The following is a 56,176-nucleotide window of genomic DNA, read 5'->3' on the forward strand; positions in this document are numbered from 1 at the left end:
CTCAGCTTTGGATTCACTGCGATCGACGTCGGCGGCGCCTATACCTATCTCAATCCGGAAACCGGCCAGGAGTTCTCGGTGCTGGCGGGCGTCACCTACAATGGAATGAACAAGGATCTGCAGTACCAGAACGGCATCGACTTCCACGTCGACTGGGGACTTTCGAAGTTCGTCGCCAAGAATGTGCATGTCGGTGTCGCCGGCTACTATTTCCAGCAGCTCACCGGAGACAGCGGTGCCGGCGCGACGCTCGGTGATTTCAAGGGACGCGTCGCCGGCATCGGCCCGCAGGTCGGATTCATCTTTCCGGTGGCCGACGGCTATCAGGGCTATCTGAACCTTCGTGGCTACAAGGATTTTGCCGCCGAGAACCGGCCCGAGGGGTGGACGGCCTGGGTGACGTTCCAGCTCTCGCCTGCCGCGCCGGCTACGACACCGACCAAGCCGATCGTGCGCAAATATTAGGGGAGGCGAACGACGAGCTCGATGAGTGATGCGCGCGAGACCGGCCGGGGGCCGGTTCGGATCGGCTTCCGTACCTCGATCATCACGGTGGTCATCGCCGCGGTACTGGTGGTCGGACTGACGCTGGTCTATCTCAGCTTCAGGCGGGTCTCGTCGATCACGCAGATGGCTGCGAGCACCTTCATCGACAAGGTGGGCCAGATCGGCGCCGATCGCATCGACGCGCAGTTCAAGAATGTGCGCGACAACCTCGAGATCCTGGCGGGAATTCCGGCCATCCAGGAGGCCGACGTCGCCGATAATGTCAGGCTCTACGCGCTGCTGGCCTCGATGCTGCGCAACAATCCGCAGATCTTCAATCTCTATGTCGGGTACGAAGACGGTTCCTTCCTTGAGATGGACGTCATCGATCGCGCCAAGCCGCAATTCCGCACGGCGCTGAATGTCGCCGCCGACGCTGTCTACCGCGTCGTCGTCATTGCCCGCTCCGGGGCGGCCGCCGCGGCGCCGGTCACGCTGTTCCTGTCGGAAAACCTGACCCAGGTCGCCGAGGTGGCGGGGCCGCACAGCTACGACCCGCGGCGGCGTCCCTGGTATGTCGACGCCTTAAAGGATCGCAAGACGCTGCTCACCGGGCCCTATGTGTTCTACGCGACCGGAGAGCCGGGCTACACGCTGCGCACGCCGCTGAGGGAGGGCCGCCGCGGGGTGGTGGCCGCCGACCTGCTGCTCAATCGTCTCGAGGAGATGCTGAGCCGGCAAAAGCTCGGAAAATCCGGGCTGGCCTTCCTGTTCAACGACGCCGACCGCATCGTCGGCCATCCCGAGATGCGCGAGCTGATGACGGAACGCAGCGACGCATTGCCCCGGATCGATGCCATCAAGCTTCCCGGCCTGTCGGCGGCGATCCAGGCCTGGCGCACCGACGGGCTCGCCCAGCAGTTCTTCACCGACGCCGACGGGCGGACCCTTGTCGCGGCCTTTCACCGCATCGAGACGGCCGGTGCGGCCAACATCCACCTCGCGGTGGTCGCCCCGCTCGACGAGTTTTTCGCCAAGATCATCTCGGAGCGGCGCGCGCTGTTCGCCATCGCGCTCGGCTTTGTGATCGCGATGCTCCCCTTCGCGTTCTGGCTCGGCTCGTTGCTCGCCCGATCGCTGCGCGAGCTGGCGCGGCAGACCGACGAGATCCAGCGCTTTCAGCTCGCCGACCGGCCGCGGATGCAATCGGCCATCGACGAGATCGATGAACTGGGCCGCTCGGTGTTTACGATGCGCACCGTCGTACGCAACTTCTCAAGCTTCATTCCGCAGCCGATCGTCCGTCAGCTGATGCAGTCCGGAGCCTCGCTGCAGCTCGGCGGCATCAGGCGCGAGGTCACGGTTCTCTTCACCGACGTCGCCGACTTCACCGCGAAGACCGAGAAGGCGGACCCCTCGCAGGTCATGATCTTCACCTCGCGTTATTTCGCCGCGATGTCGGAGGCGATCATGAAACACCATGGCACCATCGACAAGTTCATCGGTGACGCGGTGATGGCGCTGTGGAACGCGCCGGACGAGGATCCCGATCACGTCGTTCATGCCTGCGAGGCCGTGCTGGACTGCGTTCACCGCAACGCCGAGCTCAACCGGGCGTTCCGCAGCGAAGGCTGGCCGGCCTATGGCACGCGGTTCGGCCTGCATCTCGGCGATGCCGTGGTCGGCAATGTCGGCTCCGCCGCCCGCATGAGCTACACCGCGCTCGGCGCCACCATCAATCTGGCCTCGCGTCTCGAAGGCCTCAACAAGAACTACGGCACGCAGGTCCTGGTGAGCGCAGCCGTGAAGGCGCTCGCCGAACACAGATTCGCGTTCCGCAGCGTCGACCAGATCCGGCCGAAGGGCTTTGCCGACGCGATCACGGTCTACGAGCTGTGCGGCGAACGCGGCGATTCGGAGCTGACGTTCTGCGCGCGCTGGGAAGCCGTCTACGGTTCGATCCGGTACGCGGAGCCCGCCGCGGCGGCGCTGCGCATTGCCGATTTCCTGGTCGAGTACCCCGGGGATTGCGTCGCGCAATACCATGCTGAACGGCTGCGCAACGCGGTTCAGCCACCGCTGCTTGATCTACCGGTGCCCTGAGATGCAGGGTGAGGAATTTTGATCCGACCCTCGATCGTCCAGGGCCGCTTCGGTCGTCGATCGGGTCGCGCGATCGCCGATGCGATCGCCTCACGCCCCACAACAGGGGCGCGCAGCGCCGGTGGCTAGGCGGCCATCAGTTGCTGAAGCGCAACAGCCTGCTCACGGGTCTGGAATGCGATGGCGGTGTGGGTAAAGCCCGACGAGGCCTGGGTCTGCGCGATGTGGTTGAGGACTTCGTTGCCCTTGACCACGTGAAGATCCATTCCCTGGCCGGCCGGGAAAATCCCGAGAACGACGTCGTAGGCCTCGATGATGGCCTTCAAGGCGCCACCCTTGTCTTCCGACGCGTCGATAAAGATACGAACATCCGCGGCGATACTACGAAGTTCGTCAAAGTCGATCACTGGAAGTCTCCCATACGCAACTCACTGATCGATCCTAGCTACAACTTGCTTACTGAAACATAAATTGCGCGGGGTTCCTCACCGGACAAGTGTCGCTAGGCGCCGGTCGGCGGCCTCCGCTTCGCAATGCGTTTGACCGGCGCATGGGCCGGCACGGCGTTCGAGGTTTGGTCGGCCATGTGGGGAATGCGGTGCTCGATATGCGCCACGACCCGGAAGAAGCTCTCCAGCGCCTTGGCGTCGAGGCCGGCCGTGAGGTTGCAGTGCCGGCGCAGGATTTCATCCAGACTGCGGTCGAGCAGCGCCACGCCCTGCGATGTCAGCCGGATCTCGGTCCGGTTCCGGGCGTTGCCTCGCACCGGCGTCAGCTCGATCAGGCCCTTTTTCTTCAGCGAGGTCGTCTCGCGGCTGACGACGGCCTTGTCCAGTTGCGCATTGGTCCAGATGTCGTAGGCGCTTGCCGGCTCATGCTCCCTGAGAAAGGACAGCACCCGCCATTCCGCGAGCGATACGCCGTAGGCCTGCGGGAAGAAGGCATTGGCGTTGGCGCGCAATTTCGCGACCAGGCTGGACAGCACCGTGGGCACGTAGCGCTCGAAATCGATCACCAGTTCCGAGCGCGCATCCTCTTGCGCGGCGCGGCGCGGGGCAGGGGTTTTGGTACGATTTGTGGCGGTGCGACTGCTCATTCTTTCACGAGTTGGGTGCGTGCGATCAAGACCAACGTCGCCGCGACCAGGAGAACGCCTGTTACCACGAGGAATCCGATGGTGAAACTGCCCGAGGCGTCCTTGGCGCGTCCGATCACGATCGGGATGGTGGCGCCTCCGATGCTGCCGATGGTGCTGACCAGGCCGATCGCGCCCGGCGCGCTCTGCCGCGACATGTAGGACTGGGGAATAGTCCAGAACACGGCCTGCGTACCATAGACACCGACATTGGCAACCATGAATCCGATGATGATCCAGACCGGCGTTGTTGAAAAGGCTGCTATCGCGAAGCCGGCCGCCGCGATCACGAAGGTCATGGCCGCATAATAGAAGCGCTCACCGATATGGTCGGAGTGCCGCGACAACGCGATCATGCCGATCAGGCCGGCGACGGGCGGGATCGCGGTCACGAAGCCGACCTGTGAATTCGGCAGCCCGAACGACTTGATGATTTGCGGCAGCCAGGGAAACAGCGAAGCCAGGCCACAGAACAGGCCGAAATTGCACAGGCCGAACAGCAGCACCATCGGCTTGGTGATGGTCCGGAGCACGCCTTCGGCATGCACCACCCCGGTCGCCTTGGCGTCGCGCTCCAGCGCGCTGGTCAGCCAGTTGCGCTGCGCCGTCGACAGCCAGCTCGCCTGCTGCGGGCGGTCGGTCAGATAGAAGATGCCGACGATCCCGAGAATGACGGGCGGCAGGCCTTCGAGGATGAACAGCCATTTCCAGCCCGAGATGCCGAACGTTCCGTTCAGCTCGAGGATCGCGCCGGAGATCAGCGACGCGAAGATATAGGAGATCGGCACCGCATAGTTGAACATCGCGTTGTAGCGGGCGCGGTACTTGAACGGAAACCAGAGGCTCAGCAGCAGCATCACCCCGGGAAACAGGCCGGACTCGGCAAATCCGAGGAAGCCGCGGAATGCATAGAGGCTGAGCGGGCCCTGCGTGAACGCCATCAGCATGGTGGCGATGCCCCACAGGATCGCGATCCGCGTCAGCGTGACGCGCGCGCCGTATTTGCTGAGGATGAGATTGCTCGGGATCTCGAAGATCGAATAGGTGAAGTACATGATGCCGACCGCGATGCCGAACTTCTCGGCATTGAGCCCGAGCTCCTTGTTCATCTGCAGTGCGGCAAAGGAGATGTTTCCGCGGTCGAGAATGGCGAGGAAGTACATCGCCATGACGAACCACATCAGGCGCAGCGCGACTTTGCGGATTGTGGTGCGTTCGATCTGCGGATCGGCGGTCGTCATCGCCGCCTTGTCCATCACGACTTCGGTCATCCCTGTTTCCCCCGATTCTTGATTTTTGATGGTTGTCTTATACGGGCAGGCAGACTTCGAGCCTGTCGCCTGCCACGCGTACCGGATAGGTCTGGATGTCGATCTCGACCGGGCTGGTCAGCGCCTCGCCGGTCCTGATGTCGAAGCGGCCCATGTGCAGCGGGCATTCGATCTCGCAGCCCTCCAGAATGCCGTCGGACAGCAGCGCCTCCGCATGCGTGCAGATGTTGCTCGTGGCGTAGTACTCATTGCCGACGCGATAGAGCGCGACGTGGTGGCGGCCGATTTCGATGCCGTACGGCTCGCCCTCGTTCAGCGCGCCGAGTGCGGCAGCTTCGTGCCATGTTCCCTGATCGTCCGTCATGTGCCCTCTCAAATGCTGTAGAAATCGAGCACGGTCGGGACGCGGTCGTTGACCAGCGTGATGACCTTGCGCGCGATCTTCCAGGTCTCGCCGTCACGCCGCAGTGTGTGCTCGTAGCGTCCGTGCCGCTGATGCTCCTTGGCCATGCGCGGGTCGTAGACGTGGACCGAGAACACCGAATGGCAGGTGATCTGATCAGCGCCGGTTTCCGACGCTTCCAGGTTCGAGATCTGGTGCACGGTGCGCGGCAGCGGCAGCGCGGTGATCGATTTGCGCGACTCGATGCGCGCGATCCGCTCTTCCAGCCCGCGCCGCGCATCGTGGTAGAGCAACGAGACCTGCGTGTCGGGATCATTGGTGGTGGTGTATTCGTCGAGCCAGGCCGGCACCCAATAGACGGCATCCTCGCTGTACATCGCGACCCAGTCGGCCCATTCGCCGGTGTCGAGCAGGCGGGCCTCGCGGAAGATGACCGCGGCTGCGACCGCGCGGGCATCGGTTTCCCTGATTGCGTTGGCCGCCATCACGCCGTCTCCCCGGCGGCGTGCTGCAGCAGCCTGCGCCACTCGCGATATCCGGGATGGAAATTCGTCTCGCCGCCGAAGCTGGTGGGACCGAACGACCATTCGGTTGGGGTGATGCCGAGCTCGCGCGTGTGCGCGCTCTCGCCGTGGCCGACCTCCGCGACGCCGCGCAGATAACCTTGCGTGGGCGCGGCGGTCGTCGCGTCGTAGCCGGTCTGGCAGAACTCGTACATGACGTTGTCGTCCGAGCTTGCCAGCCCGGAGGCATTGAAGAAATCTTCGTAGTTGCGAATGCGAAGCGTGCGCGCCGCGGCGCTTTCGCCGACCGGAGCAAGGCAATGCGACACCATCTCGGTCTTGTCGGGTGCCAGCGGCCGCCAGGTTCGCACCTGCGCCGACAGGATGTCGATGACCTGCAGGTTGGGAAAAATCGTGAGGTTGCGCTGGCGCAGCATCCATTTGGCGCGGGTGCTGCCGACGCGCTGCCGCACCGCGTCGAGACGCGCCGGATCCACGCCGAGCGGCCGGCCATAGAGCTGCGTGCGCTTGATCGACCAGTTGACGGCGTGGCCGTAATCGAAGCTGAAGCTGCCTTGCCCTTCCTGCTCGCCTTCCGGCTCCGCGGTGAATCCGGCATCCGGTCCGGCGCTTGCATTGCGCTTCTTCAGGATATCGACGTAGGAGCTGTGTGTGGTCGCGAAGTGATAGTAGTCGAGACCGTTCTCGAACTGCAGCTTCCAGTTTCCATCGAACGTGTAGATGCTGGCGCCCGGCACGAATTCGACCTCACCGCTGTCGCTCTGATCGATGATGAGGTCGAGGAACGCGCGGGTGTCGCCGAGAAATTCCTCCAGCGGCGGAACGTCGGCCGAGAGGCTCGCGAACAGGAATCCGCGATACGAACCCAGCCGCGCGACCGGAAGAAGGTCGTGATTGCTGTTCGAGAAGGACGGCGGATACTGGCCGCTCGCTTCCTCCGTCACGGAGACGTTGCGCCCGCCCGAGTCGTAGGCCCAGCCGTGATAGCGGCAGACGTGAAACTTCTGCCGGCCCTGCTTGAACGGGCAGACGATCGTTCCGCGATGCCGGCAGGTGTTGAGGAAGGCGCCGACTTTTCCCTCAGCGCTCCGCATCACCAGAATGGGATGCCGGCCGATATGGGTGGTGACGAAATCGTTGGGCCGGGCGACCTGGGATTCCAGGCCGATGAAATTCCACGTGGCCTCGAAGATATATCGCAGCTCGGCGTCGAACACGTCCGGATCGGTGAAGATCCGGCGATCGACTTCAAAGATGCGTTCGCCGGGGCGGTCGTCGATGAGCCGGGAAATCTCGCTCAGCCTTGCCGCATGGGTCTGCGAAGCAGCGTTCAAAACGTCCTCCCTTCGACTAACCGCCGGCCGTGAAAGGTCGCCCGCAGAGCCGCGTCACGGCTCGCGTCTTTTACGGCGGGAACAGCCCGGCTTGATCGCCAATCTTGGAATGACTCTATAGTTGTCATGACAACTATGGTCAAGACAGATTGGTCGATCGGAAGCTGGAGCCGGACGCAACGGATACGGCCCGTGCGTCGGGCTACAGCGAGGAATCAGCCGATCGTTTGGAGTGGCGTACTCAAGTCTTGCGCGCCGGTGCAGTCAGGATAATTCCCTCGTCGATCAGCGCGCGGCAGATTTTCTTCAGCGCGGCAATCGCTTCGCGCGTTGCCCGGCTGACCGGCCGTCCGCGCGGCAGCGCCAGCACGCGGTCGGCGCGCATCCACGGCAACAGCGCCGCCGACAGCACGCCGGCAGCCACCTCCTGGTGAATGCCGGAGAATGGTAGCAGCGCGTAGCCGAGGCCAGATGCCACCATGCGTTTCATCGGTGCGCTGTTGTCGACCCGCACCGCGCAGAGCATGGTTGATGGGAATGGGTTGCGGCTGAGCGGGGCCACCGCGGATGGCAGGGCGTTGAATTCCTTGCGGGTCAGCCGGCCGCGCTTCAGCAGCGGGTCGCGCGACGGTCCGATCAGGAACACCTGTTCGACGACCAGCGTCTCATAGTCGAGATGGTCGTTGGGGGATGGCGTCGTCACGATCGCCAGATCGAGTTCACCTCGCAGCAGGCGTTCGGACGCATTCTCAGTCAGGCCCTCACTCAACTCGAGCCGCACGCGTGGAAATTGCTTGACGAAGGCCTGGGCCAGCGGCGGGTAGAGGATATCGCCGAGGCTCGGTGGCGCGCCGATCCGCACCGTACCGCTCGGCTCCCGATTTTCCGTGCGCACCTCGGCCTTGATGTCGTCGATCGTGCCGAGCAGCCAGCGCCCCCGCGCGAGCAGCACCTTGCCGGATTCCGTGACCGAGACACCGCGCGCGCCGCGTTCGAGCAGGGCGCCGCCCAATTCCTCCTCGAGTTCCTTGACGTGGCGGCTGAGTGCCGACTGGGCGACGTTCAGCGTGCTCGCTGCGGCGGCAAAGCCGCCACGCTCGGCGACGGCGACGAAATAGCGGATCTGCCGCAGGTCCATGACGGGCACTCCATCTCAAATCGAGATGGATACCATATCAAACATATTCTTGTGAGATACCAAAAAAGGAGCAGTCTCCTCGCAACGATCAAACGGAGGAGAGACGAGGATGGGCATCGCCACCGATGAGGCACGCCAGACGTCCGTATTCATTGCCGGCGGCGGGCCGGTCGGCCTTGCGATGTCGCTGCTGCTCGATCGCTTCGGCATCGACTGCGTGGTGGTCGAGAAGAGCCCGACGACGACGGATCATCCCAAGTCACGCGGCTGCTGGGTCCGCACCATGGAGATCTTCCGGCAGTGGGGGATCGAGCAGGCGATCCGCGACCGCGGCCTGCAGGACAATTCCGACATGTTCGTGTTCCTCGACAGCATCGCGGGCCACGAGTTCGGCCGCACCCGTCCCGAACCGAATGTCGGGCATACCCCCGCCTGGAAGAGCCTGGTCGCCCAGGACGCCGTCGAGGAGGAAATCCTGCGGGTGGTCGAAAAGTCCAAACACGCCACGGTCCTGTTCAACACGGCCTGTGAATCGTTCGAGGAGACCAACAGCGGCGTCAACGTCACGACACGTTGCGAAAAGACCGGCGAAGTGACGCAGTGGACGGCGACATATTTGATCGCAGCCGATGGCGCAGGCAGCCAGATGCGGCGCAGCGCCGGGATCGAGATGGTCGGGCCCTCGACGCTGGCGGTGATGTCGAACGAGTATTGGCGTGCCGATCTGTCGCGGCTGCCGATCGCGCGCGAGGCCGCAGGCTTCATCATCGTCCCGGACAAGCCCGACCTGCCGCGCGCCGGCATCCTGAACACCAATGGCCGCGATCGCTGGCTGACCGTGACGCAAATCGGCCTGAGCAAGGACGATCGCGAGCGGCCTTGGACCGACCAGGAGTTCATCGAGATCGCGCGCGGCCATGTCGGCATTCCCGATCTCGATGTCACGCTTTTGAACCGCTCGATCTGGCGGGTCAGCATGCAGGTGGCCGAGACCTTTCGAAAGGGCCGGGTGTTTCTGGTCGGCGACTGCGCACACCGCTTTCCGCCCACCGGCGGCTTCGGCCTGAACTCCGGCGTTCAGGACGCGCATAACCTCGCGTGGAAGCTGGCCTTCGTGCTGAAGGGCTTTGCGGACGAAAAGCTGCTCGACAGCTATTCCAGCGAGCGACGTCCGATCGCGCAATCCAATGCCAATTTCAGCTACGGCAATCGATTGCGATTTGGGCTGACCGATGATGCCGTGCGATCGCGCAATCCGGACCGGATCAGGTTCTGGATCAACGACATGGACAATCACCTGCACAGCATCGGGCAGAACCTCGGCCACAATTACGAGGAGGGCGCGGTGATCCCCGATGGCACCGTCGCGAAGGCCTTGAACTCCCGCTACTACACGCCGACGGATCGTCCCGGCGCGCGATTTCCGCACATGTGGCTCGAGCCTTCGCGCAAGAAATCGACGCTCGACTGGTTCGACAGAGAGTTCACCGTCGTCGCGGGCCCACTCGGCAGCGAGTGGCTGGAAGCGGGAAAACAGGTGTCGGAGAAGACCGCCTTGCCGCTCTCGCTGAAGCAGTTGCCGTCGGCCGATCCGGCGGACGGATTCCAGCTGGGCATGCGCGGCGCTGTGCTGGTGCGCCCCGATGGCCATGTGGCCTGGCGAATGCCGTGGCTGCCGTCGAATCCGGCGAAGGAATTGGCCGGCGCGCTTTCAACGCTGCTGCATTAGCGGGGTCCCGATGCAATCGTTCGAATCCAACGGCGTCGTCACGGCGTTTGAGAAAACCGGGCGCGGCGAGCCGATCGTGCTGCTGCATGGCGGCGAGGCCGATCATGCGATGTTTGACGGCCTTGCGCCTGTCCTTGCGGCGAACTTCACGGTGATCGCCTATGACCAGCGCGATTCCGGCGCCACAAGGAATCCCGCGTCGTCCTATTCGCTGGCCGACCTGGCTGACGATGCCGCGGCCTTGATTGCGGGGCTCGGCTACGATCGTGCCCATGTCTTCGGGACCTCGCTGGGCGGCCAGATCGCGCAGGTGCTGGCGGCCCGCCATCCCGATCGCATCGACCGCCTGATCCTGAGCAGCACCTGGAAGGTCAACAGAAGCCCGCTCGACGTCAATGCGGATGTCTTCCGCAAGCTCGCTTCCTGGCGCGCGGATACCATCGCCAATGCGTCGAAGATTGCCGAGTTCTTCTTCCCGCCAGCATACCTGCGGGCGCGACCCGAACTGATCGAGATCTTCCGCGGCTCCAGCCGCGACGAGGGACAGAAGGCGCGTCGCGGCGCCTTGCTTGCGCAGCCTGTCGCCGCCGATCTGACCGGCTTTGATCGCCCGACGCTCTTGCTGGCGGGTGGTGATGACCGGCTGATCCCGAATGCGGAAACATTTGCGCTCGCCCGCGATCTTGCGCGCGTCGAAACGAAGATCATCGCAGGCGTCGGTCATGTCGCGTCGATCCAGGCCCCCGAACGTGTGGCGGAGGCGGTGACGGCATTTCTGAATTCAAACAAGAAGGCGGCTTGACAACAACAGGGGGAGACCATGGCGGAGCAAACGAGCGCAGTGCCGTTCGACGAAGCGCCGGTAACGACGCGCTACTGGCTATCGATCATCATCTTCGCCGTCACTGGCGTGGTCGATTTCTTCGATTTCTTTGTGGTCGGATTTCTGGTCTCGGTGCTGGCGCCGAAATGGCACCTGACGTTTGGGCAGACCTCGATCATGCTGATGAGCGCCGGCATCGGGGCGATGCTGGGGGCGTTCGTCGCGGGCGTCCTCGCGGATCGTTTCGGGCGCAAGCCGCTGGCGATATCAGGTGTTCTGCTTTGCGGCCTGACCTCGGGTGCGATCGCGTTCATTCCGGAAGACGGCTGGGTTGCGTTTGCGATCTTGCGCTTCTTCGTCGGCTTCGGCCTTGCCGCGGGCGCGGCGGCGGCGGTTCCTGCCATCGTCGAATTCGCACCGACCCGCCATCGCACGCTGGTCACGAGTCTCGTGGTCGTCCCGGTCGCTTTTGGCGTGCTGTCGGCGTCGGTGACGGCGAGCTTCCTGCTGCCGCTGGTCGGCTGGCGCGGATTGGCGGCGGTCGGATTCCTGCCGATCATCCTCGGGATTCTGACCATGATCATCATGCCGGAATCGCCGCGCTGGCTCATCAGCAAGGGCCGCGTCCGCGAGGCGCAGGCGAGCATCCGGAAACTCTATCGGGTCGGCGGCGATGAGTTCGCCCTGCCTACGCCGCCGCCGGCGAGCCCGGCGACATTTGCCGATCTCTTTGCCGAGCAGCGGCGCTTCTGGCTGACAGTCCTGATCTGGTTCGGCGCCAGCACGGCGAATTACGGTGTGTTCCTGTGGGGGCCGACGATCGTGGCGCTGCTGCTTGGCGTCTCTCCCCAGGATGCAGCCAAGATGTTCATCTATGTCAGCCTCGCCGGCGTGCTCGGCCGGACCGGCTTCGCCTTCCTCGCCCATCGGATCGGGCGCAAGCCCTGCGGCCAGTTGATGGGCTATGGCACCGCGGTGTCGCTGGCTCTCGCCGCCTATTTTCACAACGACTTTGCCGGCTCGGTGCCGCTGTTCCTGGTCTTCCTGATCGTCGGCGCCGTGTTCTTCGACGGTGGATTTTCGAACATCGGGCCCTATCCCGCGGAAATCTTCCCGGTTCAGCTCTCGGGGCGCGCGGTCGGCCTTGCCCAGCTCTCGAATGGGATCGGCAAGATCGTAGGTCCCCTGTGTCTCGCATTGATCGCCGGTGCGGATAACCTCGTGCATCCAAGTGCGACCGCTGCGGCGGTGATGCCGGCGTTCTGCTTTCTTGCCGCCGCGGGCCTCCTGATCGGCCTTGCCTTTACGTTCCTCGGCGTCGAGCCGCACGGGCGCCCGGTGGTTCTGTTTGGCGAGAACGCGGGCGCGAGCGCCGTACCGAAATCGCTGGCCGCAAAACCGGCCGCGGGACAGTGAAAGACGAAAGGTCATACCATGGACAACGCTTTCGACACGATCGCAACGGCGGCGCCGTTCGATACTGCAAAGCTCGATCGGCTGATGGATGAAGCGGGGCTCGACGTCCTGATCGTCACCTCGCGTCACAATGTGCAGTATCTGCTCGGTGGATATCGCTTCTTCTTCTTCGACGTCATGGAGGCAATTGGCACGAGCCGCTATCTGCCGGTGTTCGTCTATCAGAAAGGACACCCGGAAAATTCCGCCTACATCGGCAACCGCATGGAAAAGTTCGAGCACGAGCTCGGACGGATATGGACGCCGGTTGTCAAAGCGGAGGCGTGGGGAACGATCGATGCGATCGGCCTTGCGATCGATCATGTGAAGAAGCTCGCGGGCTCGGCCAGGCGCGTCGGCATCGAGGCTGGCTTCCTGCCGGCCGACGCCAGGGATCATCTGCTTGCCGGCTGCGGCCATGTCGAGTTCCGCGAGGCCCATTTCACGCTGGAACGTCTGCGTGCCGTAAAGTCTCCCGCCGAACTGGACCTCATCAGAGAGGCTTCCGAACGGGTCGTCGACGCGATGATGGCCACGTTCAAGTGCTGTGCACCGGGCATGACCAAGAACGACGTCGTCGCCCGTCTGCGCCGCGAGGAGCAGGAGCGCAATCTCGTCTTCGAATATTGCCTGATTGCCGCGGGCAAGAGCCATAACCGCGCGCCTTCCAGCCAGCGTCTCGAGCAAGGCGACGTGATCTCGATCGATTCCGGCGGAAACTACCGGGGCTACATCGGTGACCTCAGCCGCATGGGTATCCTGGGTAAACCCGACAGCGAGCTGCGCGAGTTGCTACAGGAAATCGAGGACGTCCAGCAGTTGGCCCGGCGCGCGATCCGGCCGGGCGCCATGGGTGGCGACATCATCGCGGCGGGCGAGGCGGCCGTCAAAGCCTCGCCGCATCGCGCCGTGCTCGACTTCACCGCACACGGCATCGGGCTCGTCAGCCACGAAGCGCCGCGCCTGACTGCAACAGGTCCGGTGCCTTATTCGCCGTACGACGCCGATCGGCCGCTCGAACGCGGGATGGTGATCTCGATCGAGACCGCGCTGCTGCATCCAACGCGCGGCTACATCAAGCTCGAGGACACCCTGATCGTCTCCAAATCGGGCTGGGAAGCGCCCGGTGACCATGGCAGGGAATGGAATTCATCGCGTCTCATGGCGTGAAGCGGTCAACGCCACGGCGGTATTTTGGTTGGGGCACCGATTCAGCTGTGGTGGGGGAACGAGTTCGGAATATTAGAAATATATCCCTGAGTTGCCCGACGTGTCAAGTTTGTCCGGTCGACGCCGGCCGCCGCCGGCTCCTTTGCATGGGGTTGTTTTCGATATTTTGGCAACGCCCCCCTGCGACGGCCCAGATGATTTCATATGCGCTCGGCCAGGCGATTGATCCGGCGGTCTTGGCTTCACTCGAGCCTTCGGCCATGCGATGCTTCGAGCTGGATGTAGCGGCGGCTCCGTGGCGTCTGCTCGCCAGGTCGGCGCCGACGATGGGCAGGTGCAACCGATAAGGATTTCCTCCCATCGACAGAAGCGACCCGATGACCTCTAATGCGCTCCGCGACTACGCTCAAAGTATCCTGACCGCACGGGTCTACGACGTGGCGGTCGAGACGCCGCTCGATCCCATGCCGCGGCTTTCGGAGCGATTGTCGCGTAACGTGTTGCTGAAACGGGAAGACTTCCAGCCGATCTTCTCGTTCAAGCTTCGCGGCGCCTACAACAAGATCGTCCGGCTGCCGGACGCGCAGCGCAGGCTGGGCGTCATCTGCGCCTCGGCGGGCAATCATGCCCAGGGTGTGGCGCTGTCGGCGCGCAAGCTCGGCATTCCGGCGACGATCGTGATGCCGAGGACGACGCCCGCCATCAAGGTCGAGGCCGTCCGGCGCTTGGGCGGTGATGTTGTCCTGCATGGCGATACGTTCGACGACGCGCAAACCAAGGCCAGGGAGATCGAGGCCGCACGTGGCTTGACCTTTGTGCATCCGTTCGACGATCCCGATGTGATCGCCGGCCAGGGCACGGTCGGGATGGAGATCCTGCGCCAGCATCCCGATCCGATCGAGGCGATCTTCGTGCCGATCGGCGGAGGCGGACTGGCGGCCGGCGTGGCCGCCTTCGTGAAATTCCTCAACCCGTCGATCAAGGTCGTCGGCGTCGAGCCGGCGGACGCCGCGTCGATGGCCGCCGCGCTCGCCAAGGGCAACGTCGTCGCGCTGGATCAGGTCGGACTGTTTGCCGACGGCGTCGCGGTCCGCAAGGTGGGAACCGAGACCTTCCGGCTCTGCCGCGATCTGCTCGACGAGGTCGTCACGGTGGACACCGACGCGATGTGCGCCGCCATCAAGGACATCTTCGACGACGTGCGGTCGGTCGCCGAACCCTCCGGCGCATTGGCGCTCGCCGGCCTCAAGGCCTACGCCGAGCGCGGCGCGCTCAGCGACGGAAGCCTGATTGCCGTCAACAGCGGGGCCAATCTGAATTTCGACCGGCTGCGCACCATTGCCGACCGCGCCGAGGTCGGCGAACATCGCGAGGCGCTGCTTGCCGTGACCGTGCCGGAGAAGCCGGGCAGCTATCGGCACTTCATCCGCATCCTCGGCTCGCGCGCGATCACGGAATTCAACTACCGCTTTGCCGAGACCACCGCGCCGGCGCAACTGTTCGTCGGCATCGCGCTGAGCCGCGGCGAGGTTGAGAAGCGGGAAGTCATGGAGCTGCTTCGGCGCGAAGGCTATCCGATCCTCGATCTGAGCGAGAACGAGATGGCCAAGGACCATGTGCGCTACATGGTGGGCGGTCGCGCTCCGCTGCTCAAGGACGAGGTCATCTACCGCTTCGAGTTTCCGGAGCGTCCCGGCGCGTTGCTGAAATTCCTCGAGAGCCTGGCGCCCGACTGGAATATTTCGCTGTTCCACTATCGCAATCACGGCGCCGACTACGGACGCATCCTGGCGGGGATCGAGGTCAAGCCTCACGAGCGCGCCCGGTTCGTTCAGGCGCTGGATGCGCTCGGCTATCCCTACTGGAACGAGAGTGAAAATCCGGCCTATCGCCTGTTTCTCTCCGCCGAGAAGGGATGATGCACCGGGCGCTTCCGTCGACCGACGGTCAGCGATCGGCCGTCAATTGCTGGCGATAACGCTCGGCGTCCCAATTCAGCAGCGCATGCTCGTTCTCTGCCGTCAGATAATTGACCCGTGCGGTCAGGGGCAGGCGGCATGTGACCAATGCGAGGCAGCTCAGCATGGCCTCCGCGCCGTCGCTCGCATCGTCGCGGATAAGGCTGCCGAGGTCGGGGACGATGAGGGCAACCGGCGGCGGCAGTCCGTTCGCGGTGGTCTGCGCGATCATGGCGCTCAGCTTCTCGCGATGCTCCAGGACCGGCAGGCCCGGGCCAAGGAAGACGACGTGATCGGGATACAACGAGCCGCTGGTCGCGATCGCGCGGCTGTAGCGGTCGGTGGCGATGGCGTGGCCGCGAGGATCCCGCGGCAGGCGATAGTTGGTGCCCGCGCAGATCGTGCGGAGCGCGTCATGATCTGCCGCCGGCGCGCGGCGCTGCTCCAGGGCGAGGCGGTGCTCGACGTCGGCGACCAAAGCTTCGGCGGCGTCGCAGCTGGCCGCACCGACCACCAGGCCGTGATTGCCGAGGATCAGGACGTCGACCGCATCATCGGCGATCGCGTCGCTGACGGCGCGCGCGAGCGGCAGCCCCGGGTGATGATAGTCGAGGTAACGCCACGCCAGTCCGTCCAGGCGCCGGGCAAATTCGTCGCGGGCGTCGGTGCGCACCGCCCATGCGATGGTGTTGACGGAATGGACGTGCAGCACGATCCGGTGCGGCATCAGGGCATGCAGCGAGGTCTCGATCGAGGCGCGCAGCGTCGTCCCGGCGTTCGGCGCCAGCGGCACGCGTTCGTCGCCATGCATCAGCGCCGCGCGCGCGGCCGACAAGGCGACCGGCACGAAAATCTCCTTGTCCTCGGCATCGGCGAGCCAGGTACCCGACGCCTTCACCCACAGCACGTCGCCATCCTTGACCGACGAATTGCCGCCGGCGCCTTGCACCAGCAGGATATTCCTGCCGATGCGTGCCGACATGCGGCGCAGTTCATCCAGCATTTGAGGCGGTCGCATCGGGGCTGTTCTCACCAGGTCAGATGGTCCATCGTCCAGTGCGGCATCCGCGCCGCTGTGCCGGCCACGGTCTTGATCGCCCGCGGCAGATCGCTCGCCTGCGCAAGCGTCGCGCGGTGGGCGCCGGAGCCGATCAGCAGGGTCAGCATGCCGGCGGTGCGTCCGCCGGCGATATCGTGATCGAGGGAGTCGCCGATGACGAGGATCCGGTCCGGCGGCGGCCGTCCCAATTGATCGAGCGCGGCGGCAAACATCGGCGGATGCGGCTTGCCGACGAACAGCACAGTGCCACCGAGCGAATGGTAGAATGCGGCGAGCGCGCCCGGCGCCGGGATCAGGCCCGCGACCCCGAACATCACCAGATCGGGATTGGCGCACAGCATCGGCAGTTGGCGTGCGGCAGCGGTTGCCAGCGGCTCACGCCATCGCTCGGGCTCGGCCGCATCATCGTCGAGACCGCCGAGCAGGATGAAATCGGCCTCGCGCATGTTGGAGACCACCACAAGGTCGGTGCTGTCGACGATCGAGCGGTCACCGTCGCGCGAGATCAGGAAGCAGGCGCGTCCGAGCTCGGCAAAGGGAGCCTGCTCGCGCGCATGCAGGCCGCGCCAGGTGACCTCACCCGAGGACAGCACGCCGTCATAGGCGTTGGGCGGCAAGCCGAGCGTCGCGAGCCGCCGCTGGTTGCTGCCGGCGCGCTTGCCGGAATTGGACAGGATCAGGATCCGCTTGCCGGCTTCGCGCAGCCGCGCCACGCACTCCAGCGCCGCGGGGAACACCGCCAGTCCCTCATGCAGCGTGCCCCACTGGTCGAGCAGCACATGATCGAAGCGGTCGGCGATGGCGTGAAGGCCGGCGATCGCGGTCGCGTCGGCCTTCATGGCGGGCCTCCGTTCAGCGCGAGCAGCGCGGCGCCGTAGCTTGCTTCGGTCTGCTCGGCGACCGAGACGGGAACGCCGAGAACGCGATGCCGGATCCTGGTCCATGCGTCGTTCTTCGCGCCGCCGCCGATGGCGATGACGCGGCGCAGGCGCGGCGCACCGAGCCGCGCCAGCTGGCGGTAGGCGAGGGCTTCCACCGCGGCGATACCCTCGAGCAGACCCTGGAAGAAGCGGCAATCTTCCGCCGGACGCGGCGTGACCCGCGGGGCCAGCGCCGGATCGGCGATCGGAAAGCGTTCGCCGGGTTTTGGCAGCGGATAGTAGTCGAGCCCGGTCGGGTGGTCCGGCGTCAGCTGCGGTGTCAGCCGCTCCATCTCGGCGGCGGTGAAATGCACCAGCAAAGCGGCGCCGCCGGAGTTCGAGGCGCCGCCGGCAAGCCAGCGCTCGCCGAGCCGGTGCGAATAGACGCCCTGATCGGCCGCGAAGATCGGCTGGGTCGCAAGCTGCTTCACCACCAGCGTGGTACCGAGCGAGGTGACGGCGTCGCCAGGCTGGTCGGCGCGCGTTGCGATGAAGGCCGCAACGCCGTCGGTGGTGCCGGCGGCGACCTGAACTGTGGGCGGCAGTCCCAGCGACCGCGCGACCTGCGGATCGATCTCGGAAAATGGCGTGCCCGGCACCAGCACTTCGGGGAGCAGATCCTCGCGCACGCCGAGCTGTTCGAGCCAGGATGGCCAGGCGCGCGCGACCGGGTCGTAGCCGAGCTTCAGCGCGTTGTTCTCGTCGCTGATGCCATGATGGTTCGCGAGCCGGCCGGCGATCCAGTCCGCCTGGTGAACGGCGTGGCGCGCATCGCCGACATAGCCGTCATTCTGCAGATAGAGCAGCTTGGCGAGCGCGCTGCTCGCGCCGTGCGCGCCGCTCTCGCGCGGGGCGACCGCCGCAACGCGCGTCGCCTCACGCGTGGCGCGCGCATCATTGTACATCAGACCCGGCGAGCAGGGGCGGCCGGCGGCGTCGACCAGCAGCAGCGTGCCCGACGTGCCATCGACGACGATGCGCGTGACGTCGCCGAGAACGACGGTCTCGCCGAGCTTGCGGATGGCCGCCGTCGCGGCTTGCCACCACAGCTCCGGTGTCTGGTCGATGGCGTTGCCGTCGACGCGCGGTGCGGGCAGCGCGACGGACGCGAAGCCGCGGATGCCGGCCTGCGGGTCGATGGCACAGGCGCGCACGCCGCCGGTTCCGACATCAATGCCGAGATACAAACCTCCCATGCGACCTCAACGCTCTCTGGTGCGCGCGCGTCGACATTGGTTGCGCTGCAGCACGTTTGGGGGATTGACGCCCCGTTCGGCCTCTGCAATTTTTTGCAGGACGTGAAGAAATTTGCAAGCGGACTTTTCCTGATATGGCACCCCCGCCCGACAGGCTGCCGGTGATCGACGGCGAGGCGTCGCTCGCGACGCGCGCAGCGTGGCTGTATTTCGCGGCGGGGCTCACCCAGTCCGAGGTCGCCGACCGCCTCAACATCCAGAGCACCAAGGCGCATCGCCTGATCGCACGCGCCAGCCGCGAGGGCATGATCCGCGTGTTCGTCGAGGGGCCGGTCGCCGAATGCGTCGCGCTCGAGAACGATCTCGCGCAGCGCTTCGGCCTCTCGTTCTGCCGCGTCGCGCCTGATCTCGGCGAGGGCGATCTGCCGCTGAAGGCGCTGGCGCTGGAAGGCGCGAGCTTCCTGCGCCAGATCCTGGAGCGCAGCCAAGACAAGGTGATCGGCTTCGGCCATGGCCGCACGCTTGCAGCCGTCGTCGAGCAGATGCCGCAGACGCCGGCGCGCGACGCGCAGTTCGTGTCACTGCTCGGCGGACTGACGCGGAAATTTGCCGCCAATCCGTTCGACGTGATTCACAAGCTCGCCGAGCGCACCGGCGCGGAAGCCTATCTGCTGCCGGTGCCGGTGTTCGCCAATTCGGTCGCCGACCGCGCCGTGCTGATGCAGCAATTCGGCATCGCCGACGTTTTCGCGCTGGCGCGCAAGGCCTCGCTGCTGTTCGTCGGCGTCGGCCAGGTCAGCCGTGACGGCTTCCTGGTGTCGAGCGGCATGATCAAGCCCGACGAGGTCGTCGAGCTGAAGCGCGTCGGTGCCTGCGCCGACCTGCTCGGACATTTCTTCAGCGCCGACGGAACGGTGCTGGACACCGATCTGTCGGCCCGCGCCACCTCCATGAGCATGCCCGATCTCAGGAAGCACCGCATCGTCGCCATCGCCGGCGGGCCGGCCAAGGTGACCGCGCTGCGCGGCGTGCTGCGCAGCGGCGTTCTGCACGGCCTCATCATCGACGAAGCGACCGCAAAGGCGCTCGCCACCGACAAGCCGGAGACCACATCCGGCAAGACAAGAAGCAAGACCCGGAAGGACACATAAAACAAGCGTCAACAAGGAGAGGAAATACATGTTCGATCGCGAGAAGAATCTGTTCGACTCCTACGCTGCCAAACGCATCAGCCGCCGCGATCTCCTGGACGGCGCCGCCAAGCTCGGCATCGCGGGCATCGCCGCCAACGCCGCCTTCGCCTCCTCGATGTCGAAGGCGATGGCCGCCGACTTCAACTGGAAGGCCCAGAGCGGCAAGAGCGTCAAGCTGCTGCTCAACAAGCACCCCTATGTCGACGCGATGATCGGCGACATCGAGGCGTTCAAGTCGCTCACCGGCATGAACGTCACCTACGACATCTTCCCGGAGGACGTCTATTTCGACAAGGTGACGGCGGCGCTGTCGTCGAAGTCGGACCAGTACGATGCCTTCATGACCGGCGCCTACATGACCTGGACCTATGGTCCGGCGGGCTGGATCGAAGACCTCAACACCTACATCAAGGATCCCGCCAAGACCAATCCGGCCTTCGCCTGGGACGACGTGCTGCCGGGCCTGCGCGCCTCGACCGCGTGGGACGGCGTCGCCGGCTCCGAGCTCGGCTCGGGCAAGGCCAAGCAGTGGTGCATCCCCTGGGGCTATGAGCTGAACAACATCACCTACAACCGCAACGTCTTCGACAAGGTGGGCGTCAAACCGCCGAAGAACCTCGACGAGATGCTGGAGGTCGCGGCCAAGATCACCAAGGACGCCGGCGGTCCCTACGGCGTCGGCGTGCGCGGCTCGCGGTCCTGGGCGACCATCCATCCCGGTTTCCTGTCGGCCTATTCGAACTTCGGCCAGAAGGATTTCGTGATGGAGGGCGGCAAGCTGAAGGCCGCGATGAACACCAAGGCCTCGAAGGATTTCCACGACAAATGGGTCAAGATGATCCAGACCTCGGGCCCGAAGAACTGGTCGACCTACACCTGGTACCAGGTCGGCACCGATCTCGGCGCCGGCGCCTCGGGCATGATCTTCGACGCCGACATCCTCGGCTACTTCATGAACGGCGGCGACAACAAGGAGAAGGGGCATCTCGGCTACGCGCCGTTCGCCGCCAATCCGGCCGCCAAGGCGCCGACCCCGAACGTCTGGATCTGGTCGCTCGCGATGTCGAGCTTCTCCAAGCAGAAGGACGCGGCCTGGCTGTTCATGCAGTGGGCGGCATCCGTCGAGCACGACCTGTTCGGGGCGCGCAAGATGGACTTCGTCAACCCGGTTCGCGCATCGGTGTGGAAGGACAGCGAATTTCGCGACCGCATCGCGAAATCCTATCCCGGCTATCTCGAGCAGCACGACATGTCGTCGCCCGGCGCCAAGATCTACTTCACGGCGCAGCCGCTGTTCTTCGACCTGACGACGGAATGGGCCGCTTCGCTGCAGAAGATGGTGGCCAAGGAGGTCAGCGTCGACGAAGGGCTCGACAAGCTCGCCGACAGCATCAACCGCCAGCTCAAGCAGGCCGGTCTCGGCTGACGGATCAACTGTGCGGTGCCTGATCCCCCGCACCGCACCCATCCGCCGGCTCGGACCCTTGTCCCATCCGAGCCGGCGGCGTTTGCCAGCCGAACGCGATCTCTTATCATCATGAGCATGGTCCAACTCCTCCAGACGAACGCGCAGGCAGCGCCGGCCAAACCAAGGCCGCGCGTGCGCCTCTTGCCCTATCTGCTCAGCTTGCCGGCGCTGCTCGTCTGCGTGGCGATCCTGGTTCCGTTCGTGACCGCGGCGGTCTACTCGCTGCAGCGCTACCGGCTGAACCTGCCGCATCTGCGCGGCTTCATCGGCGCCGGAAACTATATCGACTTCCTGTCCGACCCGGCGTTCTGGAATACGTTCCGCGTCTCGATCACCTATACCGTGGTCACGGTCGTGCTCGAGCTGCTGCTCGGTCTAGGCATCGCGCTGCTGCTGCGCCGGCCGACCCGCTTCCACAATGCGGTGTCGATCATGCTGCTGCTGCCGCTGATGACGGCGCCGGCGATCGCCGCGCTGATGTGGAAGCTGATGACCAATCCGAGCTTCGGCATCCTGTCCTATCTGGTCGGCCTGTTCGGCGTCACCGATTTCAAATGGGCCTCCGATCCATCGAGTGCGCTGTTCACGGTCGTGCTGGTCGATGTCTGGGTCTACACGCCCTTCATCATGATCCTGCTGCTCGCGGGCCTGCGCTCGCTGCCGCGGCAGCCGTTCGAAGCCGCAGCACTCGACGGCGTGCCGGCGAGCTTTGTGTTCTTCCGCATCACGCTGCCGATGCTCGCGCCCTACATCATCACGGCGTCGCTGTTCCGGCTGCTCGATTCGATCCAGCAGTTCGACATCATCTATGCGATGACGCAGGGCGGGCCGGGTGACCGGCTGATGGTATTCCAGGTGCAGGCCTATCTGGAATTCTTCCAGTACACCAATGTCGGCAGATCGGCGGCGCTGTTGATGATCCTCTGGCTCATCACCAACATCCTGTCGAACACCTTCATCAAGAACTGGCTGCGGCTGCGCGCGCGTGCGCACGGCCACGCGTGACGGGGAGGGGCGCGATGGAACATTCCAGCCTTGCTGCTCGCATCTTCCGCGGTGTGGCGCTCACGCTGATCCTGATTTTCTTCATGTTTCCGATCGTCTGGATCTTCCTGATGTCGTTCCAGACCAACGAGCAGATCCTGCGGATCCCGCCGCGGATCCTGTTTGAGCCGACGCTTGCCAATTACGAGGCGCTGATCTCCGGCCAGCTGCGCACCGCGGCCGGCAATCTGCAGATCTCCTTCATGCGCAACCTCTTCAACAGCGTCGTGCTATCGAGCGCGGCGGTGCTGCTGGCGCTGCTGCTCGGCGTGCCGGCGGCCTACGCCTTTGCGCGCTTCAAATTCCGCCTCGGCGAGAGCATCGCCTTCACGCTGCTGTCGTTCCGCTTTGCGCCGCCGCTGCTCGTGCTGCTGCCGCTGTCGCTGTACTACCAGGAGCTCGGCCTCAACGACACCTACTTCGGGATCGTCTGGGTCTATCAGTTGATCGCGCTGCCGCTGATCCTGTGGATCGTGCGCGGTTATTTCGAGGATATCAGCCCTGATATCGAGCATGCCTACCGACTGGCCGGGCATTCCTGGCGCGAGGCCTTCACCAGAATCGCGGTGCCGCTGGCAGGACCGGGGATCGCCGCGGCGGGTTTGCTGTCGTTCATCTTCTGCTGGAACAATTTCGTCTTCGCGCTGATCCTGGCCTCCGCCGACAAGCAGCCGGTGACGGTCGGCGCGCTCGCCTTCGTCACCGCGTCCGGTATCCAGTACGGCCAGATCGCGGCGGCGATCGTGCTGTCGGTGACGCCGACGCTGTTGCTTGCGCTCTATGCGCAGCGCTATCTGGTCGAGGGTCTCTCGCTCGGCGCGGTGAAAGGCTGATCCGATGGCGCGTCTCGAAATCAATTCGGTGAGCAAGGCGTTCGGTGCGGCACGGCCCGCCGACGGATTGTCGCTGGCTGTCGAGCCCGGCGAGATCGTGGCGGTGTTCGGACCGTCCGGCAGCGGCAAGACCGTGCTGCTGCGCATGATCGCGGGCATGTTCGAGCCCGACGACGGCGACATCCTGGTCGGCGGCCGCTCGGTGGTCGGTGCTCCGCCCGAGCGGCGCGGGATCGGCATGGCATTCCAGAACTTTGCCTTGTTCCCGCACATGACCGCCCGCGACAATATCGCAAGCGGCCTGCGCGTCAGGGCCGGCGGCGGCGATGTCGCCGGCCGCGTTGCCGCGATCAGCAGGCTGCTCAAGATCGAGCACGTGCTCGGTCACGCGCCGCGCGAATTGTCGAACGGACAGAAGCAGCGCACGGCGCTGGCGCGGGCGCTGATCGGCAATCCGGATGTTCTGCTGCTGGATGATCCGCTGCGCAATGTCGACGCAAAGCTGCGCTACGAGATGCGGCTCGAGCTGCCGAACCTGCTGCGGCGCGGCACTGCCGCCGTGCTCTACGTCACCCAGGACTATCGCGAGGCGATGGCGATCGCCGACCGCATCGCGGTCTTGATCGACGGCCGGCTCGCGCAGGTCGCGACGCCGACCGATATCTATGCCCAACCCGCATCGGTCGCGGTCGCGCGCCTGTTCGGCGATCCGACCATTAACCTCGCGGAAGTCTCGCCAGTAGCGGAGCACGGCATGCTGTCGGCTGACATCGCCGGCGCCAGGATGCGGCTCGGCGCGGCCGATGGCGCAGCACCTGCCGGTGCATGTTGGCTAGGCGTCCGGCCCGAGGATATCGCGGTCTCGTCGGCATCCACCGATGACGCCATCCCGGCGCGCATTCTCGCGATCACGCCGATGCACGAGAAGGCGGTGCTGCTGCTCCGTCTTGCCGACGGAACGGAATGGCTGGCGGCGCTGCCGCCGGATGCGCCGCAAGGCGCGGCCGACGATGCCGTTTTCGTTCGCTTCGCGCCCGACGCCGCGATGCTGTTCGATCGCGCGACCGGGCTGCGGATCGGGGCGTCGCACCGGCTCAAGGCGGCATAGGAGCGGATGGTCATGGACATGCTCGAGCTTCGAGGCATCGACAAGGTCTATCGCAGCCGCGGCAAAGAGCCGGTGCATGCGGTGCGCGCGCTCGACATGGCGGTCGAGAAGGGCGAGATCGTCGCACTGTTGGGATCGTCGGGCTGCGGCAAGACCTCGACATTGCGCATGATCGCAGGCTTCGAGGACGTCTCCGCCGGATCGATCGCGCTCGGCGGGCGGCGGATCCACGAGCTGCCGCCGGCGCGGCGCAAGGTCGCGATGGCGTTCGAGGGTTACTCGCTCTATCCGCCGCTCACGGTCCGCGAGAACATCGCTTTCGCGCTGAAATCCGCCCAACTGCCGCGCGCGGAGGTAACGCGCCGCGTCGACGAGATCGCCCGCCTGGTCGAGATCGAGGACATCCTCGACAGCTATCCGCGCGCGATCTCAGGCGGCCAGCAGCAGCGCGTGTCGCTGGCGCGGGCGCTGGTGCGCGACGCCGATCTTTATCTGCTCGATGAGCCGATGGGGCAGCTCGAACCGCAGCTGCGCGCGGTGCTGCGCGGCCGGATCAAGAGCCTGCTCGCCGAGCGCGGCATGACCGCGATCTTCGTCACCCACGACCAGACCGAGGCGAGTGCGCTGGCCGACCGCATCGCGGTCATGGAAGGCGGCGTGCTGCAGCAATTCGCCAGCGAGAAGGAGCTGAAGGGCCGCCCGGCCAATCTGTTCGTCGCAAGCTTCATCGGCGAGCCGCCGATGAACCTGCTCGACGCGGAGATGACGCGGTCGGATGGCGGCTTCCGCCTGTCGGTCGGAACCGACATGCGTTTCGATATTGCCGGCGCCGGGCTCGACGTTGAGGCGGCGAAGTCGCTCGCGGCCACGCCGCAGGTGCGGATCGGCATTCGTCCGCAGAAGATCGTGGTCGGGACCGGTGACGTCAGGGTCAAGGTCGTCTCCAACCAGTGGCTCGGCGATCAATCGCATGTCGCCGGCGATTGCGGTGGCCGCATGCTGATCGCGGTCATGCCGGGCCGCGTCGCCGCGCGGCCGGGAGAGATCATCTCGTTTGCGCTGGAGCCGCGTCACCTGCACATCTTCGGCAGCGACGGGACCTGCATTCGTCATGCGGAGGGAGCGTGACGATGACTGCTACGGCCAGCCGCGACGTCATCATCGGCATTGACGCCGGCACCTCCCTGATCAAGGCAGTGGCGTTCACGCTGACCGGCGAGCAGCTTGCCGATGTCTCGCGGCCGAACGCGTACGTTAGCCCGGCCAGCGGCCATGTCGAGCAGGACATGGCGCAGACCTGGAGCGATACGGTCGCGGTCATTCGTGCGCTGGCGAAGTCAGTGCCTGACCTGTCGGCGCGGATCGCGGCGATCGCGGTGACCGGGCAGGGCGACGGCACCTGGCTGATCGACGACGACGGCCGGCCGGTTGCGCCGGCGCTGCTGTGGCTGGATTCGCGCGCCGGGCGGCTGGTCGAGGAGATTCGTGCCGGCGAGCGCAACGCATCGCTCTATCGCCACACCGGCTCCGGGCTCAATGCCTGCCAGCAGGGGCCGCAACTGGCGTGGCTGCAGGCCCATATGCCCGACACGATCGCCAGCGCGACAACGGCCTTCCACTGCAAGGACTGGCTTTATTTCCTGCTCACCGGTGAACGCGCAACCGATCCGTCGGAAGCGACGTTCTCCTGCGGCGATTTCCGCAAGCGTGCCTTCGATGCGGAGACCGCGCGGTTGATCGGTATCGCGGACCTGACGCGCCTGTTCCCGCCGGTCGTTGACGGCGCGGTCATGACGCATCCGCTGACAGCGGCCGCCGCCATCGAGATCGGCCTGCCGGAAGGTGTGCCGGTCTGCCTCGGCTATGTGGACGTGATCTGCAACGCGCTCGGCGCCGGGCTCTACGATCCGTCACCCGATGTCGGCTGCACGATCATCGGCTCGACCGGCATGCATATGCGGCTGGTACCGAGCGCCGACGCGGTGACACTGAATCGGGAGGCAACCGGTTACACCATGCCGTTCCCCGTGCCCGGTCATTATGCCCAAATGCAGTCCAACATGGCGGCGACGCTGAACATTGACTGGATGCTCGATCTCGCCTGCGACATGCTGGCGGCGGAAGGCGTGACGCGCACGCGCGCCGAGCTGATCCGCCGGCTCGACGATCAGGTGCTGCGGGCGAGGCCCGGCGAGGTGCTGTTCCATCCGTTCATCTCCGATGCCGGCGAGCGCGGTCCGTTCGTCGCGCATGAGGCCAGCGCGCAATTCTTCGGCCTGCGCTCGCGCCACCGCTATGGCGACTTGATGCGCGGCGTGATGGAGGGCCTGGCCTTCGCCGCACGGGATTGTTACGCGGCGATGGGGTCGCTGCCGCGCGATGTCAGGATCACAGGCGGCGCGGCGAAGAGCCGTGCGCTCGGCGCCATCCTCGGGGCCGCACTGGATTGCGACGTCCGCATCTGCAGCCGCGCCGAGGCCGGCGCCGCAGGCGCTGCGATGATCGCGGCGGTCGCGATCGATGCCTATCCCGACATGCGCGCCTGTGCCGAGCAGTGGGTCGCGCCGCATCTAAGTGCGCCGCAATCGCCGGACGCCGCGCTGGCGAAGCGCTATGCCAGCATCTTCCCGACCTATCTCGAGGCGAGGCTGGCGTCGCGGCCGGTCTGGAAGCAACTTGCTGCGCTGCGCGCCGGAGGCGATCATGTCTAAGTCCATCGCCATCGTGGGCGACCGCTTCATGCTGCCCTCGGTGTTCGCCGAGCACATCCGATCAGCCTGCGGCGATGGCGTCGATATCCGCACCCTGGAGCAGCCCTGGCCGGACGAGCCGATGGAGCACGGTTACGCCGGCTCGAAGCTCGATGGCCTGAAGGAGTTCATGGGGCAGCCCGACGAGATCATCGGCTTCATCGGCGATGCCGAGCTGCTCGTCACGCATCTGGCCCCGATCTCGCGGTCGATGCTGGAGCGGCTGCCGAAGCTGAAGTTCATCGCGGTGTCGCGCGGCGGCCCGGTCAACATCGACATGCAGGCGGCGCGCGACCACAACGTGCTGGTGGTCAATACGCCCGGCCGCAATGCGAGCGCGGTCGCGGAGTTCACCATCGGCGCGATCCTCGCCGAGACGCGCCTGATCCGCAGCGGTCACGAGGCGCTGCGAGGCGGGGAATGGCGCGGCGATCTCTATCGCGCCGACCGTACCGGGCGCGAGCTCGGCGAGATGACGGTCGGCATTGTCGGCTACGGCGCGATCGGCAGCCGCGTGGTCAAGCTGCTGAAGGCCTTCGGCTGCAAGATCCTGGTCGCCGACCCCTATGTCCAGCTCAGCGCCCAGGACCGCAATGACGGCGTCGAGCATGTCGCGCTCGGCGAATTGCTCGGCCGCGCCGACGTCGTCACACTGCACGCCCGGGTGACGCCGGAGACCACCCGTTTCATCGGGCGCGAGGCGCTGGCGCGGATCAAGCCGGGCGCGTTCCTGATCAACACCGCGCGCGGTCCACTGGTCGACTACGCGGCGCTGCATGATGCGCTGGCATCGGGGCATCTCGGCGGCGCCATGCTCGACACCTTCGCGGTCGAGCCGGTTCCGGCGGACTGGCCGCTGTTGCGACTTCCCAACGTCACGCTGACGCCGCACATCGCGGGCGCCTCCGTGCGTACCGTCACCGTGGCCGCCGTGCAGGCGGCCGAAGAGGTTCGCCGCTTCCTGGCCGGCGAGCCGCCACGCAATCCGTGCTGAAGAGAAAGGCAGTTCGTATGACCCGTGAGGAACGACAGTTGCGCGAGGCGATCATCGCCAAGTGCCGGTGGATGAATGCGTCGGGTCTCAACCAGGGGACATCAGGCAACATCTCCGCGCGCTACAAGGACCGGATGCTGATCACGCCGTCGGCGACCCCCTACGATTCGATGAAGCCGGAGATGATCGCCTCGATGCCGCTCGAGGGCGACTATGGTGCGTGGGAGGGGCCGCTGCAGCCGTCCACCGAATGGCGCTTCCATCTCGACATCACGCGCGCCCGGCCCGATGTCGGCGCCATCGTCCATACTCACTCGACCTACGCGACCGTGCTCGCGATCGCGCGCAAGCCGATCCCGGCCTGCCATTACATGATGGCGGCGTTCGGCGGCACCGAGATCCGCTGCGCCGGCTATGCGCGCTACGGGACCAAGGAATTGTCCGATCATGCGATCGCGGCGCTCGAAGGCCGCAACGGCTGCCTGCTCGCCAATCACGGCATGATCGCGCTCGGCGCCAATCTCGACAAGGCGATGTGGCTCGCGGTCGAGCTCGAGACCATTGCGCGGCAGTACTATCTCTCGCTGGCGCTCGATTCGCGCGTCATCCTGACCGACGAGGAGATTGCCGACACCGCGAAGGGATTCTCCACCTACGGTCTGCAGGCGCCGAAGCCGAACAAGGCCCGCGCGACGGCAAAGGCAGCGCCGCGCCGCGCCGAGAAACGGCGCAGCAGCAAGCGATGACGGGCACTGCGCCGGTCGCAGGTACGGATCACGGGCTGGTCGATATCGCGGTGATCGGTGGCGGCATCAACGGTGCCGGCATCGCCCGCGACGCCGCCGGCCGCGGCCTGAAGGTGCTGCTGTGCGAGAAGGATGATTTCGCCGAGGGCACCTCGTCGCGCTCGGGCAAGCTGATCCACGGCGGGCTGCGCTATCTCGAATATTACGAGTTCCGCCTGGTGCGCGAGGCGCTGATCGAGCGCGAGGTGCTGCTCGCGTCGGCGCCGCATATCATCTGGCCGATGCGCTTCGTGCTGCCGCATTCGCCGGTGCAGCGGCCGGCGTGGCTGGTCCGCACCGGGCTGTTGCTCTACGACCATCTCGGTGGCCGCAAGCAACTGCCGGCGAGCCGCAGCCTGGATCTGTCGCGCGCTCCGGAGGGCGCGCCGCTACGTCAGGAGTTCCGGCGAGGCTTCGAATATTCGGACTGCTGGGTCGATGACAGCAGGCTGGTGATCCTCAATTTGATCGATGCAGCGCAGAACGGCGCACGCATCCTGCCGCGCACGCGGGCGGTGCGCGCGCGCCGCGACGGCGAGACCTGGCTGCTCGACATGCACGGCGACGACGGTACGATGCAGGTCGTGCGGTCGCGCGCGCTGGTCAACGCCGCCGGGCCGTGGGTTCAGGATGTCATCCAGGGCGTGGCGGGCCTGAACTCGGCCCAGAGCGTCCGGCTGGTCAAGGGCAGCCATATCGTGGTGCCGAAATTCTGGAGCGGGCCGCAGGCCTATCTGCTGCAGAACAGCGATCGCCGGGTGATCTTCGTCAACCCTTATGAGGGCGATCTCGCGTTGATCGGCACCACAGACATTCCCTATCACGGCCGCGCCGAGGACGTCGCGATCGGCGAGGACGAGACCGATTACCTGTTGCAGGTCTTGCGCCGCTATTTCCGAACGCCGCCGCAGGCGGGCGAGATCGTGCACGCGTTCTCCGGGGTCCGGCCGCTCTACGACGACAACGCCGACAATCCGTCGGCCGTGACGCGCGACTATGTGTTCGAGGTTCATGGCGCGCAGGATGTGCCGCCGCTGCTGTCGATCTTCGGCGGCAAGATCACGACCTACCGCCGGCTGGCGGAGCAGGCGCTGCAGCGCCTCGCGCCGTGGTTTCCGAAGTTGTCGTCGGCCTGGACCGCGCATCGACCGCTGCCGGGCGGCGACATCGGCGGCAGCTTCGATGAATTCGCAAATCGGCTGGCACGCGACTATCCCGATTTGCCGCGAACGCTCGTCCATCACTATGCCCGCCTCTATGGGACGCGCGCGCGCCAACTGCTGGGCCCGGTCCGCAGCGCCGTCGACCTGGGCCGTCATTTCGGCGGCGAGTTCTATGAATGCGAAGCGGTGTATCTTCGTGAGAATGAGTGGGCCAGGAAGCCCACCGACTTCCTGGACCGGCGCACCAAGCACGGCCTGCATTTGACACCGGCGCAGCGCCTCGCGTTCGAGAGCTTTCTCTAGAACGGCATCCGCATCCAGGTGCGTCACGCAATCGTTTTCAAATACAGGCTCGGATCGAAATATTTGCTTGCCGGGGTAAAGTCCTTGATGCCGGCATTGGCCATGAAGAAGTCGGTCGATTGCTGCAGCCAGTTGGTGACAGTGCCGTCGGAATACATCCGCTTCCAGTCCCGTGACGAGAACATCTTCTGCGCCTTGAACGATTCGTCGATGTCGGCCATCGGCGTCTGGCTGTAATGGCCCTTCTGCAGCTTTTCCATCGCTTCGGTGCTGTTCGCGATGATGTAGTCATTGGCATCGGCCCAGCCACGGATCAGCTTCGCCAGCGTTTCCTTGTTGGGCTCGTAATAGTCGTTGGCCGCCGCCCAGCCGCCGATGATCGCTGCCTTCGGATAATAGGCCGAGGCGTCGGCGAGCTTGACCGCGCCCGGCACCTTGTCGCGAACCGTCACGTTGAAAGGCACCCAGAGCGCGACGGCAGGCACCGCGCCTGAAATGAAGGCGGTTACGGCGGCCGGCATGGTCTGGTTGACGAGTTCGACCTGCTTGGGATCGACCTTGTTCGCGCGCAACGCGGTGTCCAGGAACACATGCGCGGTGGTGCCGGTCGCAGTTGCGATCCGCTTGCCCTTCAGGTCCTCGAATGACTTGATGCCCTGATCGCCGCGCACCCAGAGCTGTGCGGTCGCGACCTCGATGTCGTTGATGAGGAAGACCTTGCCCTGGCCGCGGGCCGGGAAGTTCGAGAGCACGGCGCCCGTCGCCAGCACGTCGAGGCTGCCGCCGATCAGCGCCTGGAAGATTTCGAGGCCGGTATTGAACTGCCGCACCTCGAGATCCAGTCCCTGCTTTTCGAAGGAGCCGCGGTCCATGCCGGTCCAGATCTGGCCGTCGACGGCAACGGTGTGCAGATAGCCGACACGAACCTTGGTCTTGGCCTGCGCAATCGCCGGCGCTGCGGCGGTGAAGGACCCCAGGGCAAGCCCGGCCGTCGTGGTCAGAAATTGTCGCCGATCCATAGGTCGTCCTCCGCTGTGTTGTTATTCCGAGAATGAGACCGGACGCATCTGCGCCTGCTGGGCGCGATACTCGTCCATCACGAGATGCTTGATATAGCTTCGCAGTTCGCCGAATTCCGGCCGCTCCTGGATCGATTCATCGCGCGGATAGGCGAACGGCACGTCGATGATCTGCCTGATCCGCGCCGGCCGCGCGGTCACCACCACGATACGGGACGCGAGATAGATCGCCTCCTCCACGGAGTGGGTGATCAGCATGACCGTCTTGCCTTCGGTCTGGAGCACCTTCAGCAGCAGGTTCTGCATGTTGGAACGGGTCTGGGCGTCGAGCGCACCGAACGGCTCGTCCATCAGCAGGAACTGCGGCTTGACCGCGTAAGCCCGCGCGATTGCGAGCCGCTGACGCATGCCGCCGGACAAGTGCTTCGGATAGGAGTTGGCGAAGTCGGACAGGCCCATCAGGCCGAGATAGTGATCGCAGATCGAATCGCGCTCGCCGGCCGCGACGTGATTGGCTCGGAGCGTCAGGCCGAAAGCGATGTTCTGTTTCACCGTCAGCCACGGGAAGACGCCATATTCCTGGAAGATGACGCCGCGCTCGGGACCGGGACCCGTGACGGGCTGTCCGTCGAACAGCACGCTTCCGGTCGTCGGCTTCTGGAAGCCGGCGAGCATGCTCATCATCGTGGTCTTGCCGCAGCCTGAAGGGCCGATCACTGCGATGAAATCGCCATCGTTGATATCGTAGCTGACATCCTCGACGACGTTGAGGCGTCCCTTCGGGGTCTCGAAGGCAAGGGAAACCTTGTCGAACTGTGCACGCGTGGTCATGCGATGGCCCGATCCTGCCAGACCAGCAACCGGGCCGTGATCTTGCGCAGGATCATGTCCATAATCAGCGCGATCAGGCCGATGCAGATGATGCCGACATAGATGACGTCGAGCAGGAAGTAGGTCGACGCATTCTGGATCATGGCGCCAAGCCCACGCTGGGCCGCGATCAGTTCGGATGCCACCAGCGTCGCCCAGGCTACCCCAAGCGCGACCCGCAGCGCGGTGAGGATGTGCGGAACGGTGAGGGGAATGATGACCTTGCGGAAGATTTCCGCCTGATTGGCGCCGAGCGTCTGCGCCACGCGGATATAGAGCGGCGTGATCTGCGAGACCCCCTCATACATGACGATCACGCCGGAGAAGAACGAGGCGTAGAACAGGATGACGAGCTTTGCGAGCTCGTCCACGCCGAAATAGACGATAACGAGCGGGATCAGCGCGATCGGCGGCAGCGCGCGGAAGAAGTTGATCATAGGGTCGGCGAAGGTGCGGGCCGGGCGATACCATCCGAGCAGAAAGCCGACGGGCACCGCGACGAGAATTCCAAGCGAGACGCCGAAAAAGACGCGCCTGGTCGAGGCGAAGATGTCGATCAGGAGGCCTTCCTTGGTGAGAAGCTCGACGAACTTCGCGGCGACCTGATGCGGGGCGGGGATCAGCGATGCGTTGACGAAGCCGCTCCAGCGCACGGCATACCAGAGCAGGATCGCGGCGACCCACGGTATCAACCCGAGACCAAAGCGTCTCACGCCAGTTCCGTCCATTCGACGCGTCCACCCAGATTGCAGTTGATGTTTGCCCAAGTCATATTATAAATAGGATGACCATACAAGCGCCGCTTTGGTCGTAGGCGCCGCAGGCTTTTCCGCGCATGACATCGCCGCCTTTCACCATCCGGAGCGTCCAGGCCTTTGGCTTTCGCTATCCTCTGACGACACCGGTCATCACCTCGTTCGGGCGGATGGGGGACCGGCCTGCCGTGTTCGTTCGGGTCGAAGACACGGACGGTTACGCGGGCTGGGGCGAGGTCTGGTGCAACTTTCCCGCGCCGGGCGCCGAGCATCGTGTTCGGCTGGTCAACGAGGTCCTGGCACCGGCGCTTGTCGGATTCAGGGCAAGCGAACCTGGTGCCGCATTCGAGCGACTGACGCAGGGAACTTCGGTGCTCGCGTTGCAATCCGGCGAAGCCGGCCCGTTCGCGCAGTCGATCGCCGGCATCGATCTTGCGGTCTGGGATCTCCATGCACGCCGCCGGAACGTTGCGTTGTGGAGATTGCTCGGCGGATCGCGGAGCCGGATCAAGGTCTATGCCAGCGGCATCAATCCGGTCGGATCGGAGCGGGCGGCGGAAGCAGCGCTCGGCCGCGGCTATCGCGCCTTGAAGCTGAAGATCGGCTTCGATCCGGCAGACGACCGGGCCAATCTCGCCGCACTGCGCTGCCTCGTCGACGATGGCATGCTTGCGGCCGATGTCAACCAGGGTTGGACCATCGCGCAGGCGCTCGAGCGTGCGCCGCAGCTCGAGCCGTTCGGCCTTGCCTGGCTCGAGGAGCCCATCCGCGCGGACCGTCCGCGGCAGGAATGGAAGCAACTGCACGAGACGATCCGTTTTCCGCTCGCCGCCGGTGAGAACATCGCGAGCCACGCTGGCTTTGCCGAGGTGCTGAGCGAGCCGGTTCTCGGTGTCGTCCAGCCTGACATCGCCAAGTGGGGCGGGCTTTCGGCTTGCGCCGGCATCGCCCGCGACATCCTGACGTCGGGCAAGATGTTCTGTCCGCACTATCTCGGCGCCGGCATCGGCCTGTTGGCGTCGGCGCATCTGCTGGCGGGCGTCGGCGGCGAGGGACTGCTGGAGGTCGACAGCAATGAGAACCCGCTGCGGGATCAATTCTGCGGCCCCGTGCTGCACGTCAGCGATGGAATGATCGAGCTCGGCGACGAGGCGGGTCTCGGGATCGCGCCCGATCTTGCCTCGATCGAACAATACCGGACCGCGTGATGTCGGGGCTTGGCTACGATTACATCATCGTTGGTGCGGGGTCGGCCGGCTGTGTGGTCGCAAACAGACTGTCAGCCGATCCTGCCTGCCGCGTGTTGTTGCTCGAAGCCGGCGGATCGGACCGGAATTTCTGGCTCAAGCTGCCGGTCGGGTATTACCGGACCATCTACAACGAGCGCTTCTCGCGCCTGTTCAAGACCGAGCCGTCGGAAGGAAGCGGCGGCCGCGCCATCGTCTGGCCGCGCGGCCGCGTGCTCGGCGGATCGTCGTCGATCAACGGCCTGATCTTCATCCGCGGCCAGCACGAGGATTTTGACGACTGGGAACGTCTCGGCGCCGACGGCTGGAGCTATCGCGACGTCCTGCCCTATTTCCGGCGCTACGAGCGCTATCGCGGCGGCGAGAGCCAGTTTCACGGTGGCCTCGGAGAGTTCGAGGTCTCCGACCTCAGGAACGACAACCCGGCGTCGAGGGCCTGGGTGGAGGCGGGCGTGCAGTTCGGCCTGCCGCGCAATTCCGATTTCAACGGCGCGACGACGCTTGGCGTCGGTGCCTATCAGCTTGGCATCGGGCGGCATTGGCGGACCAGCTCGGCATCCGCCTTTCTTCGACCGATTGCCGACCGGCGCAACCTGACCATCACCACGCATGCGCAGGTGAGCAAAGTCACTTTCAACGGCCGCGTCGCGACCGGCGTCGAGTGGATCAGCAAAGGGCAGGTTCATCGCGCGACAGCCGATCGCGAGGTCATCCTGTCGGGCGGCGCGCTGCAATCGCCGCAAATCCTCCAGCTTTCCGGGATCGGTCCGGCCGACCTGCTTCGCAAGCACGGGATTGCCGTCGTCACCGACTCGCCCGAGGTCGGCTCCAATCTGCAGGACCATTTCCAGGCACGGCTGATCGTGCGCCTGAAGGAGCGGATCTCGCTCAATGACCAGGTCCGCCATCCTGTCGAACTCGCGAAGATGGGGTTGCAATGGATGCTGGCCGGGCGAGGGCCATTGACGGTGGGGGCGGGACAGGTGGGCGGAGCGGCCTGTACCGAATATGCGGTCGGTGGCCGTCCCGACGTGCAGTTCAACGTGATGCCGCTTTCCGTCGACAAGCCCGGCGAGCCCCTCCACAGCTATTCCGGCTTCACGGCCTCGGTCTGGCAATGCCACGGCCGGTCGCGCGGACAGCTTGCGATCCGCTCGGCCGATCCGTTCGAGCAGCCGCTGATCGCGCCCAATTATTTCGCCGAGGAGATCGACCGCAAGACCATTGTTGCCGGCCTGAAGATCTTGCGCGAGATTTATCAGCAAAAGGCGTTCCGCCCGCTCTGGGACGTCGAAATGGTGCCGGGCGAGGCCGCAAATAGCGATGCGGGGCTGTGGGATTTTGCGCGCAACACCGGCGGCACGGTGTTTCACTGCGTCGGCACCTGCCGCATGGGCAGCGACGAGCGGGCAGTCCTCGATCCGCAGCTGCGGGTGCGCGGCGTCGAGCGGCTGCGTGTGATCGACGCCTCGGTGATGCCGCAGATCACCTCGGCCAACACCAATGCGACGAGCCTGATGATCGGGGAACGCGGTGCAGCCCTTGTCATGCCGTGATTGGGCCGCTTGATTTCCGGAGGGCGAGATGGAATTGAGTTCCGACAGTCACGTCCCCAAATACGCGCAGATTGCCGATATTTTTCGCCAGCGGATTGCGCGGGGTGTCTGGAGTCAAGGTTTTCGCCTGCCGGCCAACGAGGATCTGGCGGCCGAGTTCGGTGTCTCGCGTGTCACCATCAGGCAGGCCGTCGAGCTGCTCGCCCGCGACGGTGTCATCGAGGCGCAACAAGGCCGCGGCACGTTCGTCACCGGGACTGTACGACAGGACCGCTGGCTCAAGGTCGAGACCACCCTGTCCGATCTTGCGGACATGTACCGCGACACTTCGCCGGAGATCATCAACATCTCGGAAAGCCGGAGCGATGCGCCGTTGCTTCCCGAAGACGGCAAGCCGGCCGAGAAATATGTCTTCATGCGCCGCCTGCACTCGCGCCAGAAGCAGCCTTACTGCGTCATTTCCATCTATCTCGATGAGAAGATCTTCCGCAGGTCTCCCAAGCGCTTTCGCAACGAGACGGTGATCCCGATCCTCAACGATCTCAGGGATCCGGCGATCGCCAGCGCCCGACAGACATTGACCATCGGAACCGCGGATATCGAGGCGGCGCGGCTGCTGCGCGTCCCTTTGAATTCGCCGGTCGCCGAAGTCCGCCGTGTCTTCACGGCGAGCGATCGCACCGTGATCTATCTCGGTGAAGTCACCTATCGCGGCGATTTTGTGCGGATCGATATGGATCTAAGGCCATAGCGCGCAAGGATCACCGCGAAAACAGCTCCTGGTTCCGGCGTTCGAGCTCTTCCCCATAGGTGCGCAGCACATGGGATTCGCTTAAGGTGCCAATCGTGACGCGATGGTCGGCACGGTCAATGACCGCGAGGACGTCGGCTTCGCTCCGTTCAAAGGCCTTCAGGATCTCGCGAACCGACGTGGTCGGAAGCAAATACTCATCCTGCTGCTGGGCCAACGACCCGAGCGGATCGTCGTCCCGATTGGTGACGGAATGCAGCGTCGCCGCCGCAACGATGCCGGCATAGCTGCCGTTCGGATCGCGCAGCACGACCTGTCGGACCTGCGCCGGCGAGAACAGCTTCTGCGCCTCGCCGATCGGCATGGTCGTCAGCGCATTCTCGAAGTCGGCGCGCATCAGGGAAGCTGCGCTCATCTGACGGACCCAGCCGATGTCCTGCGGACCGCGGATCACCTCGCCGCGCAGATGGAAGCGCCATGTCGCAAAACTGTAGCCGAACAACTCGCGGACGATGAGCGCGCAGACCGATGATGCGACCACGGCTCCTACGGTCACGGAGAAGTCGCCGGTGATCTCGAGTGCGAGACAAACCATGCTGAACGGTGCGCCCAGCACGCCGGTTCCGAGCGCGGCGAGAGCCGCGATGGCGGCGGTGCCGGGCTGAAGCGCGAGCGTGGGGAAGGGGCCGGTCAGCACGACGCTGTAAAGCTGCCCGATCAGCGCGCCGAGCAGCAGCGAGGCGAAGAACAGTCCGCCGCGAAAGCCGGAGCCGAGCGAGACGGCCGATGCCAGGATCTTGAGCACGATGGTCGTCGTGAGCAGGAGCCAGCTCGGATTGCTGACCAGTAGGATTTGCATTGCGCCATGTCCCGCGCCGAGCACGGTCGGCGTCAGCAGGGCGAGGCCGCCGAGCAGCAGGCCGCCGAGGATCGGGCGCACGAAGCCGCTGAAAAGCGTGACGCGCTGAAAGCAACGTTCGGAAAATGCGACCGCGAGCATGACGAGGATGCTGACGAATGCGCAAATGATGCCGATCAGCACGGTCTGTCCGATCATCTCGACGGACACGGGCGATGGGAAGCCCGGCACCATCAGAAAGGACTGGTGCGTCAACCCCCGCGCCACCAGCCAGGCCGTGACGGCGCTGGCGATGACGGGCACGAGAGCGGCCGAGGTGTAGGCTCCCAGCACGACCTCGAAGGCATAGAAGGCGCCGGCCAGCGGAGCCGAAAACGCTGCGCTGATCGCCCCCGCCGCGCCGCAGGCCACCAACAGCCGCATGTCGTTGCGGCGGGCAGCGAGGCGCTGGCCGACATGGGAGCCAAACATCGAGCAGATCTGCGTGTATCCCGCTTCCAGTCCGACCGATCCGCCGAACCCGTTGGACAGCAGAGTCTGGATCGAGATCAGCAAGCTGCCGCGGAAGGACACCCGGCCGCCATAGAGCGCGTTGGCTTCGATCGCGTCAGCGAGCTGCTGTCCCTTCACGCGCCGCGCGAAGTACAGCCCGATCAGCGCCAGGACCAGGCCGCCAACTGCCGGGATGAGCAGCGTGCGCTGCCAGGAAATTACGCCGGTGGCGCTGAGATGTGCGTCGAGGGGAATGTCGAACAGCAGCGCGTGCGAAGCCTGGCTGAGGCCCGAGATCGCGGCAACGAGGACGCCGCTCAGCAACCCGACGACAATGCCAACCAGCACGAGGCCGGTCTCGCGATTGCGCACGAAATTGCGCAAGAACTGCGGCAACAGACGGGTGCCGGGAGCAGGGGCCGGCTTCGCGGCATTTGTCGCCAGCGTCATCCTATGCCGGATCCCGCAGCTGCCCGGTGCGCACGACAGGGAAGCCGATCTTGCTCGACGAGCCGACCGACGCGTTCGGGTCTCGCTGCGAAGCGGTGGCGGCTGCCGTAGGACTCGAGGCAGGATTCACCGCGCGTCGAGCGGTTCGGTGCAGGCTCGCGATTCAAGGGGACTCCCGACGGTGCGAGGCGGTCCTCGTACCATTCCCAGACATTTCCGGCGACATTATGCAGGCCGTATCGGTTGGTTTCCTGGCTCATCCGGCAAGAAACCCGCCATCCACCGCGACGACGGTGCCGGTCGCATATTGTGATGCCGGCATGCAGAGGAATGCGACGGCTCCCGCAACGTCCTCCGGCTGACCCCAGCGCTTGAACGCGGTGCGGTCGGCGATGCGCTGATAGTGCGCGCGATCGGTGCGGCCGGCCGCATTGATCGCCGTTTCGATATAGCCGGGCGCAACCGCATTGACCCGGATGCCTTGCTCGGCCCATGCCAAGGCGAGCGCCTTGGTCAGCATCACGACACCGCCCTTGCTGGCGCAATAAGCCGGGATTCGCGGCAACGCCAATGTCGCATTCATCGAGGCAAGATTGACGATCGCGCCCTTGCTCTCGGCGAGAAGCGGGCGGAACGCCATGCAGGTTCGAAAAGTGCCCGTGAGATTGACGTCGAGCACTTTCATGAAGGTCTCGATCTCGTATTCCTTGTCGCGGGCGAGAATTCCCGCGCAGTTGACCAGCGCATCGACGCGCTTTTGCTGTTGGGCAAAAGAAGCGACAGCGTCGTCGTTCGTGACGTCGAGCGTCGCGAGTGCGAGTCCGGCGCGCGATTTCAGCAAAGTGCGCGCCAGATCGGTCTCGTTGGCCGCCGTTGCGGTCACCGTCGCGCCGAGGTCGCAAAACTGATTGCTGATTGCGGCGCCAATGTCGCCGGCGCCGCCAATCACCACGGCATGGAAGCCGGGCGCAAGAGAGAAATTTGAGCGCATTGCAGGGGTCTCGGTTCAGGATTTGGGAGGGGGAGCCGTCGATTCACGGACCACCAGGGAGAAGTCGATCTCGCGATGCATGATGGTCTGCTCGCCGGCGAGGCTGCGCACCAGATATTCCCCGGCGCGCTGCCAGGTTTCTCCGGTCGGTACGTGGATCGTGGTCAGGCTCGGCCGCAAATGGCGGCTCCAGTCGAGATCGTCGAAGCCGACCACCGACAGGTCGCGCGGCACCGAAAATCCATCGCGCTCCGCCTCGAGCAAGACGCCGTAGGCGATGACATCGTTGCCGCAGACGACGGCGGTCGGACGATCCTTCAGGTTGAGGAGATAGCGGGCCGCTTCACGCGCGTCGTCCAGCGTGTAGGGCACCTCGACATGCCATTGCGGAGGAAGCTCCAGGCCGTTCTCGGTGAGCGCGCGGCGAAAGCCGGCGACGCGAGCGCTGGCGCGGTCGTTGTTGCGCTGGAGCGCCGAGACGATCCCGATGCGGCGGTGGCCAAGCTCGATGACATGCGCGGCGGCGCGATGGGCGGCCGCTTCGTTGTTCGTTCCGACGCAAGGGTGGGGTCGATCAGGCTGGTAGATGCCGACATTGATGAAGGGAACTGCATTGTCCGCAAGCAACTTGCGCAGTCCTTCGTGATGGCAATCACCGCGCAGCACAAGTCCATCGACGCCGCGGCTGATCAAATTGCGCGCTTGCTGCAATTCGATGTCGAGATCATAGCCGCTCGTGGTGAGAAACAGCATGTATCCGACCGAGGAGAGATACTGCTGGAGCGAGGCGATGCCGCGCGCGAACATCGTGTTGTCGATGGTCGGAACGATCGCGCCGAGCGTGCGCGAGCGCCGTGACGACAGGATGCGCGCCGGCGCATGTGGAATGTAGCCGAGCGCGTCGATGGCCTGTTCGATGCGCGCCCGCAGGGAAGGGCTTACCGCATCGGGATTGTTCAGCGCGCGCGACACCGAGGCCGTTGAGACGCCGGCACGGGCTGCCACGGCGCGGATGCCCTGTTTCACGGATTTGGCGTTGGTCAATCGCATCAATGTAACGTTACATTCGATGGGGCAAACCGCATGGTAGCGGTAATCTCGTAAATTTGCCGCAGAATATCCGGTTTGTCCATTGCTTGACACAACCGATGTGAGGTCTAAATTGTAACCGTTTTCAAGTCGCGTTCAAAATGGCCCGCCAGCTTAAGGCGGCCAGCCGGGAGGAGAGTTCGATGAAGGTCAGGATGCTCGCGACGCACGTCGCGTTGCCCGTTCTCGCGATTGTCGCCGTCAACGCGCAGGCTCATGCGGCCGATTTCGACTGGATGAAGTTCAAGGGCAGGACCGTCACCTTTCTCGCCAATAACAATCCGGTCGCGCAGGCGCTGCTGACCTACAAGGCCGATTTCGAGAAGCTGACCGGCATGACCCTGAAGGTCGACGGTTATCAGGAACAACAGATGCGCCAGCGTCTGGTCACCGTCATGAATGCGAACAGCGACGAGGTCGACGTGTTCATGACGCTGCCTTCGCGCGAGGGCGAGCAGTTTGCCGCGGCCGGCTGGTACGGCGATCTCACTGCGATGGCCAAGAATGAGGTGACCAAGGAATACGACCCGGCCGGGTTGAGCCAGGCTCTGCTCAAGGCCGCGACCTTCGGCGGCAAGCTGACCAGCATGCCGATGAACATCGAAGGTCCGATCTTCTATTACCGCACCGACATCTTCAAGAAGTGCGGCATTGAGGCGCCGAAGACCATCAAGGATGTCGAGGCGGCCGCCGAGAAGATCAAGACCTGCGACAGCGCTGTCACGCCCTTTGTCTCGCGTGGCCTCAAGCCCGCGGTCGCCTATACCTTCAGCAACATGCTGCACAACATCGGAGGCAGCTACATCGCAGGCGGCAAGTCGAACCTCTGCTCGGCCAAGGGCAAGGAAGCACTCGACACCTATAGCCGGCTGCTGCGCGACTTCGGTCCGCCGGGTGTGGTCAACTACAGCTTCCAGCAGATTTCGGCGCTCTATCGCAGCGGCCGCGCCGCGATGGCGTTCGAATCCTCGAATGAGTTGCGCACGGTGATGGAGGGCGGCGCGCGCCTGAAGGACACCGGCCTGTTGCCGTTCCCGGCAGGCGAGGCCGGCCAGGTGCCGACCACGATCGGCTGGGGCATGGCGGTGTCTTCGCACAGCAAGCAGCCGGACGCGGCCTGGTACTTCGTGCAGTGGGCAACCAGCCCCGAGGTGCAGAAGAAAATGGCGCTCCAGGGCATTGCCCCGCCGCGGCCGTCGGTTGCCAAGGATCCTGAGTACCGCAAATGGATCGACGAGGAGCCGGTCCGCAAGGAATGGCAGGCTGCGCTCGACGTGCTGGCCACGAAGGGCTCCTCCGAGGTCGGCTATCCCATCATCGCCAACCCGGAATCGCGCGAGTTCATCGGCCAGGCTGTGCAGGACCTGATCTTGAAGCAGAAGCCGATCGACCAAGCCTGCGCTGATGCCGACAAGGCGCTCGATGCGCTGATCGCCCAGAAGTAACCGCTTGATGCCGGCAGGCTCGTGCCTGCCGGCGCCTCACTCTCAAGGAAACGGACACATGTCGGACGCGGCTGCGACACTCACGCAGGACCGGCAGAAGCTGGAAATGGCGGCGCTCTCGGCGCCGGCCGTGATCTTCACGGTCGCGATGATCGCGTTTCCGGTCGTCTATACGATCTGGCTCGGCTTCCAGACATTCTCCTCGACCGGCAAGCAGTCCTTTGCGGGCCTCGCCAATTACTCAAAGCTGATCTCCGACTACGAGTTTTGGCACGGGCTCTGGATCACCATAGCGCTCTATGTGCTGTCGTTGGTGCTCCAGCTCGTCTTTGGCGTGTGGCTGGCTCTGGTGTTGTTTCGCGCCAGGCGCCTGCCGGGAATCGTGCGCTCGCTGTTCATCTCCCCGTTCATGATGCCGCCGGTGGTGGCGGGCATGATGTGGCTGGTGATCCTCGATCCCTCGCTGGGCGCGGCCAACTACATCCTCCAGTCGTTCGGCCTGCCGCCGTCGGACTGGCTGGCGTCGCCGACGTGGGTCATCCCGACCGTCGCTCTGATCGACAGCTGGCAGTGGACGCCATATGTCGCCTTGATCGTGCTGGGCGGCCTGCAATCGCTGCCGCCGAGCGTCTACGAGGCCGCGCAGATCGACGGGGCATCGCCGTTCAAGACTTTTCAGCGCATCACTTTGCCGCTGCTGCTGCCGACCATCGTCACCGCGGCCATCCTGCGCAGCGTCGATCTCCTGCGCTTCTTCGACATCATCTACATCACGACCCAGGGCGGGCCGGGCAACGCCTCGAACACGCTCAACATCTACGGCTTCCGGGTGGGTTTCGAGTTCTTCAACATCGGTTACGCCAGCGCCCTGATGCTGACGCTGACGGCGATCGTGTTCGGTGCCGTGCTCGCCTTCAACCGCCTGCGCGGCGCCGTGGCGTGGTGATGTCATGACGGATGCCGCCAACACCGACCGCTGGATCCGCTGGCTCAACACCGTGCAGCTCGTGCTCGCCGGCGTGCTCATCATGGCGCCGACGGTCTGGATGGTGTTGTCCTCGTTCAAGCCGTCGTTCGAGGTGACGGCCTATCCGCCGACGCTGATCTTCACGCCGACGCTCGACAATTATGTCGAGCTGACCAAGACCACGCCGTTCCTCAGCTATGCGCTCAACAGCCTCATCGTCACAGTCGGCTCGACGGCGCTCGGCTTACTGTTCGGCATCCCCGCCGCTTTCGCCGTCTCCTGGACACGGATCTCATGGCCGGCGATCCTTACGCTCGCAGCGCGCATGGCGCCGGGCACGCTGTTCCTGCTGCCGTGGTACGTCATGTTCCGGCAGGTCGGGATGATCGGCTCCTACACCGCGCTGATCCTGAGCCACGCGGTCATCACGCTGCCGATCGTGATCTGGGTGCTGCTGCCATCCTTCGACGGCATCCCGCGCAGCGTCTTCGAGGCGGCGCAGGTCGACGGATGCAGCGTCACGCGCATCCTCTGGCGCATCGCGCTGCCGCTGGTGGCGTCCGGCGTCGCCGTCTCGGCGATCCTCGCCTTCGTCTTCTCATGGAACTACTTCCTGTTTGCGCTGGTGCTCTCCAACGGCGACACCAAGACGCTGATCGCGGCGGCCTTCAACTTCATCGGCGAAGGCTCGACGCAATGGGGCGCCCTCATGGCCGCGGCGACGCTGATCGCACTGCCGCCGCTGGTGCTGGCTGCTCTGGTTCAGCGCTGGCTGGTGTCCGGACTGACGCTCGGTGCGGTGAAAGGCTAGGTATCTGATGAACGTGTCACCCCGTCCGAATTCGATCATGCAGGCCGCGGTCTTCCACGGCAACGACCGCATCACCATCGAGCGCGTGGCAATGCCCGACGTCGGCACAGGTGAAGTGCTCGTGCGCGTTTCGCGCACCGCGCTGTGCGGTTCGGACTTCAAGCTCTGGCACAAGGGCGCGGAGTTCACCGCCGGCCATGAGATTTTCGGCGTGGTCGAGCAGCCCGGTCACCGGCTGCATGGTCGCCGCTGTGCCGTCTATATTCCACTCCACTGCGACCATTGCGCGGCCTGCAAGCGCGGCGATACCCAGATGTGCCTGGAGGTCTCCAGCCTGATCGGCTGGAACCGGCCGGGCGGCTACGCCGAATACGTGCCGGTGCCGGAAAACTGTTTGCTGCCGGTGCCTGACGATATCGAGGACAGCCTTGCGCCGCTCTTGCTCGACACCATCGGCACGTCGGGCCACGCCGTGCGCTTCGTCAGCCGCGTGGTGCCGCCGGGTGAGGCTGGACCTGTTCTCGTCATGGGCGCCGGGCCAGTCGGTCTCGGCGTCGTGCTGGCGCTGCGCGCGCTCGGCTACAACGACATCTACGTTGCCGACCCCAATGCGACGCGGTTGAAGATCGCGCAATCCTTCGGCGCGAAGGCATACCCCGTGGGCGACACCTCGAAGCGCTTTGCTCTCATCATGGAATGCTCCGGCGCGCATGCGGCGCGCAACCTCGGCATCGAGCTCGTCCTGCCGCGCGGCGCGCTGGTGCTGGTCGGCGAGAACGCCGCGCCCTGGACCATCGAAGAGGGCAAGGTGTTCCGCCGCAAGGACTTCTACATGATCCGGACCTTCTACTTCCCGGTCTCGGATTTCGAGCCGAACATCGAATTGCTGCGCAAGTTCAAGGACGAATACCGCGTCCTCGTCGACGGCGAGTTCGGCCTGTCGGCCCTGCCTGAGAATTTCGCCCGCTTTGCCAGGGGCGAACTGATCAAGCCGGTACTGGCGCTGGGTTAGGCGATCATGGCCTCGATCTCGATCCGCAACCTCGTCAAGCGCTACGGCAGTTTCACCGTGATCCCCGATCTCAATCTGGAGATCGCGGACCATGAATTCGTGGTGTTCGTCGGGCCGTCCGGCTGTGGCAAGTCGACCCTGCTGCGAATCATTGCGGGTCTCGAGCCGATCACGTCGGGTGACCTTTACATCGGCGACAAGCGCGTCAACGGCGTGCAAGCTGCACAGCGCGATATTGCGATGGTGTTCCAGGACTACGCGCTCTATCCGCACATGCGCGTCTACGACAATATGTCGTTCGCATTGGAGCTGCGGGGAACGCCAAAGGCGGAGATCGATGCGCGCGTGAAGCGTGCCGCCGCGCTCCTGCACATCGAGCCCTATCTCGATCGCAAGCCGAAGGAGCTCTCCGGCGGACAGCGCCAGCGCGTCGCCATGGGCCGTGCGATTGTGCGCAATCCCAAGGCGTTCCTGTTCGACGAGCCGTTGTCCAACCTCGACGCAAAACTGCGCGGGCAGGTGCGGGCCGAGATCAAGGCGCTATCGCAGGAGCTCAAGACCACCATGGTCTTCGTGACCCATGACCAGATCGAGGCCATGACGATGGCCGACCGGATCGTGGTGCTCCAGAACGGGGCGATCCAGCAATACGACACGCCGGAGACAGTGTACGAGCGGCCGGCCAACCAGTTCGTCGCCGGCTTCATCGGCTCGCCGGCCATGAACTTCTTCCCGGTCGAATGGCGTGAGGAGCGCGCGATCCTTTCGCAAGGCGCAACGGCGGTGCCGCTGGACGGCGAGGCCGCAAGCCGCCTGCAGCAGGCGGGAAATGCCGTGCTCGGCATTCGTCCTGAACATTTTGCCGTCACGACCGATGCGGCGGACGGCATCGCCATCCACGTCAAGCTGGTCGAGCCGCTCGGCTCGGATACGCTGATCCATTTCGATCTCGCCGGCGTCTCCGCGATCGCAAGGGTCGATCCAGCGTTGCGACCAAAGCCCGGCGATCGCCTCAGTTTGCGGCCCCAGCCGGGCAAGACGCATTTGTTCGATGCAGCGAACGGGCAGGTTTTGCGGTGAGCGCATCGGCGAACATAGCAGCTCTTTCGGCGCTCGCGGATGTGGCGTCGGGAGCCAGGGGCGTCCAGGTGATCTGCCTTGGGCTATCCGCGCTCGATCAGGTCTGGCGCGTCGATCGGCTCTTTGCGGGCAACAGCGAGAAGATAAAGGCCATCGACTACGGTACCCTTGGCGGCGGAATGGCCGCCAATGCCGCGGTCGCGGTCGCGCGGCTCGGTGCCTCCGTCGCGTTCTGGGGGCGGGCAGGGGACGATGCCGCCGGGCACGAGATGCGGTCGGCTTTTGCGGCCGAAGGTGTCGACGTCGAGAATTTCCGGCTGTTTCCCGATGGCCGCTCGTCGGTCTCGGGGATCATTGTCGACAGTTCGGGCGAGCGGCAGATCGTGAACTTCCGTGGTCTCTTTCCGGAAGCGGCTGATTGGCTTCCGCTTGAAGCCGTCGCTCGCGCATCCTCGGTGCTGGCCGATCCGCGCTGGGTGGAGGGTGCCGCGACGCTGTTTCGCGAGGCGCGTGCGCGCGGCATTCCGACGGTGCTCGACGGCGATATGGCTGATGCCGAGGTATTCGAGCGACTGCTGCCCCTGACCGACCACGCGATCTTTTCCGAGCCTGCGCTCGCTTCTTTCGCCGGATCTGCCAAAGACGAATCTCTCGCAGCACTGGCGCGGTTCGGCTGCAGTGTCATCGCCGTCACGCGCGGCGAGGGCGGCGTCAGTTGGTACGAGAATGGCCAGCTGCACCGGCACGCCGCCTATGCCGTCGATGTCGTCGATACCACCGGCGCCGGCGACGTCTTCCATGGCGCCTATGCCCTTGCGATCGGCGTCGGCCTCGATGTGCGCAACGCCATGGCGTTTTCTGCAGCCACGGCCGCGATGAAATGTCGCCACGCCGGTGGCCGCAACGGAATCCCCACCATCAACGACTGTCTTGCATTCATGAGGACGAAGCCATGAGAACGATTGGAAAGAACCGCGGGCTGGGCCGCCTTGCTGACGCGGAAGGCCACTTTCGCATGGTGGCGCTGGATCAGCGGCCGCCGCTGTTCGATGCCATTGCGAAGGCGAAGGGAATCACGCGGGATCAGGTCGAATATTCCGACGTCACGGCGGCCAAGCGGCTCCTCGTCGAAAACCTTGCGCCGCATTGCAGCTCGATGTTGTTCGACCCGAATTTTGCCGTGCCCGCCGCGATCGATCTGTTGCCGCCGCGCTGCGGCCTGATCATGACGCTGGAGGAGCATCGCGTCGAGGAGACCGCGGGCGGTCGCAAGTCGCGCGCGATCGCCAACTGGAGTGTGGAGAAAATTCGCGCCATGGGCGGCGACGCCGTCAAGGTGCTGGCCTGGTATCGGCCGGATGCGCACGCCGCGGTCAACGAGCATCAGAAGCGCTTCGTGCGCGAGATCGGCGAGGAGTGCGCCCGCCACGACGTTCCCTATGTTCTTGAACTGCTGGTCTATCCGTTCCTTGGTAGCGCCAATCACACCGCCGATTATGTGGAATCGCCTGGCAAGCTCCCGGGTCTCGTCATCGATAGCGTGCGCGAGTTTGCCAAGCCCGAATACGGCGTCGATCTCCTGAAGCTTGAGAGCCCTCTCGCGGCCAACAGTCTGCCGGCCCGTGACGGCAGCGCGGAAGCCAAGGCCGCGCAGAAGGAATTCGATGCGATCGGCGATATCTGCCGCGAGCGGAGCATTCCCTGGGTCCTGCTGTCGGGCGGCGCCGCGCCGGAAAAATTCGAACGCGTCCTCGACTTCGCCTATGCCGCGGGCGCGGGCGGTTTCCTGGCCGGTCGCACCATCTGGCTCGATGCCGTCCTGAAGAATTTCCCGGACCTTGCGGCGGTCTCGGCGGGTCTGCGCAAGGATGGCCTCGGCGTGCTTGAGCGGCTCAACAAGCTGACGACGGCGAAGGGCACGCCGTGGAAGGCGCGCTTCCCTGTATTCACTGACATCAAGCAGGAGGGTGACTTCGCGCGCGCCTATTGAAACGGTGACGGCTCCACATGTCTTGGTGGGCCCGGCAGGACTCGAATCTGCAACCAGACCGTTATGAGCGGCAGGAAAAGGGATGCGGTCGTAAAGCTTGATGTGCTCAGTTCGCTTGCCGAGGGAATCCGTGTATCAGATGATCCGCCGAGATGCGTCCCGGTCCCCAAGCCATGATCCCGAGCGCCATCGCCGCCCAGGTGAGGTGGATCGGCCAGCCGTCGGGCACGGTGAGTTCGACAATTATGGTCATGAACAACAGCCCGAGTGCGGCAAAGCGGGTGCCGAGGCCGAGCACCAGCAGCACCGGAAAGGTGATCTCGCCGCATCCGGACAGGAATGCCATCACCGCAGGTAGCGGATAGTGATAGGGCCCGCCCGGCAGGTGCAGCATGAACTCATCGGTAAACAGCGTCACCGCGGTGTCGCTCAGCTTGAGGAAGCCGGTCCATTTCAGGATGCCGGATTTCCAGAACGGCACCGCCAGCGCCACGCGCATCACGAATTGAACCAGCGACGGCAAGGCCACTGTCTGGATCAGGTGCTCGGCCTTGTCAGCGAGGTGGCTCAGCCGGTGGCGTTCACTGGCGCCAAAATGCTGATCGATGACCATCATGCTTCTCCGAAATTGATTGATGTGAAAGCGCCCGCCTCGATCATGCCCGCGATGTTCGCCGCGATGTCGAAGCGGGGCGAGGACTGAAGTGCGGACGCTGCGGCGTCGCCAAGCGGCCGTCCGGACATCAGGTTTGTCAGAAACACCGCGCCGCCCTCGGGCAGATGGCGCACGACGACGTCCATCTCGGGCCGGGTGATCAGAGCATCTTCCGGCGTTCCCGCGTCGATCTGACCCGGCATCTCTCCGCCGCGATTGGCGGCGAAGATCGTCACCGCCGCGAAAGGCGAGCGGACGAGTCCTGCTGCAGGATGTGCGGTGAACACCACATCCGCCAGCCGCTCCGGCGGAACCAGAGCGAGCACATCCCGTGACAATGGCGCGGCATCGGCGGCATGATAGGCGTCGAGCCAGGCCCGCTCGATCCGCGCGACATCCGCTAGCCAGGGCATGGCACAGGCATATTCGTAGGTTTCGATGAACGCGGGAAAGTCGCGGCCATAGTCGAGCAAGAGCGGCGATGTTGGCGGCGAGGCCCGGACATGGAAACGCGCCATGGCACGGAAGAACTCGACGCCCGTGATGCGCTGGACCGCAGGGTAGACCGCGGCAAGCGCATCGATCAGGCTGACCGTGACGTTGTTGCGATAGACATTGTAGCGCCGGACCGCCGCCTTTCCGTTCGGCCCGGTGACGAGCGAGGGTGTCTCGCGCCCGGGGTCGATCAGCGCAGCCGCGAAGCGCGCCGCGTAGGACGAGAACTCCTCCTCAAGCGGCAGCATAGCGCATCTCCCGCTGGTGGCGGTCGAGGATTGCTTGCGCCGCGGCCGCTTCAGCCTTCAGCACTGGCCAGTCCGGAATTTTGCTGTCCCATTCGACCAGCGTCGGGACGGGACCACAACGCGAGACGACGATCTCGAACAGCTTCCACACCGCGTCCGTGACCGGTCCGTCATGGCTATCGATCAGGAGCAGGTCGCCTTCATCGTCGAGCTGCTCGGCATGACCGGCGAGATGGATTTCGCCGACGCGTGACAACGGAAAGTCGGAGAGATAGTCGAGCGCGGAGAAGCCGTGATTGTTTGCCGAGACAAACACATTGTTGATGTCGAGCAGCAGTCCGCATCCGGTGCGTTCCGCGACGCGGCGGATGAACTCGGTCTCGCTCATCGTCGATTCGGTGAATGCGAGATAGGTCGACGGATTTTCCAGCAGCAGCGGCCGCCAGATGGCGTCTTGCACTTGATCGATATGATCGCAGACCCGTGCGAGCGTCGCTTCGGTATAGGGTAGTGGCAACAGGTCGTTGAAGTAGGTGGTTTCGTGGGTCGACCAGGTGAGATGTTCCGAAACCAGCGCGGGCTCGTAACGCTCGACGAGATCGCGGAAGCGCTTCAGATGCGCCTTGTCGAGCGGCCGTTCGCCGCCGATCGACATGCACACACCATGCAATGATACCGGATGATCGCGGCGCACGGCTTCCAGCGCGCGATGCGGCGGCCCGCCCGCGCCCATGTAATTCTCTGCATGCACCTCGAAGAAGCCACGCTGCCGTCCCGCGCCAAGGATCGCAGTAAGGTGCCCGGGCTTGAAGCTGGTGCCAGCCAGGCCATGTATGGCAAGCGCGGGAAAGCGGGGAGGCTCGGCTGCGAGCAACCGGGACGAGATCGCAGCGTTCATGTCGTCTCTCCGCTTTCTCTATGATCGTGAACGTCTGCCGTGCGGTGCGACTAGACCGGCTTGAGCGATCCGGTCTTCCCGTTCGGAAGCTGGATGCTGGTGCAGGTGCCACCCTGCACGAACTTCCACGCATTGCCCTGAAAGTCGACTGTCGAGGTGCCTTGGCAAGTCGTGCCGGGGCCGGCCGCGCAATCGTTCTGGCCCTTCAGCGCGACGCCGAAGCACTTCTCCTTGTGGGCCGCGGTCGCTGCATCCGCCTCGGCCTTGGTGAGGGGAGCGGCGGTGGCAAGGGTTGCAAGTGCGGTCGAAACGGCGCCGGCAAGGACAAGCGAGCTGATGACATTCTTCATAGATCTCTCCACATCGTTATTTTGCGTCGCCTCCTGAGGCGTCGGGGGCGCATCGAAAGGTTCGTTCCGTTCGCTGCCGCCGTTACGGTTTTGGCAGCTCACGAATCCGTGACTTCGCTGCAGGTGTCCCGCAAATGGCTCTTGTGCCGTCTGCGTGCCGATCAAATACGCTGACATCGACCGGAGCCTCCAATGCCTTGTCGCTATGGAAACCGGGCGGGTCGAGCATTGGCGATGGCGACGCTCCGCCTGTCATAATTCCGAGACGTAACAATCTGCCGGACGCAAGCGTATCGCCATCAAGCCCTCCGACCGCCGGCGAAGGCCAACATGAACGCCTTTGAACGCTCAAGCGCCCTCGAACGACCGCGGTCACCGTCTTCGGCGAGGATGCTGACGATCAGCATTCGTCTTGCCGTCTCGGCGCTGGTCCTTACGGCGATCCTGCTCACCGCAGCAGCCTCAAGCCTGCTCTGGTGGCGCACGGCCGAATCGATCAGCCGGCAGCTCGCCTCGACGATCAACGAACAGATCGTTGCTGCCGTTCGCAAAGAGGTGTCCGCGATCGTCAATGAAGCGCGCGCCGCCCACACCGCCGTGCGCACGCTGTTCCTGCAGAACGTGCTCGATACCCGCGAGGCCGACAAGCGCGAGTTCGTGTTCCTATCACAATTGCAGTCGCAAGCGACGATCTCCTGGGTCGCCTTCGGGTGGCCCGACGGTTCCTTCTTCGCCGCGCATAAGCTCGGTGACGGCCATCTCGAGATGATGGAGATCTCGAAGATCGACCATGTCGGCCAGCGCCGCATCGACGAATATGAAGTTATCCCCGGCGACATCGAATTTGAATCCCGCCGTTTCGAACCCACAGACTTTAGCGTCACTATGCAGGACTGGTTCAAGATCGGCATGGAGGCCAAGGGCCCGCAGTGGTTCGGGGTCGTCGACCATCCGATCGGCCCGCGCCCATCGATCGCCTTCGCGGGGCCGATCGATGTCTATCAGGAACGTCAGGGCGTCCTTGCGATCATCATCGAGTACACCAGGCTCTCCCGTTTCCTCGCCCAGCTCGAGGTCGGCCGCACCGGAACGGCTTTCATCCTCGGTGCCGGCGACGAATTGATCGCGGCTCCCGACAAGAACGCCGACGAACTGCATCCCGCGCACAGCCGGATCGATCTGTTGCCGTTGGCGCGGATGGCTCTGACACTGGCCGGCGAGGACGGTCGCAAGGAAGCCTGGCGGCGGCGGCTTACCCTCGATGGCGCAGCCTATGAGGTTGGGCTGACGCCCTTACCATTTACCGGCTGGTGCCTGGCGACCGTGATCCCTGAGGCTGAGTTTCTTGGCCCGGTCGAAACCACGCTGCGACGGCTCATCATCGGTCTTGCCATCGGTGCGCTGCTCGCCGCCCTGTTCTCTGCGATGCTGGCGCGGTCGGTGATCGCCGCACCGCTCGCCCGTGTGGTCGGCGAAATCCGACATGTGGAAAGTTTTGCGCTGGAACAGGTGCGCCGCCACCCGTCGCGGCTCGCCGAGATTTCGAGCCTTTCGGGCGCGATAGCCGAGATGGCGCAGGGCTTGTCTGCTTTCCGCAAATTCATTCCTGCCGATCTGGTCCGGTCGCTCCTTCGCCAGGGCATCGAGGCGAAACCTGGCGGCTCGATCCAGGAGCTGACGGTAATGTTTATCGATGTGGCCGGCTTCACCGGGCTTTCCGAGCGCATGGGGGATCGGGTTGTGCCGCTGTTGTCGCGATATCTCGACGTCGCCTCCGAAGTCATCGTCGCCCACGGCGGCACCATCGACAAATTCATTGGCGACGCTGTGATGGCATTCTGGGGCGCGCCGACAGCGCAGGCCGAACATGCTCTGCTCGGTTGCCGTGCAGCACTCGTCTGCCGCCAAGGCATTGAGGCCGCGGGCGTCAGGGACGACCAGGGCCATCCCCTGCAAATCCGGATCGGCATCAATTCCGGCCGCATGCTGGTTGGCAATGTCGGCTCCGAATTGCGGCTGAACTACACGGTGATTGGCGATGCCGTGAACGTGGCGAGCCGCCTCGAAGGTGCCAACAAGCACTATGAGACGCAAATTCTGATCGGCGCCGAGACCAAGCGCCTCGTTCAGGGGGCCATGATCACACGCGAGATCGATCGCATAGCCGTCTACGGCAAGACGGAAGGCCTCGCCGTGCATGAACTGATCGGTTCGGCTACAGGCGACGCTTACCCGGCCTGGATCATCGATTACGAACAGGGACTACTTGAATATCGCAAGCGCGACTTCGCCGGCGCCATATGCTGCTTCGAGGCTGTCTTGCGCCAGCGTCCTCACGACAGGCCGACTGAACTGATGCTCGACCGCTGCAAGCTCCTCGAGCGGTCGGGTGTTGACGACACGTGGTCACCTGTCGTGACACTTCAATCGAAATAGCCGACACGCCGGTACCAGACAGACGACTGGATGCTGCCCATGCTCGAAAGCGGCAGCATTCGACATCGAAGAAAGACGTCGTTGCCGGCCCGCTGGTCAATCCTGAGTTCTGGCGGGAACTAAGCCTGACCACGGTCAAGGCGAGGCCCTATTCGTGGGCTGTCGGTTCGCTCGTCCACGAGGCTATGAGATCGGCGCGGCAAGGTGGCGTCCCTCGACCTCTCCACTGCGGAAGCTGGATCGGACGAGTCATTCTTCCCATCACACAATCCTGTTCCTGGATCGCACCCTATTCCGCCGCCACCGGCATCAATTCCATCTGCTCATGCAGGATCACGCCCGACAGCGGATCAAACTCGCCGACCCACGGCGCGTGTTCAAGGGCTGCTCTCGTGTGCGAGTAACCAGCGTCCCACCGCTGCATGATGCCGCGCGGGCTGAAATCGATGTCCTTGGTGTGGGTTTCGCGATCAAGCTGCGGCGCAAGCAGACGCACGACGTGCATGCGTGTCTGACAGCCGTAACCGACCAGTTCGCGCACCTCCGGGGTGTTGCGTTCGCTGTCGGGCAGCCGTTCGGCCAATTGGTTGATGATGTGACGCAACCGATGCGCCTGCTGCTGGCGTGCGATGTGGCTCATGATGCGGCTGGAATATTGGACATCCTTGTGTCGATTCAGCACCTCCGCCATCGTGGTCGGCTCGAGACCCGCAGGATTCCACAGATGGACAGCGAAGATCAGCGAGTTCTTGCGGGGATTGTCATCGAACACGACTTCAGTCGGCGTGTTGGACAGAATACCGCCGTCCCAATAGAGCTCGCCGTCGATCCGGACGGCGGGAAAGGCCGGCGGCAACGCGCCGGAAGCCATAATATGCCTGATGGTGAGCTCGCCGTCGCGGCTATCGAAATAGCGCATCTGGCTGGTCCGCACGTGGGCGGCCCCGACCGTCAGGCGCGGCGAACAGCTGTTGAGCAGCTTGATGTCGACGAGTTCGCACAGGGTCTGCTCCAGTGGCGCGGTCGAGTAATAGCCGGCCCGTTCGGCACCCAGCGGGTAGCTGTCACCCGCATGAGCAAGGGCATTTGGACGAAAAAAGCCGGGAACTCCGTGGGTAATGGTCGCCCAGTAGGATAGCCGGTCATTGAAGTCGGGAAAGGCCGTCCGGATGTTCCAGACCGGATTTTGCTCCATCCGCTTCCAGAACTCTTTCAGGCGTGACAGCCGGTTTTCGACCGGATTGCCGGCGATGAGGCTGGCATTGATGGCGCCGATCGATGTGCCGATGATCCAGTCCGGCTCTATGCCTGCTTCGTGCAAGGCTTGATAGACACCTGCCTGGTACGAGCCCAAGGCGCCGCCGCCTTGCAACACCAGAACGACCTGGCCGGGGAGATCCTTGGCCAGCGATTTGATATTTCGCGACGAAGTTCTGTCCTGCATGTTGTGCTCCCATTCCGGCCTGGTCTAATATTCGCAAGCGCGCCCGGCTCTGTTACGGGCGTCGTCTCAATGTGCTGTCCAACCGCCATCGACCGGCAAAGCAATTCCGGTAATCGACGCGGCTGCTTCGCTCGCCAGGAAAACCGCCAGCGCACCGATCTCCTCGACTGTCGCAAAGCGCTTATTCGGTTGCTGGGCTAGCAGCACGTCGCGGATCACCTGATCCCGAGAGATTCCATGCGCCTTGGCTTGTCCATCGATCTGAGCTTCGACCAGCGGGGTATAGACATAGCCAGGGCAGATGGCGTTGCACGTAATACCTTCCTCGGCGATTTCGAGCGCCGCTACCTTTGTCAAGCCGACAATGCCGTGTTTGGCGGCGACATAGGCCCCCTTGAACGGCGAGGCGACCAGCCCATGCGCAGATGCCACATTGATGATGCGGCCGAATCCTTGTTTGCGCATCGCCGGCAACGCCAGCCGCGTGGTGTGGAACGCGGACGATAGATTGATCGCAAGGATCTGATCCCATTTTTCGACCGGAAACTGGTCGAGCGGTGCGACGTGCTGAATACCGGCATTGTTGATGAGAATGTCGAGCCGACCAAAGTCGGCCAGCGTCACCGCGACCATCTCGGCGATCGCATCTGGCGACGTCATATCGGCCGCTGAATAGCCGACCTTGACGCCATGATCGGCTTCTATCGCATCCTTCGTCCTGGCGATCTCGGCCGCGGCTCCGAAGCCATTCAGCATCACGTTTGCGCCAGCCGCGGCAAGCGCGCGGGCGATGCCAAGCCCGATCCCGCTGGTTGAGCCGGTCACCAGGGTTACTCTGCCATCGAGCATTCTTGCGTCCATTGCGGCATGCGATTTGATCTGGAGATTCATCTTCTCAATCTCGTTTGCGTCGTCGGCAGTATCCACGATCGCCAAAATCTGCATCGCAAAACGGATTTACGGAAATACCCTTTGGCTTCCAAAACCATAGGTGCGCGCTATGGCCGCCGTGGCCCTAAATCGGCTAGACTGCTGGCCGGATCAGGGGAGTTCGACCATGGAAATGCATCAGGTTCGGTATTTCCTCGCGGTCGCGCGGACGCTTAACTTCACGCGTGCTGCGGATGAGTGCAATGTCACCCAACCATCGCTGACGCGGGCCATCAAGCAACTCGAGGCAGAGCTTGGCGGCAACCTGTTTCGCCGCGAGCGTCCGGCCGGATTGACCGAGCTCGGTCAGCGCATGCACCCCTTGCTGAAGCAATGCTACGAGGCCGCCGCCGGCGCGCGCTCGCTCGCCTCGTCATTCAAGAGCGGCGAGATCGGCGCCCTGAGAATCGCGCTCACCCACTCGATCGATCTGTGTCTGCTGATTCCCTTCCTCGATCAGATCAAGCGTCAGTTCAATCGGCTGGAATTCCGTTTTCTCCGTGGCAATGGCCGCGAAGTCGGAGACATGCTGAAGAAAGGCGAGGCGGAGCTAGGAATTGCAGCTGAGCTCGACCCGAATTGGGAGCGGCTCGACACCTGGCCGCTATTTACGGAGGACTTTCAGCTCGTCGTCAACGCTGACCACCGGCTTGCCGATCAGGACAGCATCGACCTCGATGATCTGCGTTCCGAACAGCTTTTGTCGCGTGGGTACTGCGAGTATGGCCCGCGCTTGAACACCGTCTTGCGAGAGCACGGCATAGACGTCGATCATTGCCACGAAATCTCGAGCGAGCGCGATCTCATTGAGCTGCTTGAGGCCGGTATCGGCATCGCCGTGGTTCCTGACACCTCGCGGATACCGCAGACGCTCAAACGTACCTCGGTCGAGGGACTCGATGCCCGACGCACGGTCAATCTCTACGGCATCGCCGGTCGCGAGCGAACTGCGGTCGCATCTGCCGTCATGCGCATGCTGCGTGGCACCGA

The 56,176-nt window shown here is 64.4% G+C and carries 53 protein-coding genes (2 of these 53 cut by a window edge); 29 read left to right on the forward strand and 24 right to left on the reverse strand.

Annotated elements, in window-relative coordinates; translation table 11 throughout:
- Both J6525_RS18590 and J6525_RS18595 read left to right on the forward strand, forming a co-directional pair.
- Nucleotides 1-465, forward strand: the end of a protein-coding gene (locus J6525_RS18590) for a SphA family protein (RefSeq protein ID WP_225645728.1). It extends 561 nt beyond the left edge of the window; 465 of the gene's 1,026 nt are visible here — the last part of the coding sequence; the start codon falls outside the window, past its left edge; its stop codon occupies nt 463-465.
- A gap of 21 nt (nt 466-486) precedes the next feature.
- Nucleotides 487-2,589, forward strand: a complete 2,103-nt coding sequence (locus J6525_RS18595) for an adenylate/guanylate cyclase domain-containing protein (RefSeq protein ID WP_225645729.1) — start codon at nt 487-489, stop codon at nt 2,587-2,589.
- 125 nt (nt 2,590-2,714) lie between these two features.
- On the opposite strand, the gene J6525_RS18600 is transcribed toward J6525_RS18595, so the two are convergent.
- The 7 genes from J6525_RS18600 to J6525_RS18630 form a co-directional block, all read right to left on the reverse strand.
- On the reverse strand, nt 2,715-2,996 hold the full coding sequence (locus J6525_RS18600; protein WP_057021052.1) for a hypothetical protein: 282 nt from the start codon (nt 2,994-2,996) through the stop codon (nt 2,715-2,717).
- Between the two features lie 95 nt (nt 2,997-3,091).
- Entirely contained in the window at nt 3,092-3,685 is a 594-nt protein-coding gene (locus tag J6525_RS18605) for a MarR family winged helix-turn-helix transcriptional regulator (RefSeq protein WP_225645730.1), read from the reverse strand.
- The gene (locus J6525_RS18610; RefSeq protein WP_225645731.1) at nt 3,682-4,995 is read right to left on the reverse strand and encodes an MFS transporter; all 1,314 of its coding nucleotides are present in this window, start codon (nt 4,993-4,995) and stop codon (nt 3,682-3,684) included. The genes J6525_RS18605 and J6525_RS18610 overlap by 4 nt, the downstream gene beginning before the upstream one ends.
- A 37-nt stretch (nt 4,996-5,032) precedes the next feature.
- Nucleotides 5,033-5,359 (reverse strand): non-heme iron oxygenase ferredoxin subunit, encoded by a 327-nt coding sequence (locus J6525_RS18615; RefSeq protein WP_225645732.1) that lies wholly within the window; start codon nt 5,357-5,359, stop codon nt 5,033-5,035.
- Between the two features lie 8 nt (nt 5,360-5,367).
- Nucleotides 5,368-5,883 carry an aromatic-ring-hydroxylating dioxygenase subunit beta gene (locus J6525_RS18620; protein WP_225645733.1) on the reverse strand — a complete coding sequence of 172 codons (516 nt, stop codon included), beginning with the start codon at nt 5,881-5,883 and terminating at the stop codon, nt 5,368-5,370.
- Nucleotides 5,883-7,256, reverse strand: coding sequence for an aromatic ring-hydroxylating oxygenase subunit alpha (locus J6525_RS18625; RefSeq protein WP_225645734.1), 1,374 nt, complete (start codon nt 7,254-7,256; stop codon nt 5,883-5,885). Before J6525_RS18625 ends, J6525_RS18620 begins: the two co-directional genes overlap by 1 nt.
- A 241-nt stretch (nt 7,257-7,497) precedes the next feature.
- Nucleotides 7,498-8,394, reverse strand: coding sequence for a LysR family transcriptional regulator (locus tag J6525_RS18630; RefSeq protein ID WP_225645735.1), 897 nt, complete (start codon nt 8,392-8,394; stop codon nt 7,498-7,500).
- A 109-nt stretch (nt 8,395-8,503) separates the two neighbouring features.
- Here J6525_RS18630 and J6525_RS18635 point away from each other — a divergent pair, with 109 nt between their 5' ends.
- The 5 genes from J6525_RS18635 (at nt 8,504) to ilvA (ending at nt 15,490) form a co-directional block, all read left to right on the forward strand.
- Nucleotides 8,504-10,123 (forward strand): FAD-dependent monooxygenase, encoded by a 1,620-nt coding sequence (locus J6525_RS18635; protein WP_225645736.1) that lies wholly within the window; start codon nt 8,504-8,506, stop codon nt 10,121-10,123.
- A 10-nt stretch (nt 10,124-10,133) separates the two neighbouring features.
- Complete coding sequence (locus J6525_RS18640) at nt 10,134-10,925, forward strand: alpha/beta fold hydrolase (RefSeq protein ID WP_176937043.1); 792 nt, start codon at nt 10,134-10,136, stop codon at nt 10,923-10,925.
- A gap of 18 nt (nt 10,926-10,943) precedes the next feature.
- Nucleotides 10,944-12,362, forward strand: coding sequence for an MFS transporter (locus J6525_RS18645; RefSeq protein WP_092086091.1), 1,419 nt, complete (start codon nt 10,944-10,946; stop codon nt 12,360-12,362).
- An 18-nt stretch (nt 12,363-12,380) separates the two neighbouring features.
- Nucleotides 12,381-13,571, forward strand: coding sequence for a M24 family metallopeptidase (locus tag J6525_RS18650; RefSeq protein ID WP_225645737.1), 1,191 nt, complete (start codon nt 12,381-12,383; stop codon nt 13,569-13,571).
- Between the two features lie 377 nt (nt 13,572-13,948).
- Nucleotides 13,949-15,490, forward strand: coding sequence for a threonine ammonia-lyase, biosynthetic (gene ilvA, locus J6525_RS18655; RefSeq protein WP_225645738.1), 1,542 nt, complete (start codon nt 13,949-13,951; stop codon nt 15,488-15,490).
- A 28-nt stretch (nt 15,491-15,518) separates the two neighbouring features.
- Here ilvA and J6525_RS18660 read toward each other — a convergent pair whose 3' ends face one another.
- From J6525_RS18660 to J6525_RS18670, 3 genes are read right to left on the reverse strand one after another with little or no spacing between them, the layout of a single operon-like run.
- Nucleotides 15,519-16,547 (reverse strand): class II aldolase/adducin family protein, encoded by a 1,029-nt coding sequence (locus tag J6525_RS18660; RefSeq protein WP_376708525.1) that lies wholly within the window; start codon nt 16,545-16,547, stop codon nt 15,519-15,521.
- An 11-nt stretch (nt 16,548-16,558) separates the two neighbouring features.
- Nucleotides 16,559-17,428: a TIGR01459 family HAD-type hydrolase gene (locus J6525_RS18665; RefSeq protein ID WP_225645740.1), complete on the reverse strand. Its 870-nt coding sequence runs from the start codon at nt 17,426-17,428 to the stop codon at nt 16,559-16,561.
- Complete coding sequence (locus J6525_RS18670) at nt 17,425-18,705, reverse strand: FGGY-family carbohydrate kinase (RefSeq protein ID WP_225645741.1); 1,281 nt, start codon at nt 18,703-18,705, stop codon at nt 17,425-17,427. Before J6525_RS18670 ends, J6525_RS18665 begins: the two co-directional genes overlap by 4 nt.
- Nucleotides 18,706-18,839: 134 nt before the next feature.
- Between J6525_RS18670 and J6525_RS18675 the strand changes: the two genes are divergently transcribed.
- The 10 genes from J6525_RS18675 to J6525_RS18720 all read left to right on the forward strand — a co-directional run bounded on the left by J6525_RS18675 (nt 18,840) and on the right by J6525_RS18720 (nt 30,346).
- Nucleotides 18,840-19,856 (forward strand): sugar-binding transcriptional regulator, encoded by a 1,017-nt coding sequence (locus tag J6525_RS18675; RefSeq protein WP_225645742.1) that lies wholly within the window; start codon nt 18,840-18,842, stop codon nt 19,854-19,856.
- Nucleotides 19,857-19,884: 28 nt separating this feature from the next.
- On the forward strand, nt 19,885-21,324 hold the full coding sequence (locus J6525_RS18680) for an extracellular solute-binding protein (RefSeq protein WP_225645743.1): 1,440 nt from the start codon (nt 19,885-19,887) through the stop codon (nt 21,322-21,324).
- 117 nt (nt 21,325-21,441) lie between these two features.
- The gene (locus tag J6525_RS18685) at nt 21,442-22,371 is read left to right on the forward strand and encodes a carbohydrate ABC transporter permease (RefSeq protein ID WP_225645744.1); all 930 of its coding nucleotides are present in this window, start codon (nt 21,442-21,444) and stop codon (nt 22,369-22,371) included.
- A 14-nt stretch (nt 22,372-22,385) separates the two neighbouring features.
- Nucleotides 22,386-23,243, forward strand: coding sequence for a carbohydrate ABC transporter permease (locus J6525_RS18690; protein ID WP_225645745.1), 858 nt, complete (start codon nt 22,386-22,388; stop codon nt 23,241-23,243).
- A 4-nt stretch (nt 23,244-23,247) separates the two neighbouring features.
- A complete protein-coding gene (locus tag J6525_RS18695; protein ID WP_225645746.1) occupies nt 23,248-24,351 on the forward strand; it encodes an ABC transporter ATP-binding protein in 1,104 nt (367 codons plus the stop codon).
- Between the two features lie 12 nt (nt 24,352-24,363).
- A complete protein-coding gene (locus tag J6525_RS18700) occupies nt 24,364-25,479 on the forward strand; it encodes an ABC transporter ATP-binding protein (protein WP_376708526.1) in 1,116 nt (371 codons plus the stop codon).
- 2 nt (nt 25,480-25,481) lie between these two features.
- Nucleotides 25,482-27,062 carry an FGGY-family carbohydrate kinase gene (locus J6525_RS18705; protein ID WP_225645747.1) on the forward strand — a complete coding sequence of 527 codons (1,581 nt, stop codon included), beginning with the start codon at nt 25,482-25,484 and terminating at the stop codon, nt 27,060-27,062.
- Entirely contained in the window at nt 27,055-28,095 is a 1,041-nt protein-coding gene (locus J6525_RS18710; RefSeq protein ID WP_092086206.1) for a 2-hydroxyacid dehydrogenase, read from the forward strand. Before J6525_RS18705 ends, J6525_RS18710 begins: the two co-directional genes overlap by 8 nt.
- Before the next feature lie 17 nt (nt 28,096-28,112).
- Nucleotides 28,113-28,841: a class II aldolase/adducin family protein gene (locus tag J6525_RS18715; protein WP_172647311.1), complete on the forward strand. Its 729-nt coding sequence runs from the start codon at nt 28,113-28,115 to the stop codon at nt 28,839-28,841.
- Nucleotides 28,838-30,346: a glycerol-3-phosphate dehydrogenase gene (locus J6525_RS18720; protein WP_225645748.1), complete on the forward strand. Its 1,509-nt coding sequence runs from the start codon at nt 28,838-28,840 to the stop codon at nt 30,344-30,346. Before J6525_RS18715 ends, J6525_RS18720 begins: the two co-directional genes overlap by 4 nt.
- A 23-nt stretch (nt 30,347-30,369) precedes the next feature.
- Here the strand turns inward: J6525_RS18720 and J6525_RS18725 are convergent, their stop codons facing one another.
- The 3 genes from J6525_RS18725 to J6525_RS18735 are packed head-to-tail and all read right to left on the reverse strand — an operon-like array spanning nt 30,370 to nt 32,948.
- A complete protein-coding gene (locus J6525_RS18725; RefSeq protein WP_225645749.1) occupies nt 30,370-31,365 on the reverse strand; it encodes an ABC transporter substrate-binding protein in 996 nt (331 codons plus the stop codon).
- Nucleotides 31,366-31,386: 21 nt separating this feature from the next.
- On the reverse strand, nt 31,387-32,196 hold the full coding sequence (locus tag J6525_RS18730; RefSeq protein ID WP_225645750.1) for an ABC transporter ATP-binding protein: 810 nt from the start codon (nt 32,194-32,196) through the stop codon (nt 31,387-31,389).
- On the reverse strand, nt 32,193-32,948 hold the full coding sequence (locus J6525_RS18735; protein ID WP_376708527.1) for an ABC transporter permease: 756 nt from the start codon (nt 32,946-32,948) through the stop codon (nt 32,193-32,195). Before J6525_RS18735 ends, J6525_RS18730 begins: the two co-directional genes overlap by 4 nt.
- A 122-nt stretch (nt 32,949-33,070) precedes the next feature.
- Between J6525_RS18735 and J6525_RS18740 the strand changes: the two genes are divergently transcribed.
- Genes J6525_RS18740 through J6525_RS18750 form a run of 3 tightly spaced genes read left to right on the forward strand, consistent with a single transcriptional unit; the run spans nt 33,071 to nt 36,544 of the window.
- On the forward strand, nt 33,071-34,198 hold the full coding sequence (locus J6525_RS18740) for a mandelate racemase/muconate lactonizing enzyme family protein (RefSeq protein WP_225645751.1): 1,128 nt from the start codon (nt 33,071-33,073) through the stop codon (nt 34,196-34,198).
- A complete protein-coding gene (locus J6525_RS18745; protein ID WP_225645752.1) occupies nt 34,198-35,793 on the forward strand; it encodes a GMC family oxidoreductase in 1,596 nt (531 codons plus the stop codon). The genes J6525_RS18740 and J6525_RS18745 overlap by 1 nt, the downstream gene beginning before the upstream one ends.
- A 28-nt stretch (nt 35,794-35,821) precedes the next feature.
- Complete coding sequence (locus tag J6525_RS18750) at nt 35,822-36,544, forward strand: GntR family transcriptional regulator (RefSeq protein ID WP_028335658.1); 723 nt, start codon at nt 35,822-35,824, stop codon at nt 36,542-36,544.
- Nucleotides 36,545-36,554: 10 nt separating this feature from the next.
- On the opposite strand, the gene J6525_RS18755 is transcribed toward J6525_RS18750, so the two are convergent.
- From J6525_RS18755 to J6525_RS18770, 4 genes are read right to left on the reverse strand one after another with little or no spacing between them, the layout of a single operon-like run.
- Complete coding sequence (locus tag J6525_RS18755) at nt 36,555-38,345, reverse strand: chloride channel protein (protein WP_092086040.1); 1,791 nt, start codon at nt 38,343-38,345, stop codon at nt 36,555-36,557.
- Complete coding sequence (locus J6525_RS47480; protein WP_225645753.1) at nt 38,342-38,605, reverse strand: SUMF1/EgtB/PvdO family nonheme iron enzyme; 264 nt, start codon at nt 38,603-38,605, stop codon at nt 38,342-38,344. Before J6525_RS47480 ends, J6525_RS18755 begins: the two co-directional genes overlap by 4 nt.
- On the reverse strand, nt 38,602-39,336 hold the full coding sequence (locus tag J6525_RS18765; protein WP_225645754.1) for an SDR family NAD(P)-dependent oxidoreductase: 735 nt from the start codon (nt 39,334-39,336) through the stop codon (nt 38,602-38,604). The genes J6525_RS47480 and J6525_RS18765 overlap by 4 nt, the downstream gene beginning before the upstream one ends.
- 15 nt (nt 39,337-39,351) lie before the next feature.
- Nucleotides 39,352-40,386, reverse strand: a complete 1,035-nt coding sequence (locus J6525_RS18770) for a LacI family DNA-binding transcriptional regulator (protein ID WP_225645755.1) — start codon at nt 40,384-40,386, stop codon at nt 39,352-39,354.
- Between the two features lie 182 nt (nt 40,387-40,568).
- On the opposite strand from J6525_RS18770, the gene J6525_RS18775 reads away from it, so the two are divergent.
- The 7 genes from J6525_RS18775 to J6525_RS18805 all read left to right on the forward strand — a co-directional run bounded on the left by J6525_RS18775 (nt 40,569) and on the right by J6525_RS18805 (nt 47,730).
- Nucleotides 40,569-41,870 carry an ABC transporter substrate-binding protein gene (locus J6525_RS18775; RefSeq protein ID WP_225645756.1) on the forward strand — a complete coding sequence of 434 codons (1,302 nt, stop codon included), beginning with the start codon at nt 40,569-40,571 and terminating at the stop codon, nt 41,868-41,870.
- Nucleotides 41,871-41,928: 58 nt separating this feature from the next.
- Entirely contained in the window at nt 41,929-42,816 is an 888-nt protein-coding gene (locus tag J6525_RS18780; RefSeq protein ID WP_225645757.1) for a carbohydrate ABC transporter permease, read from the forward strand.
- A 4-nt stretch (nt 42,817-42,820) separates the two neighbouring features.
- Nucleotides 42,821-43,648, forward strand: coding sequence for a carbohydrate ABC transporter permease (locus J6525_RS18785; RefSeq protein ID WP_028335651.1), 828 nt, complete (start codon nt 42,821-42,823; stop codon nt 43,646-43,648).
- A gap of 7 nt (nt 43,649-43,655) precedes the next feature.
- Nucleotides 43,656-44,660: a zinc-dependent alcohol dehydrogenase family protein gene (locus tag J6525_RS18790; protein ID WP_225645758.1), complete on the forward strand. Its 1,005-nt coding sequence runs from the start codon at nt 43,656-43,658 to the stop codon at nt 44,658-44,660.
- 6 nt (nt 44,661-44,666) lie between these two features.
- Nucleotides 44,667-45,740, forward strand: coding sequence for an ABC transporter ATP-binding protein (locus J6525_RS18795; RefSeq protein WP_225645759.1), 1,074 nt, complete (start codon nt 44,667-44,669; stop codon nt 45,738-45,740).
- A 68-nt stretch (nt 45,741-45,808) separates the two neighbouring features.
- Complete coding sequence (locus tag J6525_RS18800) at nt 45,809-46,696, forward strand: sugar kinase (RefSeq protein ID WP_225645790.1); 888 nt, start codon at nt 45,809-45,811, stop codon at nt 46,694-46,696.
- On the forward strand, nt 46,693-47,730 hold the full coding sequence (locus J6525_RS18805; protein ID WP_225645760.1) for a tagatose 1,6-diphosphate aldolase: 1,038 nt from the start codon (nt 46,693-46,695) through the stop codon (nt 47,728-47,730). Before J6525_RS18800 ends, J6525_RS18805 begins: the two co-directional genes overlap by 4 nt.
- Before the next feature lie 106 nt (nt 47,731-47,836).
- On the opposite strand, the gene J6525_RS18810 is transcribed toward J6525_RS18805, so the two are convergent.
- The 5 genes from J6525_RS18810 to J6525_RS47970 all read right to left on the reverse strand — a co-directional run bounded on the left by J6525_RS18810 (nt 47,837) and on the right by J6525_RS47970 (nt 51,023).
- Nucleotides 47,837-48,343 carry a DoxX family protein gene (locus tag J6525_RS18810; RefSeq protein WP_225645761.1) on the reverse strand — a complete coding sequence of 169 codons (507 nt, stop codon included), beginning with the start codon at nt 48,341-48,343 and terminating at the stop codon, nt 47,837-47,839.
- On the reverse strand, nt 48,343-49,128 hold the full coding sequence (locus J6525_RS18815) for an HvfC/BufC N-terminal domain-containing protein (RefSeq protein WP_225645762.1): 786 nt from the start codon (nt 49,126-49,128) through the stop codon (nt 48,343-48,345). The genes J6525_RS18810 and J6525_RS18815 overlap by 1 nt, the downstream gene beginning before the upstream one ends.
- A complete protein-coding gene (gene bufB / locus J6525_RS18820) occupies nt 49,115-50,026 on the reverse strand; it encodes an MNIO family bufferin maturase (RefSeq protein ID WP_225645763.1) in 912 nt (303 codons plus the stop codon). Before bufB ends, J6525_RS18815 begins: the two co-directional genes overlap by 14 nt.
- 50 nt (nt 50,027-50,076) lie before the next feature.
- On the reverse strand, nt 50,077-50,376 hold the full coding sequence (locus tag J6525_RS18825; RefSeq protein ID WP_038377692.1) for a BufA1 family periplasmic bufferin-type metallophore: 300 nt from the start codon (nt 50,374-50,376) through the stop codon (nt 50,077-50,079).
- Nucleotides 50,377-50,675: 299 nt separating this feature from the next.
- Entirely contained in the window at nt 50,676-51,023 is a 348-nt protein-coding gene (locus tag J6525_RS47970) for a hypothetical protein (RefSeq protein WP_225645764.1), read from the reverse strand.
- A 118-nt stretch (nt 51,024-51,141) separates the two neighbouring features.
- On the opposite strand from J6525_RS47970, the gene J6525_RS18835 reads away from it, so the two are divergent.
- The gene (locus tag J6525_RS18835; RefSeq protein ID WP_225645765.1) at nt 51,142-52,812 is read left to right on the forward strand and encodes an adenylate/guanylate cyclase domain-containing protein; all 1,671 of its coding nucleotides are present in this window, start codon (nt 51,142-51,144) and stop codon (nt 52,810-52,812) included.
- A 289-nt stretch (nt 52,813-53,101) separates the two neighbouring features.
- On the opposite strand, the gene J6525_RS18840 is transcribed toward J6525_RS18835, so the two are convergent.
- Both J6525_RS18840 and J6525_RS18845 read right to left on the reverse strand, forming a co-directional pair.
- A complete protein-coding gene (locus J6525_RS18840; RefSeq protein WP_225645766.1) occupies nt 53,102-54,256 on the reverse strand; it encodes a patatin-like phospholipase family protein in 1,155 nt (384 codons plus the stop codon).
- Between the two features lie 66 nt (nt 54,257-54,322).
- Nucleotides 54,323-55,147 (reverse strand): 3-hydroxybutyrate dehydrogenase, encoded by an 825-nt coding sequence (locus J6525_RS18845; RefSeq protein WP_092086013.1) that lies wholly within the window; start codon nt 55,145-55,147, stop codon nt 54,323-54,325.
- 166 nt (nt 55,148-55,313) lie between these two features.
- On the opposite strand from J6525_RS18845, the gene J6525_RS18850 reads away from it, so the two are divergent.
- A protein-coding gene (locus J6525_RS18850) for a LysR family transcriptional regulator (RefSeq protein WP_225645791.1) crosses the window boundary here: on the forward strand, nt 55,314-56,176 show its 5' portion. It continues 37 nt past the right edge of the window; the window shows 863 of its 900 coding nt (coding positions 1-863); the start codon lies at nt 55,314-55,316; its stop codon lies off the right edge, out of view.

Source organism: Bradyrhizobium australafricanum (assembly GCF_020329495.1).
GTDB classification, from domain to species: domain Bacteria; phylum Pseudomonadota; class Alphaproteobacteria; order Rhizobiales; family Xanthobacteraceae; genus Bradyrhizobium; species Bradyrhizobium australafricanum.

What these genes read in the sequence shown, in the direction of transcription:
- J6525_RS18595 (WP_225645729.1), top strand. Translation starts at nt 487, where the DNA reads ATGAGTGATGCGCGCGAGACCGGCCGGGGGCCGGTTCGGATCGGCTTC.
- J6525_RS18605 (WP_225645730.1), bottom strand. Translation starts at nt 3,685, where the DNA reads ATGAGCAGTCGCACCGCCACAAATCGTACCAAAACCCCTGCCCCGCGC.
- J6525_RS18610 (WP_225645731.1), bottom strand. Translation starts at nt 4,995, where the DNA reads ATGACCGAAGTCGTGATGGACAAGGCGGCGATGACGACCGCCGATCCG.
- J6525_RS18615 (WP_225645732.1), bottom strand. Translation starts at nt 5,359, where the DNA reads ATGACGGACGATCAGGGAACATGGCACGAAGCTGCCGCACTCGGCGCG.
- J6525_RS18620 (WP_225645733.1), bottom strand. Translation starts at nt 5,883, where the DNA reads ATGGCGGCCAACGCAATCAGGGAAACCGATGCCCGCGCGGTCGCAGCC.
- J6525_RS18630 (WP_225645735.1), bottom strand. Translation starts at nt 8,394, where the DNA reads ATGGACCTGCGGCAGATCCGCTATTTCGTCGCCGTCGCCGAGCGTGGC.
- J6525_RS18635 (WP_225645736.1), top strand. Translation starts at nt 8,504, where the DNA reads ATGGGCATCGCCACCGATGAGGCACGCCAGACGTCCGTATTCATTGCC.
- J6525_RS18640 (WP_176937043.1), top strand. Translation starts at nt 10,134, where the DNA reads ATGCAATCGTTCGAATCCAACGGCGTCGTCACGGCGTTTGAGAAAACC.
- J6525_RS18645 (WP_092086091.1), top strand. Translation starts at nt 10,944, where the DNA reads ATGGCGGAGCAAACGAGCGCAGTGCCGTTCGACGAAGCGCCGGTAACG.
- J6525_RS18650 (WP_225645737.1), top strand. Translation starts at nt 12,381, where the DNA reads ATGGACAACGCTTTCGACACGATCGCAACGGCGGCGCCGTTCGATACT.
- ilvA (WP_225645738.1), top strand. Translation starts at nt 13,949, where the DNA reads ATGACCTCTAATGCGCTCCGCGACTACGCTCAAAGTATCCTGACCGCA.
- J6525_RS18660 (WP_376708525.1), bottom strand. Translation starts at nt 16,547, where the DNA reads ATGCGACCGCCTCAAATGCTGGATGAACTGCGCCGCATGTCGGCACGC.
- J6525_RS18665 (WP_225645740.1), bottom strand. Translation starts at nt 17,428, where the DNA reads ATGAAGGCCGACGCGACCGCGATCGCCGGCCTTCACGCCATCGCCGAC.
- J6525_RS18670 (WP_225645741.1), bottom strand. Translation starts at nt 18,705, where the DNA reads ATGGGAGGTTTGTATCTCGGCATTGATGTCGGAACCGGCGGCGTGCGC.
- J6525_RS18675 (WP_225645742.1), top strand. Translation starts at nt 18,840, where the DNA reads ATGGCACCCCCGCCCGACAGGCTGCCGGTGATCGACGGCGAGGCGTCG.
- J6525_RS18680 (WP_225645743.1), top strand. Translation starts at nt 19,885, where the DNA reads ATGTTCGATCGCGAGAAGAATCTGTTCGACTCCTACGCTGCCAAACGC.
- J6525_RS18685 (WP_225645744.1), top strand. Translation starts at nt 21,442, where the DNA reads ATGGTCCAACTCCTCCAGACGAACGCGCAGGCAGCGCCGGCCAAACCA.
- J6525_RS18690 (WP_225645745.1), top strand. Translation starts at nt 22,386, where the DNA reads ATGGAACATTCCAGCCTTGCTGCTCGCATCTTCCGCGGTGTGGCGCTC.
- J6525_RS18695 (WP_225645746.1), top strand. Translation starts at nt 23,248, where the DNA reads ATGGCGCGTCTCGAAATCAATTCGGTGAGCAAGGCGTTCGGTGCGGCA.
- J6525_RS18700 (WP_376708526.1), top strand. Translation starts at nt 24,364, where the DNA reads ATGGACATGCTCGAGCTTCGAGGCATCGACAAGGTCTATCGCAGCCGC.
- J6525_RS18705 (WP_225645747.1), top strand. Translation starts at nt 25,482, where the DNA reads ATGACTGCTACGGCCAGCCGCGACGTCATCATCGGCATTGACGCCGGC.
- J6525_RS18710 (WP_092086206.1), top strand. Translation starts at nt 27,055, where the DNA reads ATGTCTAAGTCCATCGCCATCGTGGGCGACCGCTTCATGCTGCCCTCG.
- J6525_RS18715 (WP_172647311.1), top strand. Translation starts at nt 28,113, where the DNA reads ATGACCCGTGAGGAACGACAGTTGCGCGAGGCGATCATCGCCAAGTGC.
- J6525_RS18720 (WP_225645748.1), top strand. Translation starts at nt 28,838, where the DNA reads ATGACGGGCACTGCGCCGGTCGCAGGTACGGATCACGGGCTGGTCGAT.
- J6525_RS18725 (WP_225645749.1), bottom strand. Translation starts at nt 31,365, where the DNA reads ATGGATCGGCGACAATTTCTGACCACGACGGCCGGGCTTGCCCTGGGG.
- J6525_RS18730 (WP_225645750.1), bottom strand. Translation starts at nt 32,196, where the DNA reads ATGACCACGCGTGCACAGTTCGACAAGGTTTCCCTTGCCTTCGAGACC.
- J6525_RS18740 (WP_225645751.1), top strand. Translation starts at nt 33,071, where the DNA reads ATGACATCGCCGCCTTTCACCATCCGGAGCGTCCAGGCCTTTGGCTTT.
- J6525_RS18745 (WP_225645752.1), top strand. Translation starts at nt 34,198, where the DNA reads ATGTCGGGGCTTGGCTACGATTACATCATCGTTGGTGCGGGGTCGGCC.
- J6525_RS18750 (WP_028335658.1), top strand. Translation starts at nt 35,822, where the DNA reads ATGGAATTGAGTTCCGACAGTCACGTCCCCAAATACGCGCAGATTGCC.
- J6525_RS18755 (WP_092086040.1), bottom strand. Translation starts at nt 38,345, where the DNA reads ATGACGCTGGCGACAAATGCCGCGAAGCCGGCCCCTGCTCCCGGCACC.
- J6525_RS47480 (WP_225645753.1), bottom strand. Translation starts at nt 38,605, where the DNA reads ATGAGCCAGGAAACCAACCGATACGGCCTGCATAATGTCGCCGGAAAT.
- J6525_RS18765 (WP_225645754.1), bottom strand. Translation starts at nt 39,336, where the DNA reads ATGCGCTCAAATTTCTCTCTTGCGCCCGGCTTCCATGCCGTGGTGATT.
- J6525_RS18770 (WP_225645755.1), bottom strand. Translation starts at nt 40,386, where the DNA reads ATGCGATTGACCAACGCCAAATCCGTGAAACAGGGCATCCGCGCCGTG.
- J6525_RS18775 (WP_225645756.1), top strand. Translation starts at nt 40,569, where the DNA reads ATGAAGGTCAGGATGCTCGCGACGCACGTCGCGTTGCCCGTTCTCGCG.
- J6525_RS18780 (WP_225645757.1), top strand. Translation starts at nt 41,929, where the DNA reads ATGTCGGACGCGGCTGCGACACTCACGCAGGACCGGCAGAAGCTGGAA.
- J6525_RS18785 (WP_028335651.1), top strand. Translation starts at nt 42,821, where the DNA reads ATGACGGATGCCGCCAACACCGACCGCTGGATCCGCTGGCTCAACACC.
- J6525_RS18790 (WP_225645758.1), top strand. Translation starts at nt 43,656, where the DNA reads ATGAACGTGTCACCCCGTCCGAATTCGATCATGCAGGCCGCGGTCTTC.
- J6525_RS18795 (WP_225645759.1), top strand. Translation starts at nt 44,667, where the DNA reads ATGGCCTCGATCTCGATCCGCAACCTCGTCAAGCGCTACGGCAGTTTC.
- J6525_RS18805 (WP_225645760.1), top strand. Translation starts at nt 46,693, where the DNA reads ATGAGAACGATTGGAAAGAACCGCGGGCTGGGCCGCCTTGCTGACGCG.
- J6525_RS18810 (WP_225645761.1), bottom strand. Translation starts at nt 48,343, where the DNA reads ATGGTCATCGATCAGCATTTTGGCGCCAGTGAACGCCACCGGCTGAGC.
- J6525_RS18815 (WP_225645762.1), bottom strand. Translation starts at nt 49,128, where the DNA reads ATGCTGCCGCTTGAGGAGGAGTTCTCGTCCTACGCGGCGCGCTTCGCG.
- bufB (WP_225645763.1), bottom strand. Translation starts at nt 50,026, where the DNA reads ATGAACGCTGCGATCTCGTCCCGGTTGCTCGCAGCCGAGCCTCCCCGC.
- J6525_RS18825 (WP_038377692.1), bottom strand. Translation starts at nt 50,376, where the DNA reads ATGAAGAATGTCATCAGCTCGCTTGTCCTTGCCGGCGCCGTTTCGACC.
- J6525_RS18835 (WP_225645765.1), top strand. Translation starts at nt 51,142, where the DNA reads ATGATGGAGATCTCGAAGATCGACCATGTCGGCCAGCGCCGCATCGAC.
- J6525_RS18840 (WP_225645766.1), bottom strand. Translation starts at nt 54,256, where the DNA reads ATGCAGGACAGAACTTCGTCGCGAAATATCAAATCGCTGGCCAAGGAT.
- J6525_RS18845 (WP_092086013.1), bottom strand. Translation starts at nt 55,147, where the DNA reads ATGAATCTCCAGATCAAATCGCATGCCGCAATGGACGCAAGAATGCTC.